Below are 55491 nucleotides of genomic sequence, written 5' to 3' on the forward strand. Positions count from 1 at the left end.
CGGGCTCGCTGCCCGGCAAGGGCCTGCGCGACGGTCGCCCGGTAACCGGTCTTCGGCCGACGAGTACCGCGGGTGAGCTCGCGGCTGATGGTCGAGGGCGACCTGCCGATTGCCCTCGCGATGGCGCGAACGCCCTCGCCGGCCGCTCGGCGACAGGCGATCTCCTCCCGGTCGGCGTACGACAGGCGAGCCGGGCGATCCACAGGTTCACGCCGCTGTGGTGGCATCACCCCGCCAGCCTCGCGGAACCACCGCCAGCCGACGGTCTTCGACACGCCAACCGCCGCGGCAGCGGTGTCGATGATCTCGCCTTTGCGGATGGCTGCCCAGAACGAGCGCTGAACCTCGACCGATATCGCGGGACGCCCCAACACAANGCCAGCCTCGCGGAACCACCGCCAGCCGACGGTCTTCGACACGCCAACCGCCGCGGCAGCGGTGTCGATGATCTCGCCTTTGCGGATGGCTGCCCAGAACGAGCGCTGAACCTCGACCGATATCGCGGGACGCCCCAACACAAAACCCCTCGTCATGACGGGTGTTGCACTGACCCCCTGAACCTAAGCCGCGTTGAAGTGCCTCTACCTGACCACCCGGTCGCTGGACCCGACCGGACACGGCAAGGCACGATGGGCCATGAGGTGGAAACCCGCGCTCAACGCCTTCGCGATCACCTTCGAAGGCCGCATCACCCCGAGTGGGAACTAACCGATGCCAAGCCAGATCCACCGTTTATCAGACACACCCGGTCAGGCCGACGGTGGATGCTTGAAGACGGCCGACGCGGTCGCGACGACTTTGTCCGCGCTGGTGAGCTCGCCGGCCACGAACGTGATCGCGCGAGTCCGCCGCTGGACCCACGCCCGACCGAGCAGCAGGTCATCAGAACCGGCGGCCGCGGTGAACTGCGTGGTCAGCGTGATCGTCGCCGGGTGCCGGTCACCCTGCCCGATCCGCGTGCCTTTGTCGACGGCGAGGACTTCCTCGACCGTGCCGCCAAGCGTGAAGTCCAGCAGCGCGAGCAGCACGCCGCCATGCACGGTGCCGTTCGGATTGAGATGGGTCGGCGCGACAATGAGGCAGGTGTCGAGCCCTGCGTCTTGTCGCCGGGTCCAGATGCCGTCGAGATGCCCCAGGAAGCCCGTCTGCTGGAGCGGCGCGAAGCCGGCCGGAACGGTGGGCGCGGTCATGTTTCCTCCACAAGTTGTTGATGTTCGGGACGGGAGGTTCTGCATGCCCATGGCGGCGGGGTGTGGCGGATGCCTTGCCGTCGGGTGGTTTCTGGGAGTGGCCAGCCCTGCCGTTCTGGATGCCCTTCCTGCTGATCGACATTCGCGCACGGCCGCTGCTTATGGAGCTGCCGGCGGGTCGTCCGCCGGGTTGAGCTGCGGAGCATGAGAGGACGGGCCGCGGGGCGGTGCGGAGGAAGCTCCGGGTCAGGATCCATGTCGGCAAGGCGAGCCACCACGCGTGTGCAGTCGATCCGTCCGGAAAGGCAGTGTGCGCCCGGAAAGGCAGTGTGCGCCCGGAAAGTCGTGAAGGGCACGAGGTGATCGAGGGCTTGATCGCTCGCGATGGGGAGCGGTCCACCGAGGTGGTACGGGCGGTGGGCGCAAGTCCGACTCACCACCGAGCAAAGCCCGAGCGGCATGACAAGATCATGGAAACTCCTCGGTCTCGATGACCAGCACCAGCCAGGTGGCGGCCAGGACCGGGTCGCCCGTGCGGGTCACCAGTGAGCAACCCAGGCGGAGTCTGCCCCCGCTCGGCGTGATCTCAACGTCTTCGAGGGTGAGCTCCAGGCGAAACGGCATCCCAGGCGTGAGCGGTCGCAGGAACCGCACGCGGTCCAAGCCGTAGTTGACCCAGCGCTGGGCAGCGTCGATGGCGTAGCATTCGTTCCCGAGACCGGTGACCAGCGACAGGGTGAAAAAGCCGTGCGCGATCACGGACCCGAACGGTCCCTCGGCGGCCGCCCGGTCCGGGTCGACGTGAATCCAATGTTCGTCGCGGGTCAGGCGACCGAACTCCTGCAGGTCCCGCTCGCCCAGCTCAGCCCAGTCGCTGACGCCGAGCAGCTCACCACGGGCCGCCTCGAGGTCGCGTGTGGACCCGAACCGCCTCATGCTGGAGTCCTCGAGCCCAGGAGGGCGTCGAACTCCCCCCGCCGCGCCCGCCGTACCTCCGTCGGGCGCAGCTGGCCCTTGGAACCGACCTCCTCGGCCGTGGGAGGCGTCCGCAACGTGCCGAGCGCGACGATCCGCTCGCTGGGGCGCGGCGCGGCCGCGTTGTACCTGGCGAGCGCCTCGTCCACGGACGACGTCGGCAGCGGCTCTCCGTCTGCCGTCCAGGCCAGGGCCGCCAACGCGGGCCCGTCGGGCAGCCCGACGACGAGGTCGACCACCCGACCTTCGAGAGCCTCGAGAAACCCGGTGCGGACTCGCGCGTAGTCCACCCACGTGCCGTTGGCCAGCTTGAAGTCGTCGGCCAGCCGGCCGTCGAACCGGAGCCCGAGCTCGGGGCGGGCCGGGTCCACCAGGCACACGGCGTCGCCGGTGCGGTAGAAGCCCTCCGTATCGAAGGCGTCCGGCCTGCTCGCCGGACCCCAGTAGCCGGAAAAGACGTTCGGTCCGCGGACCAGCGAGTGGAATTTGCCGGCTTCCGGCGAGAGCTTGACCTCCACCCCGGGCAGTGGGGTGCCGATCCAGCCCGGACCACCGTCGGTCACCTGCAGCAGGGTCGCCCCGGGCCCGGTCTCGGTGCCGCCCCATCCGGAGGTGATGACGACCGGGTACCCACACCGGTCGGCGAGCCGCTTCAATGCGTCATAGGTGTCGGCGCTCAGTGCGGCGCCGGCGGAGAAGATCATCCGCACTGAGGAGAAGAACGTACGGGAGCGCTCGTCGTCCTCGAGGCGTTGCCGCACGAGGTCGAGGGTGGCCGGTACAGCGAAGAACAGGTTCGGTCTCAGCACGGCGACGTCGGCCAAGGTCGCCTCCACCCCGGACGGGCTGGGCCCGCCCGCGTCAATGTGCAGGGTGCCGCCGCTGGCGAGCACCAGGTGCAGGTTGGCCGTCCCGCCAAATGCGTGGTTCCAGGGCAGCCAGTCCAGCAGCACTGGCGGTTCGTCATGAACGAAGGTCCAGACCTGGAGGGTCATCACCATCGCCGCCGTCATCAGCCGGTGCGGATACGGCACCGGTTTGGGCAGCCCCGTCGACCCGGAGGTGAGCAGGATTTTCGCGATCGCGTCCGGACCGGGCACAGGCGGCACCGCTACCGACGAGGCTGCCCCCGCCGAGGCATCCAACGAGGCAAGGTCCGCCGACGCCCAGCGGGCGGGGACGGCTGGGCACCGACCGGGCGGGCAGACCACCAAGGCCGGGTCGAGCATGTCGAGCAGCCCCAGAAGCTTGTCCTGGTCGTGCCCGGGCCCGATGTACTGGGGCGCCATCGGCACGTAGACGGCTCCGCGGCGCATCACAGCCAGACCCCAGAGGAGGTGCCGGATCGAGTTCGGCACGGCCAGGACGACCCGGTCACCCGGCGCGACGCCTCGCAGGGCGAGGTCCGACGCCAGCCTCTCGACCTCGGCCCGCGCCGCGGCATAGGTCAGTACGCGGCGCTGCGCCTTCGGGACAGGCTCGGTGACGAACGCGGCGTCAGGACGTTCGGCTGCCCAGCGGTCGAGCCAGCTGAAGATGGTGTCGGGGACCCCGCCGAGCGGGATGCGCGAACGCATCACCCGGGCTCCGTCATCCAGGTCCACGATCTCGACCCGCGGGGTCGCCATGGACAGCGGCTCCCTCATAGGAGGTCCCACAGGTCCTGCCGGGCCAGCTCCTCGGCGTTGCCTGCGAAGGCGACCCGGCCCCCACGGATGACTGAAATCCGCTCGGCGGTGAGCAACGTCGATCGCACTGTCTGTTCGACCACGATCATTCCCAGGCCCAGGTCGCGCCGCAGCCGGGCGAGCGCGTCGAAGAGCTCGTCGACGATCGTGGGCGCCAGTCCCAGCGACGGCTCGTCCATGAGCAGATAGCGCGGGCTCTGGACCAGGGCCATCGCCACTGCCAGCATCCGCCGTTGCCCCCCGCTCAGCGAACCGGCGCGAGCGCGCCACTTCTCCTCCAGCACCGGGAACCAGGCGCGCACGTCGACGGCGTCCCGGCGCCGGGCCTGAGACCTTACGGCGCCCCTCGAGACCTCCAGGTTCTCCTCGACGGTCAGTCCCGGGAACACCGCGTGTTCCGACGGCACGAAGCTCACCCCTTCGTCGAGCCGCGCCGCGGAGCCGGGCGACAGCGTCCGGTCCTCCACGCGCACCTCCCCGCCGTCGAGGCGGTGGATTCCGAAGACGGCGTTCATGAACGTGGTCTTCCCGGCCCCGTTGTGGCCGAGAACGAGAGTGAAGCCGCCGGGCGCGACCTCGAGGTCGATCTGGTCGACCACCATCTGCCCCGGCCGGTACGACGCCGAGACGTGATGTGCGGAGAGTGTCATGCCCACTGCGCCTTTCCGAAGTAGGTGGCGAAGGCCTGCGGGTCCTGCCGGATCTCTCCCGGTGTCCCGTCGGCGATGATCCGGCCCTCGCCGAGCAACACGATCCGATCGGCCGCGGCCCACACGAACTCGAGGTTGTGCTCGACCAGGCAGATCACCCGGCCGGGCTTGCGCAGCGAGCGCACCAGCTCGGCGACCTCGCGTGTGCTGCGCGCGTCGAGACCGGCCGCGATCTCGTCGAGCAGGAGCACCGGCGCATCCCAGAGCGCCATCGCCGCCAGGATCAGCAGTTTCTGCTGACCGTACGACAGCTCGGTGAGCCGGTCGTCGAGCGCTACGTCGAGGCGGAGCCGCTGGAGCGCGGCCCGCATTCGTGTCTCGTCCACGGCGGGGCGGGCGCGGTTCAGGAGCCGGTTGATGCCGCCGGCGCGGGCATGAGCCGCCATCGCGAGGTACTCGTAGACCGTGAACGACGCGAACAGCCGGGCGTCCTGAAAGGACCGGGCGATTCCCCGGGCGGCGCGCTCGGGCGCGCGCATCGACGTGGCTTCCTGGCCGTCGACGAGGACCCGCCCCTCGTCGGCACGCAGCTGTCCGGCGATGATGTTGAACAGCGTGGTCTTCCCGGCACCGTTGGGTCCGAGGATGGCGGTCACCTCGTCGTCGCACAGGGTCAGGTCGACACCCTGCAGGACCCGGACTCCGCCGAATTGCTTGTGCACGCCGGACACCGTCACCTCGGAGACCGGGGGCATCGCGGTGCCGGTCCCGCTCGGCTCCGCCGCCGTCTCCACCGTCTCCGTCTCCGTCGCCGTCGTCGCCGCGGCCGTGCGCCGGGCGGTCAGGTTGCGTTCCGGCCACAGGCCCTGAGGACGGAGCATGACGACGGCCAGCAGCACAACGCTGTAGATGATCAGTTGGATCTGGTCGGTGGCACTCGAGACGGATGGTAGATAGCTCAGCATCTCGGGCACCGCGACCAGGATCGCGGCCCCGATGGCCGCGCCCCAGACGTTGCCGAGACCGCCGACGATCAGCATGGTCAGGATGACCAGGGTCTGGTCCAGCCCGAACGTGACCGGCGAGATGTACCCGACGAAGCGGGCGAACACGGCTCCGGCGCAGCCGGCGGCGAAGCTACTCGCCGACCAGGCGAGGAAGCGGCCCGCCTCGGGACGGACCCCGAAGGCCAGCGCCAGCGACAGGTCATCGCGCGCGGATCGCATCGCCAGGTTAGCGCGGCGGCTCTCGACCCAGCGCAGCGCTGCGATGAGGACGACGGCGACCACGACTGCCAGCGCGGCGAAAGGCACGGGCCGGACCACGAGCTGGCCGAACAGCTCGGGACGCGTGATGGCGTACAGGCCTGCCGTTCCGCCGGTGATCCCCACCGCGTTGTCGAGCACGCTCAGGAACACCAGCTGAAGCGCGAGGCTGGCGACCAGCACCGCCTCACCCGGCAGTCGCGAGAGCGGCACCGAGACCAGCAGGCCGAGCAGGAACGCCGCTGCTCCGGCCAGCAGCATGTCCAGCGGGAAGGCCATGCCGGTGCGGGTGACCAGCAGCGCCGAGGTGTAGGCACCGGTCCCGAAGAAGGCCGCGTGCGCCGCGGAGAACGTGCCCGCCGTACCGAGCAGGATGCTGTAACTCGACGCCAGGATCGCGAAGAGCGCGACGAAGACGGCGACCTGTGCGACGTAATCGATCATCGGGGCACAGCCTCCTTGCGCCGGACCAGGTACGGCGTGACGACCACCAGGAAGAGCACGAGGAACGTGACACCCTCCTGCCAGCCGGACGACAGGACGAGCAGGGACATCCCCTGGACGACGCCGAGCCCGAGCCCGACGGCGGCGGTCGCCAGGATCCCCCGTGAGCCGGCGACGAGGACCGTGGCCGTGGCGAAGAGCGCCGCCTCGAAGCCCATGTCGGGGCGGAGTCCGATGGCCCAGCCCTGGAGGACCGCGGCAGGGGCCACGAGCGCCGACCCGACTGCGAACGCCGCCAGATAGAGTCGGCCGACCGGCAGCCCCCGTCGCTCGGCGGCCTCGGGAGAGTCGCCGACCGCGCGCAGCGACCGGCCGAGCCCGGACCGGGCGAACCAGACGGTCGTCGGCACCACGACCGCGGCGGCGACGACCATCGTGGCCACCTGCGCGGTCGAGAGGGACAGCTTTTCGCTCAGATTGCGGACGTCGAGTCCGACCCCCACCTGGGCAGGCCCGTAGCGTACGGCGAGGAGGGCCTGCACAAGGCCCAGGACGCTGGCCGAGGCGATGAAGGTGATCAGGTGGGAGGCGCCGCGCCGGCGCAGCGGGCGATAGATCGCGAGCTCGACCACCACACCGACGGCCACCGCGACCACGATCGCCGCCACGACGCCAACGAGGATCGGCGCCCCGTGCCGGACCACGGTCTCGTGCACGGCGTACCCCGCGACGGCGAACACCGCGCCATGCGCGAGGTGAAAGATCCGCGTGGGCGTGTAGATCACCTGCAGGCTGACACCCAGCAGCGCGTAGAGGCTGCCGACCGCGCACCCGAGGATGAGGGCATTGAGCACTGTCTCTCCCTGCTCTCCTGGTCAGTCGTACAACGGATGAGCGGTCCGGGACGCCCGTGGGACCCGGACCGCCCTGCCTACTCGGCGACGACCGTCCTGTTGACGACGAAGGCACCGTTCTCGACCGTCCGGAGGCCGACCGCCCGGCTGACCGAGTGGTCGGGGAGGAAGGTGACCTTCCTGCCCTGGAGGACGTCGTCGAAGCGAGCGTTCGCGATGAGGTCGTTCAGGACCGAGCCGTCGCGCGGGTCCTTGCCCTGCTCGATCGCGGTCTCGATCAGCTGCTTGTAGAGGTGGACCGCCTCGTAGGCCGTGCCGTTGTCCCAGCTCGGCCGGCCCTTCTCCAGTGCCGTGAAACCCTCGCGAAACTGAACCGCGCTCTCGCTGTCGGCCTGCTCGTCCAGGACCAGCGCGACGTCCTGGTAACCCTCGGCCGCCTTGCCTGCTGCGGTGATGAGTCCGCCCGTCGCGAGCGGCCCGGCGAGTGGGGCGTCGAGGCCGGCAGCGCGGGCCTGCTTGACGACCTGGCCGAGCACCTCGCCGATCGCGGTGACGACGATGACGTCGGGGCCCGCCTCACGGATCTTGAGTAGCTGCCCGCTGACGTCACCTCCGCTTGGCGGGAAGGTCTGGTCCTCGACCACCGTGCCGCCGAGCTTTTCCCACGCGGGTGTGAACGCGTCCCGCGACCCCTCACCGAAGGGGTCGGCCTGGCTGAGGAAGGCCACCTCGCGGTGTCCCTGGTCGTAGAGCTCCTCGGCGAGCAGCGGACCGAGCCGGGTCAGGTTCACAGCGTTGACGTAGAGGTTGTCGAGGTTCAACAGGCCAGGGCTGACCGAGCCGACCGTGACCAGGAGGTTGTCCGTCTGGCGCGCGATGGGCTGCGCCGACAGCGTCGGCGCGGATGCCGCGCTGATCACCATCGGCGTCTGCTCCAGGTTGATCAGCTTGTTCATGGCCTGCACCCCGCCCTCGGCCGTGCCCTTCGTGTCCTCGAAGGAGACCGCGAGCTTGACCCCGTCGATGCCACCCGCCTTGTTGATTTGGTCCACGGCGAGCTGGATGCCGTCCCGGTAGGTCTGCGTCACCGAGGCGATCGGACCGGTGAGAGGGATCATCGCTCCGAGCTTGTAGGGCTCGTTGCCGTCACCGCTGGAGCCGCTGGCTGCGCAGCCGCTCAGCGTGAGCGCCGCGGCGAAGGCGGCCGCGCCGCATGCCTTGAGCTTCATTTCGCATTCCCTTCATCGACGCACCTGCGGAGCGTCACTTCGTTGTGGCGCCGGGTCGTGCCGATCCGGCTGCGGCGTGTCCACCGTGACCGTCGTCACCGAGCCATTGCAGTGGACCTTACGAGGGCATGAACGTGAGGTCTATGACGAACTCTCGACTCTTCACATAGCTATTCAGGAATCGATCGGCCGGGCAGTCGTGATACCGAAGCCCGCGATCCACTCGGGAATTGGCTTGTAGAAGGTGCTTTCCACGTGGTATTGCCCGGCGGCCCGGAGCGCCGCGTACGCCGCCACCCAGGTGCGCACCTCGTGCGCCGAGTTTCCGGCGACCCTGGCCACCTCCTCGGTCGACCAGGCGTCGACATCGGGCAGCCGGTCTTCGGCCAGTAGCGACAGGAACTCCCGATCCCAGACAGGATTGAGGTCGCGGCACGTGGAGGCTCCCGCGGCCAGGGCCACTCCGGCCTCCTTCACCCGATGCTCGCGCGCGGCCCGCCGTTCCGGGGGCGGGTTGCGACCCGCGATCAGGGTCTCGGCCACCTCGGGTGCGGCACCGGCCAGCTGTGGCACCGGAGGATCGTGCGAGAGCCCGCCAGAGCCGATCAACAGGATGCGTTCGGGCCGTCCGGCGAGCAGATCGCCGATCGTCGCGCCGAGGCGGCGAACGCGCCGCATCGGGGCGAGCGGGACCGCCACGGAGTTCACGAAGACCGGAACGACCGGCATCTCCGTGATGCCCCCGACGAGCAGCTGGAGCGGCTGCGCGAACCCGTGGTCGACGTGCAACCGCTCGGAGACGGCAATGTCGACATCCGACTCGAGCACGTGGGCCGCGAGCGCGTCGGCGAGTGGCCGGTGGACCAGGACCTCGCCGGCCTGGGTGCCCCAGTCGCCCACCGAGCGGGCCTGCCGCCCGATGGCGAAGGGGGGCATCAGCTCGTAGAACACGCCGTTGTAGTGGTCGGGCGCGAAGCAGACCGCCACCTCGGGGGCGAACCGTTCGATGAACGCGCGCGCACGCGCGAACTCGGCATCGACCGCCGCCACCACCTCCGGGGCGGGCTGGTTGATGCCCATCAGCGGCGAGTGGGACGCGGTCACGAGGGCCACGGGCATGGGCTGCCTCCGTCATTCAGTCTCGCGCGCCGGCCTGCCCGAGCCCGGGAGCCGCACGCTGGAGGATGTGGATGTAGTCGGCACGGCCGAGAGACACGGGCGCGGAGCGGTGAAACGTCGTCCCAGCCGCTTCGTCCGCGATCGCGCCGAAATCGTCCGCGGTGACGCCGAAGTCGGACAATGACCGCGGCAGGCCGAGCGGCTCGACCAGGTCGGAGACGACGCGGACGAGCGCGTCCTGCGCAGGCTCGCAACCCAGCGCCCTCGCCAGCCGGTCCCTGCGGTCCTTGCCCAGCGCGGTCAGGGCGAGGCCGATCGTGTGCGGCAGGAGCAGGCCGATCGCGGTGCCGTGGTGGACGTCGAACCGGTCGAGCGGCATGGACAGCGCGTGGGCGGTGCCCAGCCCCTTCCAGGTCGTCATCGCGGCCTCGAGGGCGCCCATCATCACCTGCCACCGTGCCTGGGCGTCCGAGCCGTTGGCCACGGCCCGCGGCAGGTGGATGCGCAGCCGCTCCATGGCGTCGAGCGCGATGGCGTCGGCAGGCGGATTGACCGCGGGCGAGGTGTAGGCCTCGAGGGCGTGCGAGAAGGCGTCGATGCCAGTCCCGGCGGTGAGTCCGGGTGGCAGGCTGTGGGTCAGCTCGGGGTCGCAGACCGCGGCACGAGGCACGAGGCACGAGCTCAGGAACACCGCCTTGCGCCCGGAGTCCAGCGTGATCGCCGCGCCCCTGCCCACCTCGCTGCCCGTCCCGGCCGTCGTCGGGACAGCCACTACGGGCGCAATGGCCGTCGTGATCGGGCGGGCGTCCGGGGTCTCGACGCTGTAGACCTCAAGAGGCCCGGGGTGACTCACCGCGACCGCCACCGCCTTGGCACAGTCGAGAACCGACCCGCCGCCGACCGCCACGATGCCATCGCAGTCGCGCTGCCGGTACTGTTCGGCGGCCGCGCGCACGGCCTTCTCGGTGGGGTTCGCCGGTATGTCGAGATACTCGGCGACGACGCCGGGCACGTGGGGGCGGACCAGGGCGAGCAGGCCGCTCTCCTCGAGCCCCCGGTCGCTGAGCAGCAGTGGTCGGCGTACCGGCCCCTGCGCGAGCTCGGTCGCGATGCGCGCGCGAGCGCCGTCGCCGAACCAGACCCGGTTGAGGTACTGGATGAGGCTCGTCCCGTTCACGACGTGCTCACCGCTGTCCTGTCGGGCCGACCCGGCTCGCCAGCGCGGGAAAGACCCGCGCCGCGTTGCCCCAGAAGACCTGCTGCAGCTGGTCGTCTGTGAGGGAGGAGGCCCGCAGCTCGTCGCGGACGGCCGGGTGGTTGTAGCTGACCGGATCGGCGTAGGAGTCGGTGCCGAACAGGAGCCGGCCAGCACCGAACCGCTCCACGAATCGATCCAGCAGCCGCAGCAGCGGGAAGCAGATCGCGGTGTCGAAGAGCAGCGCGGGGAAGCGGTCGGCCAGGTCGTACACGTACTGGGCCTGGGTCGCGCTGGAGAAGCCGTCCAGCACGACGATGGTCGCGTCGGGGTGGGCTTTCGCCAGATCGGCCATCATCCACGGCGCCTCGAGGAGCGACTCGCAGAACATGTGCACGAGGCAGGGCAGGCCGTGCGCGGTGGCGGCATCCACGAGCTCGTGCATGCGGTGGTCCGAGATGGCGACGCCCTGGTAGCGGGTGTGCCACACCAGCCCGTCCAGCCGCAGATCCACGGCGGCCCTGGTCACCTCTTCGACGGCGATCGCGGTGCCGTGCAGCGGCTCGGCGGTGCCCATGGCCAGGGGAAACCGTCGAGGATTCGCGTCGCGGTACGCGGCGATGGCGTCGTTGACGGCTCGCGTGTCGACGATGCCCCTCGGTCGCTCGTACTGGAGCCCGGGCATCACCGCGGCCGCGGTGTAGCCGAACCGGTCGAGCATCTCGACGTGGCGGTGCGGCACACCGTCCTGCTCGCTGCCTTCCGACTCGCCGGCGAGGCCTACGTTGAGTGAGCCGACGTGATGGTGCACGTCGAGGACCCGGGCCGGCAGCGGTCGCAACGCGTCGATGCTCATGGCTGCTCCGCGAGGAAGTCGAGGACCAGCCGGTTGAACGTGCTGTGCTGTTCCCACTGCGGCCAGTGGCCCGCGTCCTTCACCAACTCGAACCGGCCGCTCACGAGTCGCTCGGCGATCCTCAGCCCTGTCGCGGCCGGACCGGAGGGGTCGTCACTGGTCCACACCACCATCGTGGATACGTCGATCGCGTCGAGGTCGGCGTCGGTGACCATGTTGCGAGCCCGGATCTGTTCGTCCTGCAGGCACATGATGAACCGCATCGAGTCGCTGAACCCAGGGCGGGAGTAGATGGTGCGGCGGGTGTCGACGAGTTCCTGCGTGACGGTCGCGTTGTCGGCCATCAGCCACTCCAGGCGCGCCCGGATCCGCTCGTCGCTGGGGTCGTCGGCAGCGCCCTGGGAGAGGGTCTGGATCCGCTCGCGTACCTCCGGCACCGACAGGTTGCCGCCCGGGGTGTTGAGCACCAGCTTCTCGACTCGACCGGGGTGCGCCACCGCGAACTTCATCGCCACCCAGCCACCCAGCGACTCGCCGTTCAGATGCGCCCGCCGCACGCCGAGGGTGTCCAGCAGGGCGGCGAGGTGGGCGACGTAGTCGTCGAGCTCCAGGTTGGCCGTGGCGTGAGTGGTGAACCCATGGCCCGGAAAGTCGTAGGCGATGACCCGGTAGCGCTCGGCGAAGGCGGGGATGTTGCGGGCGTAGGCCTCGAGGTGACCCCCGATGCCGTGCATGAGGATCAGCGTCTCGGGACCGGTCCCGGCCTCGAGTACCCGCGTGCGCCATTTGCCGGCGTCGACCTCGTGGACGGTGAACGGCTGCCCCATCAGGGCGACCCAGATCGACGGGTTGCCGGTGATGCTGTGGGTGAGCGTCATGCTTCCTCCGTCTGGTGTGTCTGCGTCAGGACTGCGGACTGGTCTGGTGGGCGGTCTCCTCGCGACCGAGCAGCGCGGCAAGCAGCTCACCGGGATCGCCCGGCGGCTCGTCACCACTCCACGCCACGAAGAGGTCCGGCCGGACCAGGACCAGCCGGTGCCGGTAGACGTCGAGGATGTCGGGCCCGGTGAGCTCCAGCAATGTCATCGGCACGCCGAGTCCCTGGGCGAGGTCGAGCAGCGGTGTGACCCGGGCCACGAGCTCAGGGGTGTCGACGACCACCAGCGTGAACTCCGGCCCGAGCCGATCGAAGACCGAGGTGCCGTCGGCCAGCCAGACGTGGGGGAAGCGAGCCCCGGAGTCGGCGCTGGGTACGTAGGTGCCGATGTCCTCGATGGCCGTGTCGTTGCCGCTGCCCGGCGGCGCGACGATGCCCAGCGATCCGACGTAGCGGGAGCCGAACTGCACCCCCTGGCTGTACCACTGCTGGCGATCCCTCTGCTCGATCAGCCGCGCGGCCTCCTCCCGCAGTGCCCGGCCACGCTCGGAGTCGGCGTGGAACTCGGGGTCCCGGCCGATCTGCTTCATGTCGCGGTCGATCTTCAGCGCGGCCTGCGAGGTCGCCTCCCCAACGGACCGCCGCTCGACCTCGTAGTCATCGAGAACCCGCTCGCCCGCCCAGCCGTCCAGGACGGCGCAGAGCCGCCACGCGAGGCCGACCGCGTCGCCGATCCCGGTGTTCATGCCGAAGCCGCCCAGCGGAAGCCAGAGGTGCGCGGCGTCGCCGGCGAGCAGGATCGCGTCCGAGCGAAACCGGTCGGCGACCAGCCGGCGAGGCGTCCAGCGGATCACCTGGATCTTCTCGTGCTCGACCGGCCGTCCGATCGCGGTGACCAGCACCTCGTCTTCGTCGAGCTGGTCAGGGGTCATGTGCTCCGGCACCCGCGCGTGGCAGAGGAACAGGTCGGTGCCGTTCAGCTGGACAAATGAACCCCGGAGCTTCTCGCCGTACCACCAGTACATCCAGCCGGGGCGACCCTGAGCCAGCTCCCGTCCGAGCTCGGAGGAGCGGAAGTAGACCGACAGTCGCTCCTCCGCGGCCTTGCCGTCGCCCTCCAGCACGGCGCCGATCGAGCGCCGCACGACGCTCGTGCCCCCGTCGCAGCCGACGAGGTACCGCGCATGCACCTCGCTCTCCTCGCCGGTCGCGGTGTCACGGAACCGGACCACCACGCGGTCGCCGTGCTGGGTCGCGCCCACCACGTGGGCGCCGCGGCGTAGCTGCACCGACGCCAGCCGAGCGAGCTCCTCGTGCAGGATCGGCTCGAGGTAGATCTGCGAGATGCGGTGCTGGGGTTCGGGGGTGGGCCAGTCGGCGAACTCGTGCGCCTCGCCGCTCAGGACCTGCCCCGAGGCCGAGAACTCGAATCTGGTCAGCTCGTCGCCCAGGATCGCGGTGCTGTAGACGACGTCGGTGACGTGGTCGAGCGGGAGGCCGGCCCGGCGAACCCGGTCGGCGATGCCCATGCGCCGGAAGTACTCCATGGAGCGGGCGTTGGTGGTGTTGCATCGGGGGTTTGTCGTGGTCTCGAGCTCGGTCTCGAGCACGAAGGTGGGCACGCCGCGCCGGCCCAGCTCCAGTGCGAGGCAGGTGCCGACCGGTCCGGCGCCTGCGATCACGACCGGCCAGTCGTCGCCGTCCCGACGAAGGTCGCCAGGGCCCGGCCCCTGCGGGGCTTGCTTGTTTGCCACTGCTGACTCTTCCTCGCTCGTGTGCCGTTGGTCGCTGCGAGTGGGACGCTAGTCAGCGGAAGTCGATAGCACTATGACAAACTTTCCAACGTTGACATAGATATTTGGCTAAGGAGAGCGAGATGAACGCGCCGGACAACCGCCTCTCGCTGCAGAAACTCGAGGTGTTCTGCAAGGTCGTGGATCTCGGTGGCGTGCGCCGCGCGGCCGAGGAGCTCTACATCTCCCAACCGGTGGTGAGCGCACACCTGCGCTCCCTGCAAGATCGGATCGGTGCCCAGCTCTTCGAGCGCGACGGCAGGGGCATCACCCTGACCGAGGCCGGTCAGGAGGTCCACCTGTGGGCCAGCGACGTACTCCGGGGACGCCTCGAACTCCAGTCGAGCCTGCAAAACCTTTCGAGCGGGATATCCGGCGCGGTGGTCGCGGCGACGAGCATGTCGGTAGGAACCTACGTTCTCGCGCCGGTACTGATCGAGTTCCGGCGCCGATACGGCCAGGCAAACATCACGCTACTGATCTCGGGGGTGGAGCAGGCCCTCGAGTCATCGCTCACCGGACGCGCCGACCTGTGTGTGATCGCTACCGACGCGGTCCTGTCCAGCAACGCCTTCGACGCCGAACTGATCGCCGAGCCGGATTTCTGCCTCGTCGCCTCGACCACGAGCGGCTTGGTCGGCGACCTGGTCCGGCCGGACGAGCTCAACGGAATGCCCTTCGTGTGCCCTCCCGGGGGCCTGGCCATCCGGCGCGCACAGGACAACGCTCTCGCCTCGATCGGCGTGGTGAGCCGCCGGGTCGAGATCGAGATGGGCAACGCGGAGACCATCAAGCAGGCTGTCGAGGCCGACCTCGGCCTGGGATTGCTCTGGCGGGCGTCGGCGGAGAAGGAAATCGAGAGCGGCACCCTGCGCGAGGTCGTCATCGAAGGAGCCGACCTCCGGGACAAGCTCTACCTGGTCACCCGGCGCGAGAAGCGGCCGACCCCGCTGCAGCGCCGCCTGGCGCAAGCCATCCGGGACCACGCCACCCACCGCTTCGGTCCGCGGACGCCGACGAGCTGACGGACACAGAGCACCTTCTCCGGAACTCACGCACGACAGCACGCGCCGTCTCCAGGGGATGGTCAGGAAGTCGCCTTCATCGATCGCGCGCCCTGTCTCATGCCCGTCAAGGACCTGGCGATCGCGTCGATCCCCAGATCACGGTCGGCCCGGCAACCCTGGCGTCGAACCCTCGATACAGCGGCACCAGATGGTCGTCCAGTATCACGGGTCCACAGTGGCCCTTCGGACCAGCGTGGCCAGTACGGCGTCGACCCGGGCGTCGCAGGAGGCGAGCAGCCGTCTCAGCCGGGCGACGTGCCACTGCGCGTCCAGCGCCGCGGCCGCCACCACGAGGCCGTCTCGCACCCGCAGGTGCACCCAGCCGGGCTCGACACCAGGGACGGTGATCGACTCGGCGCCCGCCAAATCGGGATCGCCCACCAGCTGGAGCCGGTGTCCGTGCTGGTCCGACCAGACGTAGGGCAGCAAGCCGCAGTCGGAGTCCCGCACCTTCGGATCGTCCACGATCAGCCGGGCGACGTACGCGGCCTGCTCGCGTGCCGACGTCCAGTGCTCCAGGCGCATCTCGCGGCCGTAGCGGGCATTGGGCCAGCGCACCACGTCGCCCACGGCCAGAACCCGGCCGTCGCCGGACACGCGCAGCCGGCCGTCGCCGCGCAGTCCACCGGCCACCTCAAGGCCACTGGTGCCCAGCCAGTCGACGACCGGGACGGACCCGATCCCGACCAGCACCAGGTCGGTCTCCACGCGCGTACCGTCCCCGAGGACAAGCGCCCGCACCCGCCCCGGGGCCGGATCGGTCTCCACGTCGGCGTCGGCAACCGGGCTGTCGGTCAGGACCTTCACCCCGGCCGCGCGGTGCAGCGCCGTCATCCGCTCCGCCTCCTCCCGGGTCAGCGAGCGGGCGAGGATGGTCGGGGTCGCCTCGACAACGGTGACGTCCAGTCCGTTCTTGCGTGCGCCGGCGGCCACCTCACAACCGATGAACCCGCCGCCGAGGACGGTGACCCGGGACCCCGGCCGGACCCAGGCATTGCCGAGCCGGGCGGCGTCGCGCGCAGTGCGCAGCACGTGCACGTTGGCCAGGTCGTCGAGCAGCGGGAATCCACGTGGCTGCGACCCGGTGGCCACCACGAGCCGGTCGAAGGCGACCGGTCCCGCACTGGTCTCGACCGTGGAGCCGGCCAGATCCAGGGACGTCGCCTCGACCCCCGGCCGGTGCTCGACGGCGATCTCCTCGAGGGTCACGTGGCCCGGCAGCGCCGGTGGAGCGGTTCCGTCGGTCAGCGTCTCCTTGGAAAGACTCGGCTTGTCGTACGGCGGTCCCGGCTCGCGGTCGAGCACGGTGACCTGTCCGGCGTAGCCGGCCTCGCGCAGGGCCGTCGCCACGCGAACCCCGGCGACCGAGCCACCGACGACGAGGACACCCATCACACCGAGCCGAGCAGCCGGATCGCGCGCACCGGGCAGTCGTCGGCCGCCTCACGGACCTCCGGCATGGCGGCCTCGTCCGGCTGCTGGTCGTCGACCAGGTAGGCAATGTTGCTGTCCGGGTCGATGTCGAAGACATCGGGGGCGGTCACGACACAGTTGCCGTAGCCGTTGCAGAGCTCGCGGTCGATCTCGACGCGCCGGGTCATGCGCGCACCTCCCCGCGGTCGTCAGGGAGGAACCGCAGCCGTAGGGAGCGGAACCCGTAATGCACACCGGCCTCGACCCCGGTGAAGACCGGTCTGCCGTCGAGGGCGATGGGGTCGCTGCGGTTCATGGTGGTGAGCAGCGTGTGCAGCTCGTAGCGGGCCAGGGCGGCACCGACGCACTGGTGGATTCCCCAGCCGAACGCGAGGTGCCCCCGTTCCGGGCGCCCCGGCCGGACGACATCCGCGTCGGCAAACCTCGCCGGGTCTCGATTCGCGGCCGCGTACAGCAGCAGCACCCACTGCCCGGCCGGGATCGTCGTCCCGTCAAGCGTGACCTCGCGGGTGGTGTAGCGGCTGAACATCTGTGCGGGCGTACGGAACCGGAACGTCTCCTCGACGACCTGCGCGGGCGGGACCCGCTCCTCGCGCACGGACCGCTGCAGGCCCGCATCGGTGGCGAGCAGGTAGAGCAGTGACCCGACCGAGTTCATCGTGGTCTCGTGGCCGGCGACGGCCAGCGTGTTGAGCACGGAGACGAGTTCTCGCTCCTCGAGGAGCCGTCCGTCGATCTCGGCCCGGAGCAGCCAGGTGATGTAGTCGTCCGGACGGGTGGCGCGGTGCCGGTCCAGCTCGCCTCTGAGGACCTCGGCGATCGCCACACGGTCGGCCGCGTGCTGCTCGGGCGAGGTGACGCTCGCGGCGAGCCGCTCGGTGTGCTCCCGAAACTGCGCGACCGACTCCGGCGAGAAGCCGATCAGCTTCTCCAGCACGGCCAGCGGCAGCGGCAACGCGACCTGGGAAACGGCGTCCCCGCCGCCGTTGTCCCGAAACGCCGACCACAGGTTGTCGATGGTCTTGTTCAGCCACGGCCGCAGCGCCCGCACCTTCTCCGGGCGCAGCGCCTCCATCACGATCGCACGGTACGCGGTGTGCAACGGCGGATCGAAGTCGATCGGGATCGACCTGACGGCGGCGTTTCCGGGGATCCGGTGCCCCTCGCCGGAGGAGAAGGAACCGGGGTCGCGCAGCGCCTGTCGGACGGCGTCGAAGCCGGAGACCACCCAGAAGCCGCCGTGGGCCGGCGACCAGGCCACGTTGCCGTGCTCCCGGACGGCTGCGTACGCCGCCCAGATGCGGTCGTCGTCAAGGGCGGCATCGTGGTGGTCGAAGTCGACCGTCGATACGCCGGCGACCGGACAGGTGCCCGTCACGCGAGGCCATCCTCTCCGAGCGACGACATGCCGGTCACCGGGCCGGTACGGCGGATGAGCGCCTTCCTTCGGAGGAACCGGAGCAGAGCGTTGGGTCCCATTCGCGAGCCTCCCATGCCAGAGCGCTTGAAGGAGGTCTTCTCGACATCCCCCATGATGGTGATCGTCAGTGACGTGTCCTGGATGCTGATGGCGCCCGCGTCGACGCGGCGTGCGATCCGCTCGGCCTCCTCAGCATCCCCGGCGATGACCGCGGCGGACAGCCCGAAATCCGAGTCGTTGGCCAACGCGACGGCCTCGTCCTCGGTGTCATAGGGCATCACCGGGATCACCGGCCCGAACGTCTCCTCGGTCATCACCGACATCGAGTGGTCGACGTCGACCACCACTGTGGGCTCCATGTACCGCCCACCGTCCAGATCGATAGTGCTGCCTCCGGTGCGTAACCGCGCGCCCTTGCTCAGAGCCTCGCCGAGGTGCCGGTCCACGACCGCGGCCTGACGCGGGTCGATGAACGGGCCCAGGTGCCCGTGCCGGATGTCGGGGTAGTTGACCCGTAGCGCCCGCGCCTTCGCCACGAGCAAGTCGACGAACTCCTCGGCCACCGAGCGCTGCACGTACACCCGCTCGGTGGCGAAGCAGATCTGACCAGTGTTGTGCACCGCGCCCTTCAACACCGCCTCGGCGGCTTGGTTCAGGTCGGCGGTTCGCGTCACGATCGCTGCGTCCTTGCCGCCCAGCTCCAAGAAGACCGGAACAAACCGCTCCGCGCACGCCACGGCGACCTTGCGCCCGGTGGCGACACTGCCGGTGAAGCAGAGCACATCGACCACGTCGATGAGCGCCTGGCCGGTGCTCCCGTCGCCGTACAGGTAGGTGACGACGTCCTCCAGTTCGGGGACCAGGGCCAGGGTCGAGCGAACCGGCTCGATGAACCGTGGCGTGATCTCACTGGGCTTGACGACTGCGGCGGACCCAGCCAGCAGGGCAGGAACCAGATCCAGGGTCGAAAGGAGAAACGGGTGGTTCCACGGGCTGATGATCCCCACGAGCGGGTAGGGCACCAGCTGGGTACGGAAGCTGACGCCCGCGTCGACGGTCGAGGTGCCTTCGAGCTCCGCGGCACCGACCACCCCGGGCGCCCGGGCACACCAGGCGCGGATCGAACCCGCCACGATGTGCGGCACCTCGTGCGCCGTGCGCCGTCGCCCCGTATCGCGCATCTCGGCCTGCGCGATCGTTTCTGCCGAAGCCTCGATGGCGTCAGCCCAGGCGAGCAACGCCGCACGCCGGCCGTCGAGGCCCAGCTCTTCCCACCGCTGCTGAGCAGAACGCGCCTTCTGTGCGGCCCGGGCGACATCACCCGCGCCGGTGCCGTCGTACGTCGTGTCGCGCGCTCCTGTTCGCGGGTCGATCGCGTCGATCTGCCCGACGGGCGACGCAGGTGCCGCCTCGAGCGTGCTGTCGGTCATAATCGTGACCGTAGACCGAGCTGATCCTATGCACTATGCGCTTTTGCGCTGACGTCTCATAGTCAATTTCGGATCGGCAGGGAGGCCTGCCGTCTGGGCCCGACGCCGCCCAGGCCACGCCCCTGTCCTTGGGGCCGCAGCTCCGCGCGGGTGCCTTTTGCCTGGTCACCGGTCGTGAGTGTTGAGCCGGGTTAGAACCCTGCTCAACACTCACGAGGCCTGACCAGGCAAAACGTCCTCCCTGCCCCGTTGTGCGGCTGTGGTACTCACAGGGGCGTGAGCAGCCGCTCCGTGCTGCCGCCGAGCCGGTCGATCACGGCACCGATTGTGGACAGAATGTGTTCGTCCATGGCTCGTGCGGCGGCCGCTTCGTCGCGTGCTTCGATGGCGTCGATGAGGGGTTGGTGTTCCTTGGCCACCTCGTCGAGGTTCTGATAGGCCGAGTCGTCGAGTGCGAGCGCCATGAGCATCTGGCCTTCGAGGCCGTGAAAGATGTTCGTGAGGACCTGGTTTTCCGCGGATGCGCACAGCACGGCATGGAACTCGAGTTCGCGGTGTGCGACGTCGTGGTGTTTGCCCGCTCGGGCCGCCTCGGCCATCGCGTCGATCAGCTGGCGCAGGGGGGCGGTGTCCATGCCACGCCTGGCCACGAGCCGGATGGCGGTGCGTTCCAACGAAGCGCGCACGTTGTAGATGTCGACGAGTGTCTGGGCGTCGAACTCGCGCACGACCGCTCCTTGATGAGGGCGTTCGACGGCCAGACCTCCCTCAGCCAGCCGGCGAATCGCTTCCCGTACGGGCGCTCGGCTGGTGCCGAGCTCAGCGGACAGCTGTGCCTCGTTCAGCCTGGACCCCATCGGGTACTGCCCGCTGACGATTCTGGCACGGATTTCGTCGTGGGCGATGTCCGCGAGCCGTCGGCGATCGGCTCGCGGCAGCGGCGACGCGGCGTGTTCGGTCGTCGCCGGAAGTCTCGTGGGATCCGTTGACACCCTGCCCCCCTCGTCCTTGGTGGCTCCGATCCTAGCGCACGTCGTCGACTTCAGATTGTCGTCAGTCGACCTTGACACGTCCTCACTCGGAGGCGACACTCGATTGTCGACAGTTTGGAGGCGAAGGTCATGGAACCAGCGATCAGTTCCAGCGAGGCCGCAAGTACAACTCGTTCGTCGTCCTGGAGGTTGCTGCGACGGTCGATCCTGGCCAGCGTCACGGGGACCGCGCTGGAGTGGTACGACTTCTACCTCTACGGAACGGCGGCCGCGCTCGTTTTCAGCAAGATCTTCTTTCCCAGTTTCGATCCGGTGACGGGGACGCTGTTGTCGTTCGCGACCTACGCTGTCGGCTTCGGCGCGCGTCCGATCGGTGGCTTTATCGCCGGGCATTTCGGTGACCGGTGGGGCCGCAAGGTCGTCCTCGTCGTCACCGTGTCCACCATGGGCATCGCAACGTTTTTGATGGGGTTGCTGCCGAGCTATGCGTCGATCGGTGTGGCCGCGCCGGTACTCTTGGTGTGCCTGCGCCTGATCCAGGGCATCGGGCTCGGTGGTGAATGGGCCGGCGGTGCGTTGCTCATCGGCGAACGAGCGCCGAGGGAGCGGCGCGGGTTCTGGACGAGCTTCGTGCAGGTCGGGGTTCCCATCGGCAGTCTGATGTCGACCGGCATCCTCGCACTGCTGTCCGGCGTGTTGAGCGAAGAGGAGTTTCTCAGCTGGGGCTGGCGTATCCCGTTTCTGTTCTCCGCTGTGATCGTCATCGTGGCGCTGGTGATCCGGGCGAAGGTCACCGAGACGCCGGCGTTCCTCAAGCAAGCGTCCAGCGAGGTGAAGCCCTCGCGGTCGCCCGTGTGGGAGGTCTGGCGGAGGGCCCCTAAGACGATCTTCCAAGTGATCGGCATTCGCCTCGGCGCCGACATCTGCTACTACACCTTCGTCGTGTTCGTGATCACGTACGTGACGACATTCCTGGGTTTGCCCGAGTCCGTGGCGTTGCGCGCGGTGTTGATCGCCGGGATTCTCGAGCTTTTCCTCTATCCGGCTTGGGGACTGCTCTCCGACCGGTTCGGGAGGAAACGGGTCACGCTGGTGGGCCTGGCGGGATGTGCGGTCTGGGCCGTGGCGTTCTTCATGCTGCTCGACACGAGGAGCCCTGTGCTGATCGTTGTCGCTGTGCTGATCGGATTGTTCTTCGAGGCCGCGATGTACGGCGTGCAAGCACCCTGGATCTGCGAGCTTTTCGACACCGACGTGCGGTACAGCGGGGCCTCGATCGGCTATCAGACAGCGTCGATCGTGGGTGGGAGCCTCGCGCCGCTGATCGGTGTTGCGCTGCTCCGTGAATTCCAATCGCCATGGCCGGTCGTCGGGTATCTGCTGCTCGGTCTCGCGGTGACGCTGATCGCCGTGCTGACGACGGCGGAGACGCGTGGCCGGGACCTCGACGAGACAAACGAAATCGCCACAGGCAAGGAATGACGGGAGATGGATCACGTGAACAGCCGGCTCATTTACACGGGACTCAACGCGGGCCGCAAGCCGCTCGCCTCGGTCGTGGCAGGCCATGGTGTTCGTTTCGTTCTCGCGGATGGCCGCGAGGTGATCGACGCCAGCAACACGGGCGGACCGTTGGGGCACGGGCATCCCGAGCTCATGGAGGCCGCGCGGCGGGCGCTGGAGGCGCCGGTCATCAACGAGGGATGGGCCTGGGCGGAACGCGAGGACGCCGCACAAGAGCTCATCGACGTGGCCTTCGCGGGTGAGGGTGACTGGGTCGGAGCGATGCGGTTCGCCCTCAGCGGCAGTGAGGCGAACGACCTGGCGCTCTCGTTCGCGCAGGCGATCACCGGTCGTCGCCCCTTGGCCACCCGGGAACGGGCCTACCACGGGATGGCAGGCCTGGCCAGGGCGATGACAGTGCAGCCGCAGTGGCACGGCGGCCTGTCCACCGCGGGCGGTGGTGTGCGGCCCTCTCCGCCACCGGCCGAGGTGCGTACTCTGCCTGGGCCCGTCAGCGCCGCCTGGGGCGGCACTGGCGCCACCGCCCCTCTGCCGGACCGGCTGTCCGGCGCCGCCGACACCCTCGACGGCGTCGCCGCGGTGATCGTGGACTACACCCAGGGGGGCGTGTACTACGACGGCGAGTACCAGGACGTCGTAGCGGGCGCGGCGCGCGAGGCCGGGGCGCTCTGGATCGCCGACGAGGTGGTCACAGGGCTGGGGCGGCAAGGAAGGTGGTTCGCCTTCCAAGGGGCCACGTCTCGTCCCGACATCGTCACGCTCGGCAAACCACTGGGCGGGGGCATCGCGCCCGCGGGCGCCGTCGTCGTGTCCAAGGACATCGTCGACCTGATGTCCGACAAGACCTGGCAGACCTACAGCACCTTCCGTGGACATCCGGTCGCCGTGGCCGCCGCGCGGGCGCATCTGCGGATCGTGCAACGCGACGGACTCGTCGACCGCGCCGCGCACCTGGAACGTCTGCTTGAGAAGAACCTGGTGGCTCTGGCGGAGCGCCATCCTGGCGTCGCGCGGGTCGATGGGCGGGGGATGCACTGGACGGTGGAGCTGCACGGCCCTGACTGGCGCACCTGGGACGGCACGGCCACCGGTCCGCCGCTGGCGTCCAGGGTGGCGGCGCGGGCACTCGATGCGGGCGCGATGATCGGTACGAGCGGTGAGCAGAGCTCGCTTTTTCTCGCTCCACCGCTGATCATCGAGGAGCACGAACTCGACAAGATCTTCCAGGCCCTCGACCACGGGCTCGAACTGGCCGACCGGGAGTGCCGATGACGACGACAAGTTCGGTCAGCGCCACCCTCACCGCGGGTGCCTACCAGACCGTGTCGCTGGGCTACGGCGAGACTCTCCGCATCACCGACGTGGGAGGAGGCCAGTGCTGCCAGGTCATCCCCGTGAACCACGGGGACCGGCGAGAGCGATTCTCCGCCCCGAACACGATGTTGTTGAACAAGCAGGTGTATTTCACGACGGGTTCGACGCTGTACTCGTACTTCTGCAATCCCATGCTGACCATCATCGGGACAACATGCACCCATGACGCATTGCCCGGCCGGCTTCCGGCCGGTGACGACGTGCTGGCCAGGAAGCTCCTCACCTCGGCGTTCGCCTCGCTGGGTCTCGCTCGCCACCAGATCCCGTACCCGTTCCTCGCCTTTGTTCGCCATACGATCGCCGAGGACGGATCCATCGACGTCGCGTGCTCGGAGTCGGCCGCGGGCGACACGGTGCACTTGCGTGCGGATCTCGACGTGGATGTCGTCGTTGCGAGCACACCGGAATTGCTCGGCGACAGCGGTGCGACAGGTGTGGTGGCCCTCGATGTGCTGCCGAGCGAGGAGGGCACCGGATGACCGGGCACAAAGCCGACGACTACACGCACTCCGCCGTGGTGGATACCGTCATCGCGCCCCGGGATTTCGACAGTTTCCGGCTTTCGGCGGGTCAGGTGCTCAGGTTCGTCGACAGCGAAGGCCAGCAGTGCGCCGACTTGATCGCCCTCGACCCCGACGACCTGACCAGTCGTCTGTCGCCGACGATGAGCGTGTCGCGCAACGGCCGCCTGTACCTCGGGGTTGGCGATCAGCTGGTCGATGATGACGGTGAGCCGATGCTCACCATCATCGCCGACACCGTCGAGCATCACGACATTCTGTGTGGCAGCTGCAGTCCTGGCCTGAACCGGGTGCGACATGGTGGCCGTGGAGCGGGCAAGCGGACCTGCCACGTGAACTTCGCCGAGGCATTGCGACCGTATGGTGTGCCTGCCGAGGACGTGCCCTACTCCTTCAACATCTTCATGAACTACCCGGTCTCGCAGGACGGCTCCATGGAGTATGCGACCTGCCGTTCGTCGGCGGGCGATCATATCGATTTCCGCGCTGAACGAGACCTGCTCGTCGTCGTGTCCAACTGCCCTCAGGAGCTCACTCCGCTGAACGGGTTCACGCCGTCGTCCAGTCAGGTCATCGTCTTCGCCGCAGCAGGAGGCAATGCATGAAACGTGCAGGTGTCGATGTCGGAGGGACGTTCACCGATGTGGTCGTTCTCGACGAGCAAGAGAAGGTCACCGAACACAAGGTGCCCTCGGATCCGAGCCGGCTCGAGCATGGTGTCGCGGACGGTCTGCTCAAAACCCTCGGTGGCCGCGACAAGGCGGCCGATCTGGGTTTCCTCGGCCATGGCACGACGGTCGCGACAAACGTCACGCTGGAACGCTCCGGGCCGCGGGTCGCGCTGATCTGCACACGGGGGTTCCGAGACATCGTCGAGATCGCGCGCCTGGCGAAACCGGGTAGCAAGCTGTACACGCAGAAGAACGTGATGCCGAAACCGGTCGTCGTTCGGCGAGACTGCTTCGAGGTCACTGAGCGGATCGACGCGCGTGGGCAGGTCGTGGCCGCTCTCGACGAGGGCGAGGTCGAGGCCGTACTCCGGCAGGTGGTCGATCGAGGAATCACCGCGGTAGCCGTGTGCCTGCTGTTCTCGTTCCGCAACCCCGCCCACGAGCGTCGGATACGCGAGATCGCCGCGCGGGTCGCTCCTTCGCTCGAAGTGTCGCTGTCCTGTGAGGTGTGGCGGGAGTTCCGCGAGTACGAACGGGCGAGCACCACCACGCTCAACAGCTACCTGAGGCCGGCAGCCGCGCGATACCTCGCCAACCTCCAGGCGGTCACCGGCGAGACCTTCCCGTCGGCCGCCCTGTGGGTGATGCAGTCCAACGGCGGTCTCACCAGCGCCGCGGCGGCATCCGAACAGCCGGTACGGCTGGTGATGTCCGGACCTGCCGGTGGCGTGATCGGTGCGAGATACGTCGCGGACCAAACCGGTCTTGGAGACCTGCTTACCGTGGATATGGGGGGCACGAGCTTCGACGTGTCCTTGTTGCAGTCTGGAACGGCGAGCCTTGTCGACCGGCAGGATGTGATGGGTCTGCCGCTGCAAGGACGTGCGCTCGACATCATGACGATCGGCTCCGGTGGCGGATCTGTGGCCTGGGTTGATGGCGCCGGCCAGTTCCGTGTGGGTCCACGTAGTGCGGGCGCGATACCCGGACCCGCGTGCTACGGACGCGGTGGGACCGAGCCGACCGTGACCGACGCGAACCTGGTACTCGGTCTGTTCGACGCCGAGGTGCCACTCGCGGGCGGCGACCTGATCCTCGACTACGACGCGGCCTACCGAGCGTGCGAGAAGCTCGGTACCCGTCTCGGGCTGGACCCGGTCGAGACAGCCTGGGGTATCAGGACGATCGTCAACGCCGCCATGGCCGGCGCTGTGCGGACCGCTTCGGTGCGCAGGGGTCTTGACCCGCGTGACTTCGCCATGCTCGCCTTCGGCGGTGCCGGACCGCTCCACGCCGCGGACATCGCTGCCGAGATGGGCATCGGCGAAGCGGTCGTCCCCGCGGTCGCGGGCTGCTTCAGCGCGCTGGGGATCGCCATCACCGACGCGGTACACGACCTGGTGCATACCGAGTCGATGGCCGTCGATTCAGGTGCTTCCGACACCGCGCGGCGGCATCTCACCGAGTTGATCACACAGGGGAGGGACGAGCTGCGCCAGAGCGGAATAGACGACTCCCTGCACCACTTCGAGTGCTCTGTGGACATGCGTTACCTCGGCCAGAACTCGACGTTGAACGTGCCGCTGCGGCAGTCAGGGCGACTCGACAGCAGCGCTGAGGCCTTCCACGCAGAGCACCTCCGGCAGTTCGGCCACCATGGACCTGACGAACCCGTCGAACTGGTCAACTTGAGGGTGCGAGCCGTCGGCGCCATCGGCCGAAGGGCTAGCTCTGTCGAGTCGGCGAAACCCAGTCAGCCGCCCATCCACGGCAAGCGGAGGGTGACCGTCGGCGACGGCGAGACGGCGACTGCCGCGTACTACGAACGCGACAAGTTGTCCCCCGGCGCCCAGCTGGAGGGCCCTGCCATCGTCTCGTCGTCCGATACGACCATCGTCGTGCCGCCGGACGCCCGGGCGCGTGTCGACGGTGGCGGCCATCTGCGAATCAGCATTCCGAAGGCACAGGGAGGAAGGGCATGACCGACGCACTCGATCCGGTCAGCTTGGAGGTCATCAGGAACGGACTGCTGACCGCGGCGGACGAAATGAAGAACGTGGTCCTGCGCACCGCCTACTCGAACCTGTGGAAGGAGGCAGGTGACCTTTCCTGTGCCCTGCTCAGCACCTCGGGAGAGGTCGTGGCGCAGGGCTCAGCCGACATCCCGATCCATCTGCCGACGATGCCGTACAGCTTCGCCGGGCTCATCGAGCGATTCCCCCTGGAGTCGATGCGGCCTGGCGATGTGTTCCTGCACAACGATCCCTACCGTGGCAACAACCATCTCCCGGACTTCTTCATGCTCAAGCCGGTGTTCCACTCGGACACCCTGCTCGGGTTCGCCGCGGTACGCGGGCACTTCATCGACGTCGGTGGTAACGGCCCCGGGTCGTACTCGTCGACCGCGCCCGACATCCAAGCGGAGGGCTTCCGCATCCCACCGATGCGGATCTGGAAGGAAGGTGTGCGCAACGACGAACTCGTCGAGCTGCTGGCGACGAACGTGCGGAACCCACGAGAGCGGCTCGGGGACCTGCACGCCCAGTACGCCGGTTGCGGCACTGGCGAACGGCGTCTGCAGGCGCTGGCGGACAAGTACGGTACCGCCTCCTTGCTGACCGCGATCACTGGAGTGCTCGACGACGCGGAGACGCTCGCGCGCACCAAGATCGCCGAGATACCTGATGGCCGGTACGAGTTCCAGGACTTCTGCGACGGTGACGGCATCGTCAACGAGCCGTTCGTGATCCGGTGCGTGGTGGAGGTGTCCGGCAGCGACGTGCGGATCGACTTCACCGGGACCTCGTCGCAGACCCAAGGTGGCATGAACATGGCCCTGTCCGTGTGTTTCGCCGCCTGCGTCTACGCGATCAAGGCGTTGACCGACCCCGAAAGCCCGGCGAACTCCGGGGCCTACCGCCCCGTGACGGTCACCGCGCCGCCCGGCACGGTTGTCAACGTGACCTATCCTGGTGCGGTCGTCGCCGGCAATCACGAGACGTCCGCCCGGGTGGCCGACTGCGTGACCGGTGCACTGGCTGCCGCGCTACCGGACCGCGTGGTCGCGGCCGGCGCCGGAAGCACCGGCGTCCTCGTGTACGGCGGACATCACGAGGACCGCGACTTCATTTGCGTGGAGATGCACGGCGCCGGTCAAGGAGGGGGTCTGGACGCCGACGGCGGCAACGCGCACCGCGTGAGCATCGCGAACACGGGCAACACACCGGTCGAAGCGCTCGAGCTCGCTTACCCGTTGACCGTGCTGGACTACCGGATCTCCGAGGATGCCGGCGGCGCTGGACGGTTCCGCGGAGGGTGCGGCATCCAGCGCAGAGTCAGGTTCGACGCCACGGGGTGGATCACGATCGTGGCGGAGCGGGGTTCTCATCCGCCGTATGGCCTTTTCGGCGGCCAGCCTGCCGAACCGACCAGGGTAGTGCTCACCCGGGCCGGTGGAGACGTGCAGGAATTACCCACCAAGACGCCGCCATTGCTGGTACATCCGGGCGATGAGCTGTTCCTCAAATGCGCCGGTGGTGGCGGATACGGCCCACCGCAGCAGCGCGATCGCCAAGCACTCCAAGATGACCTTGATGACGGTTACGTGACACCGCGATCCGCGCGCGATCGGTATGGAGCCGATATCGTCCGGGATGTCCAACGCCCCGATGGCCAGTGGGTAGTGCGATGAGCCCGATCGTCCACCGAGCCGCGACGAGGGCGCTGCACCCCGTCCTGGAGACCGTGCAAACCTATCTCGATGGCCTGTACCAGGGTGATCCAGCGCTACTCGGCGACGCATTTCACCCAGCGGCCATGCTCTTCAACGGCACTGACGGCGATCTCGTCCAGTTGGACCTGCCCGCCTACCTCGGCATCGTCCGAGGACGACCGTCCCCGGCGAGCCGCGGCGATGTCCGGCAGGACGAGGTCGTCCTGTGCACCATCGCGAGCGACACCACCGCACACGCGCGAGTACGCAACCAGTATCCGCCCAAGTCCTTCACTGACGACCTGACTCTTGTCAGGCTGGACGACAGGTGGCGAATCGTCAGCAAGGTATGGCACTACACGATTGACCAGTACGGCAGCCACCGGTCGTGAGTGTTTGGCGGGGTTCTAACCCCGCTGAACACTCACGAGTCCTGACCAGCAGGTCCTTTGCGCCTGGGGCGTTGCGGGCCCGAACCCTGTCAACTGCTGTCCGAAGTGGGCCGCAGGTGCGTGTCGACGCGTATGGGCGGGTGTTTCGCGCCGGCACCTTGCCGATCAGCGTCGTAGCGTGTCCGCAGGACTCACCCCGTACCTGCGGCGGTACTCAGCGACGAAACGCCCGTAGTGGGCGAAGCCCCATCGCTGTGCGACCGTCGTGGCGGTGACTTCGTCAATATCCGACGAGGTGAGATCCTCATGCGCGCGAGACAGGCGGACGGCGCGCAGGTATCGCATGGGTGGGCAGGATTGATATCTCCGGAAGCCTTCTTCGAGCGCGCGCACACTGAGATTCGCGACTCGGGCGAGGTCGCCAACGGTGACGAAGGCCATGGGATCCTCATCGATAGCCTCGATGACGCGACTGATAGCTCTCGGGCTGGAGGCAGGTGCCGGTTGGAAGATCGCATCGCTCCACGGGTGTCGGCGCTCCAGCAGCAAGCCGGTCAGCAGCATGCCAGACAAGTGGCGGCGCATGGCAGGGTGACCGGCAACGCCGCGGCAGCCCCGGAGGGCGCGGCGCACCGTCGCGAATGCCTGCTCGAGCGGGTCCCGTGGCGCGGACTCGACGGGTGCGAACTCGAAATCAATCGGACCAGCGATGGTGCGCCCGATCAGCGCGCACAGCTCTCTTTCCAATGCATCACGCTCGATCACGATCGAGTCGATGAAGGTGTCTTTACCGACATACTCGCAGTGGATCGGACGCCCGGGCGTGGTCACCGCCGATTGGTGGGCGCCGACCAAGGTCGACCTGCCGTCGATCGTCATGCGCACCGCGCCACGGCGATTTGTGACGACCGTATAGTAGGCGTAGGGCGCGGTCGTGACGTCCGCGTCGGAAATATGTAGTGAGGCCACCTTGACCGCCCTGAGGTCGCGGCCAGTGAGACGGAGTTCCATCGACGCGCGTGGCGGGACCGAAACAGTGAGATCACCGTAGACCTCACTCAGAACTGACATCGCCGAATCGGCGTCCTGGGCACTGGCGCAAAGTGAGTCAACGGTAGGCGGCTGGCCACAGTCGTCGAAGGACGAGGATCTGGATTGAACCTCATGCATCGCTCAACTCACCTTCTGAAACTCCGCCATGTTACCACTCGACCGTCTCGCTCGGCCTGACGCTACGGACTGGAGGCTCTTCCTGTCCGAGGTTAGGGGGCACCCTATGGGGTTCGTCAAGCCGCGGCTGGAGGACCTGGCGTAGGTCCTGGCTCCGACCTCGGCATCGAGGTCAGGACTTGGCACGAGGGTGTGCATCAACCCTCTCCTCGATCTGCTCGGCCGCGTCAGCACGCCGCGCCAACAGTCCACTCAGGGTAATCACGAGTTGCGTCAGCACGAGGAGAACACGAAGAGTCGTCGTGTTCCACCGCGGCCACGTGCAAGCCGTCGAGGCCGATCAACAGCCGCAACGGGAATAGCAAGGTGAGTCGCGATGGCAGGGCACACCCGCGCGCCGTCGACTCGGACATCGGCGCGGCCCCGACGGGCGAGCTCGGTCGCTACCGATCTCGGAAGCCTCGACGCCTCTCCCAGCCCCGTGCTCACACCGAGGCGGCCGCCGGGCCCAGTGCCGCGAGAAGTGGACGGCTCGGCGCGATTCACGGCTGGTCGCCCCCGCGAGCGGAGTCATAGCGTTTCGGTCCAGCCGCAGCTGGATTCGGCCAGCATCATCCGCAATGGAGGGGATAACGCCAATGGATCCGACCACCACGCCTCGAACGGCTGTGCAGGACGACTCCGCAGGGATCGAAGAAGAGTATCGACGCGTCGAGGAAAAATATCGCAAGGAACGGGACAAAAGACTTCGCCCCGACGGGGCGAATCAGTACATCGAGGTCCCGATCGGATCCGCGATCGAGGCCGATCCCTTTGCCCCTCCGCCCGCGGAGCGACTCCCCGTAACAGAGGAGATCGACGTCCTGATAGTCGGTGGCGGCTACTCAGGCCTGCTGACCGCAGTCCACCTGCGGAACAAGGGCGTGAACGACTTCCGAATCATCGAGAAGGGCGCGGACTTCGGCGGAACCTGGTACTGGAACCGGTACCCCGGTATCTCCTGCGACGTAGAGTCCTACATTTACCTGCCGCTTCTTGAAGAACTCGGGTACATGCCGTCGGAAAGGTACGCCGCAGGCTCGGAGATATTGGACCATGCCAGGGCTATTGGTAGGCACTATCAACTCTACGACACGGCACTCTTTCAAACCCGCGCTGATGACGTACGATGGGATGAGTCCGACAGCCGCTGGGTGGTGCACACCGACCGAAACGACATAGTGCGCGCGCGACACGTCGTGATGACTACCGGAGGGCTCCTACACCGCCCGAAGTTGCCTGGCATACCCGGACTGGAATCGTTCGAGGGAAAGTGGTTTCACGCGAGCCGGTGGGACTACTCGTTCACAGGCGGGGACGCGAAGGGCGGACTCGTCGGATTGCAAGGCAAGCGTGTGGCCGTGGTCGGCACGGGAGCGACCGCGCTGCAGGTGGTCCCCCACGTCGCGGAGTGGGCAGATCACCTCTACGTGGTCCAGCGTACCCCTTCGGTCGTCGACATCCGAGCCAACGCACCGACCGACTCCGAATGGGCTGCGAGTCTGGAACCGGGCTGGCAGCGTCGACGGATGGAGAATTTCGACCTGCTGCTTGCGGGCTTCTCCCAGAAGGAAGATCTGGTCAATGACCAGTGGACCCAGCTGTGGGGATTCCCGGACCCAGATCCGACGGAGGATGGGTCTTCGTCAGACCAGGAATCGTTCATGCGAAAGCTCAGGGCCTACGACCATGCGCAGATGGAGCGCGTTCGGGCCCGCGTCGACGAGTTGGTCGACGATCCCGAGGTAGCAGCGGCACTGAAGCCTTGGTATGCCACCCATTGCAAGCGGCCCGGATTCCACGACAAGTATTTGCAGACCTTCAATCGAGAAAATGTGACACTTGTCGACACCGGTGGTCGCGGTCTGGACGGAATCAGTGCCCATGCTATCCACGTTGACTCCACGGCCTACGACGTGGACTGCATTATCTACGCAACGGGATTCGAGGCGGCCGTTTCACCGGGGCGAGCCGGCGGATTCACGGTGAGAGGGCGCAACGGCGCAACCCTGGAAGAGCGTTGGAAGGGCGCCGTGCGATCCGTGCACGGCATCTACTCGAACCAATTTCCCAATCTTTTCATCGTCGGTGGTCTCAGGCAAGCGGCCGTGTCCATCAATGTGCTTTTCGTGAACGGCGAGCAGGCGCGGCACGTTGCCGAGATGCTGCAGCACCTGATCCAACAGGACGTGCGGTCGTTCGAAGTCACGGCCGAGGCCGAAACGCGCTGGGCAGCCTTAATGGCCGAGAAGTCGGCCTACAACGAGGAGTCGACCAAGGCGTGCACCCCAAGCTTCTACAATAACGAGGGCGACTTGGAGGCTAACACCCCACTTTTCGCGGCGTTCTACGGCGGAGGCCCGGTCGAGTACATCGACCTCCTCGCGAAGTGGCGAGCCGAGGGCTTCCGCGACGACACCACCGTTGGTTGAGGGGAACACACTTCATGTCGGATTACAACATCTGGATCCTGGAGTATGCTCAATTGCCGAACTATCCGGATTCAGCGCTCATGGATGGCGCAGCCGAGGGCGCGCGACTGCTCCCCTTCTACTACTTCGTTCTGCGGCAGGGGGACCGGGTGGCCCTTGTAGACTGTGGAGGGAACGACAGCGAGTTCACGCGCGACATGGTCGACAGCTACGGCTTCCGCGCTTACTCGACACCCGACAAAATCCTGCCCCGGATCGGATTGAGAACCGATGATATCCGTGACATAATCGTGACCCACCATCATTGGGATCACATTGGCGGCTTGGACTATTTTCCGCATTCTCAAGTGTGGATTCAGCAGCGCGAAATAGACAACTGGATGGCCAAGTGGTGCTCGCCACCGCGCTTGAAACGGTTGGCCTATGGTCTTGATCCCGACACGAGCGCGGCCCTGGCCCGCGCCGGAGGCGATGGTCGGCTCCGTGCGTTGCACGGTGTCACCGTCGTCCTGCCTGGTGTGGAGGTGCGGCCCGCTTACGACACGCACACCGCCGGTTCACAGTACGTGGTGATCGACAACGCTGAGGGTGCGCCCTGGGTGCTCCCGGGTGACGTGGCGTGTGTCTACGAGAACGTCGGGGGTCTGGAGGGCACGGAACCGCTCATCCCCGTGGGGCTGGCGCATGGAAGCCAGGAACGCTGCATTCGTTCCGCGGACGAGATGCTCACGGCCGCAAGGGACGACGTCCGTCGCGTGCTGCCGATGCACGATGATCGGATTTTCGAGCGCTTCCCGACCACACGCTACGAAGACGGCCTTCGAGTGTGTCGAGTCGAGTAGGTCCAGGTCGTGAGTGTTGAGGTGGTTCTAACCCCTCTCGACACTCACGACGAGTGACCCGCCAGGCACAACGCGGAGCCATGTCAGCCCTCCCTCGCCATCTTGGGGGAGGGCTGAGTCCTTGTGCACGAGGTTCCCGTGCCGGTCGCCGCGCCAAGCGCGGAAGTGGCGATCGCCGTCGGCTCCACAGCGCACTGCCACCGCAGCAGTGGCAGCGGCAACGTCGACGTTTTCCACACTAGTGTTGACAACGGCATGGTTGGTCGACGAGAGTTGTGGTCCACCACACAGAGCAACTCCGAGGGAGGGCCTTCCCGATGTCCCGGTACGAAACCGCCCCACCGATCTCGGTCGAGCGCACACCCGTCGAAGGAACGTGTCCGGGCTGTGGAGCGGCCGCCCTCGCCGCGTACCCGGTCCACTCCGAGGGCGGGTGGTTCGATGTCGTGAAGTGCCTGGAGTGCTTACACTCCGTGTCCCGTGAACGGGGCCCTCTCCTCGGTCCGATCCAGCTCCTCTCAGACCTGATCTAAGGAAGCGCGCAATGAATCTGATGGCAGTCGACGTCGGCGGCACGTTCACCGACGTGGTGGCGGTTGTGGACGGCCTGATCGTGACGGAGAAGGTATCGACCGACTACAACGACGTAGCGGCGCCGGTGCTCGCCGGAGCGGAGGCCATCGGTGTCTCCGGGATCCGGTCCTTCAACCACGCCAGCACTCACGGTCTCAACGCCGTCATCACCCGGCAGCTGCCCAAGGTCGGTTTCCTGAACACCATCGGTCATCGCGACGTTCTGGACATGGGCCGCGTGTGGAGGCCGCCCAGCGCGATTCTCGACCCGGGCTGGCGCCGGAGTTTCGGCGACGCTGCGCGACCACTGGTGCCTCGCTACCTGCGACGCGGCATCCAGGAGCGCATGCTGGCCGACGGATCAGTGCTTTTCGAGCTGGACGAAGACCAAGCCCGCGAGCAGCTCGAGGTTCTGAAGCGCTGCGACGTCGAGGGTGTCGGGATCTGCCTGATCAACGCCTACGTAGACCCGTCGCACGAGCAGCGGCTCCGTGAGCTCGTTCACGAGGCCCTCGGGGATGTGCCGTGCTCGATCTCCGGGGAGGTCTCGCCGCTGGCCAAGGAGTACGCCCGCGCGTCGACGACGCTCATCGACGTGCTGATGAAGATCATCTACCGCGACTACAGTGCTCGGTTGCACGGCGGACTTGAAGAACTGGGGTTCGCGGGTCAGCTCAACTATGCCGACTGCGCCGCGACGCTGGTGCCCGCGGACCGCGCCATGCTCCAGCCGGCTCGCATCGTGTTCTCGGGGCCGTCCGCGGGCACGGTTGCGTCCGCGCACTTCGGCACGCTGATCGGCGAGGACCGGCTGCTGTGCGCCGATGTCGGGGGGACCTCGTGCGACATCAGCGTGGTGACCGGAGGGGAGCCCTTCGTCAACACCTCGTTCGAACTCGAGCACGACTTGGTCGTCAATGCTCTGGCCAATGACATCTCGGCCATCGGTGCCGGTGGAGGAAGCCTGATCACGGTCGGGCCTGCCGGTGAGATCCGCGTCGGACCGGAGAGCGCGGGGGCCGATCCGGGCCCGGCGTGCTACGCACGCGGTGGGACCCAGCCGACCACGACCGACACCTGCCTGATGATGGGGATCATCGACCCGGACAATTTCGCCGGCGGTCAGTTCAAACTGGACAAGGAGCGGGCTCGTGCGGCCTTCGACGCCCTCGACTGCAACCTGACACTGCCGGAGCGGGTGCGGCACGCCTACGACATGGCGATCCACAACATCTCGGAGGGGCTGTTCAACGTCGCCATGAAGAACGGCGTCGACCCCGGCGAATACAGCCTCATGGCCTACGGCGCCGCGGGACCCATGCTACTCCCCGCGGTCATGGACACTATCCGGTGCAAGCAGGTTGTCGTGCCGCCCAACCCGGGTCACTTCTCAGCGCTCGGTCTCATCTCGACCGATCAGGTCTACACCTTCCAGCGCGGTGCCTACACAGTGCTGACCGAGGACGTGGCCGAGGAGATCCGGAGACTCTACGACGAGATGGAGAACGAAGCACGTGCCCTCGTCGGGGACGAGACCTCGGTGACCCTGGAGCGCAGTTTCGACGGCTGCCTCGTCGGGCAGAGCTGGGAGACCCCGTTCGTGCCGGTGCCTTCGGGCCCGATCGACGGGGCCGCGATCGCGGCCATGGTCGAGGCCTTCCACGAAACGTACGACGCGCGTTCCGGCAACCGCTTCGAGCACTTCCCGGTGCAGGCCGCCACGTTCCGTGTACGAGCCGTGGTGGACACCCCGAAGGTGTCCTACCCCGTGGTGCCCGAGCGATCGGACGGAGAGCTCGTCCCTTCGCGGACGGCGACCTTGTCCTATCTCGGTGCGGAGGCCGCGGACAGCGACGAGGCGGCCGTCTACCCGCGGACGGCGCTACGGCGTGGCGACGTCCTCGCGGGCCCTGCCGTCGTCGTCGAGGCGCTGTCCACCACTCACATCGGAGCCGGCCAGGTCGCGACCGTCGGCCAGTACGGCGAGCTGCTGATCAGGAGGTCGGAGCGATGACGAACAACGGAGCCACCGTGACGAGCGCGACCGCGATGCGAGACTTGTCCGACGAGGAGTTCCTCTCGCTCTATCACTCCGACCGCTTCACCGCGTCGGTGCTACGCAGTCGTCTGAACTACATCGTGGAGCACATGTCCTCGGCGTTCATGCGCGAGGCCTTCTCCCCGATCATCCGGGACTGGTACGACTTCGCCTGCACCATCAGCGGCCCGCCGGAGCAGGACTATCCGATGGCCGTGGTGAGCAACAGCCTCACGGTGTTCCTGGGAACAATGGCCGACGCGGTTCGCAACGCCGTCGTCGAGCACGGCCCCGAGAACCTCTCGCCCGGCGACGTGCTGATCTGCAACGACCCCTACCGCGGCGGCCGGCACGTCAATGACGTGCTGTTCATCCGTCCGGTCTTCGTCGAGGGGAAGATCGCGGCGTTCGTCAACCTCTGCGCCCACCAGCTCGACATGGGCGGCCTTGTCCCCGGTGGCTTCTCCGGCACCAAGCGAAACGTCTACGAAGAGGGACTGGTCATCCCGCCCATGCTGATGTGGTCCAAAGACCAGCCGGTCCGTTCGACGTTCAACCTGTTCTTCGACAACACCCGGTTCGGCGAGCTGCTACTGCCGGACTTCAACAGCATATATCAGCAGCTGAAGCTGGGTGAGCGCCTGCTCATCGGGAATGTCGACCGCTACGGCCTGGACGCACTGCTCGGCACCATCCGGTACTCCGTCGACACCTCGGCCGAGCAGATGCGGCGCGGAATCGAGAAGATCCCCGACGGCGACTATCGCGGCACCGCGCTGGTCGACGCCGACGGCGTCGACGACACGTTGGAATATCGCGTCCACGTACTGGTCCGCAAGCGCGGTGGCGCGCTGGAGGTCGACCTCTCCGGCACCTCGGCGCAGGCCAGGACCTGCATCAACAGCAGCGTACTGGACTCGAAGAACGCGGTGGGCGTTGCTCTCACGATGTTGCTCGACCCTCACGCGCCGTTCACGAGCGGTACCTGGCGGCACATCGACCTCATCGCTCCTCCCGGAACGCTGGTGTCGTCGCTGCCCCCTGACGGTGGGGACCAGATGTACTGGGAAGGGTCGGGAGCACTGATCGCCGCTATCTTCGAGGCGCTTAACCCGGTCCTCGGTGACCAGAGCGTCGCCGGGGATTACGGGTCGACCGGCAACCACAACGCGCACGGGGTGCGAGATGACGGTACGCCGTGGTCCAGCGTGGTCCAGGCGGGTGGCGAGCACGGACCGTGGGGCGCGACCCGAGACGGTGACGGCGACAGCTACACGGTCCTGTACAACCTCAACAACCTCGACCCCGCGGTCGAGACGATGGAGCACGACTCCCCGATGGTCCTGCTACGTAAGGAGCACGCCATCGACAGGGGCGGTCCGGGCCGTCATCGCGGCGGCGCCGCCCACCTCAAGGACACGCTGTGGCTGACCCACGCGCAACACTGGCTCTCGCCGTTCCGCACCAAGGAGGCGACCGGGGTCGCGGCGAACGGCGGCAAGCCCGGTCCTGTCGGCGCGATGTGGTTCTTTCCGCCTACCGACGGCCGCGCACCCACCGAACTACTGCCCTTCCCCGAGGCCGACTACTCCGGGACGGACGCCGTCGCCGGAGTGCTGAACGAGACCACCAAGGGGCTCGACCCGGTTGCGGGGAGTTACACGCACTTCGCCAGCCGCCCGGTTTGGCAGATGCCGGCGAACACCGTGCTGCGCGTGCTCACCAACGGCGGTGGCGGCTGGGGAGACCCTCTCGATCGCGACACGGAAAAGGTGCTTCGCGACGTGCGCGACGAGTACATCAGCATCGCGGGCGCGGCTCGCGACTACGGCGTCGTGATCCTCGGTGATCCGGCCACCGACCCCGAGGGACTGCGCGTCGACGAGGCCGCGACCGCGTCCTTGCGAGAGCGGCGCCGGTCGTAGGCCCTCCCGCGCGCTGCCGGCCGACTGACCGTCAGCGCACGCACGGCGAACACGCCTCACAGACTCGCGTCGAGGGCTCCTTTCGGGCCCGACAGACCCAATCATCCGCCTAAAGGAGCCTTTGTGGACCTCGCACACCCTGATCACGCCGTTTCGGCGCCGGGCCACGCGTCGGTGCCCGGTGTAGAGGTGCTCGGCGTCTCCAAGAAGTTCGGCGGGCAGTATGCCCTCCGCGACGTCGACGTCTCCTTCGCCAGAGGCCGAGTGACCGCACTGCTGGGCCACAACGGGTCCGGCAAGTCGACTCTCATCAAGATCTTGTCCGGGTACCACCAGGCAGAGGACGGCGGGCGAATCCTGATCAACGGTGACCCCCTGGACGCCCCTGTCCACGCCACTGCTGTGCACGAGCGCGGACTCCGTTTCGTCCATCAGGACCTGGCGCTGTTGCTCGGCATGAGCATCGCCGACAACTTCGCTCTCGAGGGCGGCTACAACACCCGCGGGCTCCTGGGCCGGGTGGACGACGCCACCCAGCGCTCGCGTGCCTCGACGGTACTGAACCACTTGGGGCTCCAGTTGGACCCACGGACCGGGGTCGGCACGCTCGACGGAACCGAGCAGACGATGGTCGCGATCGCGCGCGCACTCCAAGACCAGGTGCTCGGGCTTCGGACCTCGCTCACTCTCGTGCTGGACGAGCCCACCGCGACCCTGCCGCACTCGCAGGTACACCGGGTTTTCGCCGTGCTCGACACAGCCCGGCGGCTAGGCGCGACCATCATCTACGTCACGCACCGGCTCGACGAGGTCACACAGCTCGCCGACGACGTCGTGGTGTTGCGCGACGGTGCCGTGGCGGAAGCGGGTTCGCTCGCAAAGCGGGACGTCGCCACGCTTGCCCGGGCCGTCACCGGGATGTCAGGGACCGATGCCGCACCACTCGTCGCCGCGGTGCCGCCACCATCGACCCGTCCGCTCCGCCTCGAAGTACGTGGGCTGTGCGGAGACGTCGTCGAGGACGTCAGTCTCTCGATGAGGCGCGGTGAGATCTGCGGCGTGGCCGGCTTCATGGGCTCCGGTATCGGCGAGCTCGCTCGTATACTCGGCGGGGACCGCCGTGGCCGCAGCGGAACGATCACCCTCGACGGCGAGGTCGTGACCGGCAAACACCCGTGGGACTTCCTGCGGCGCGGGATCTGCTACATCTCCGCGGACCGTCGTCGCGAGTCCTGCGTGACGGGGATGAGTCTGCGAGAGAATCTCACCCTGGGAGACCTGCGCCCGTTCTGGCGACGTGGCCGCCTCCAGCGTCGGGTCGAGCAGCGCGCCGCCACCAGCCTGATAGACCGGTTCGAGATCCTTCCCCGCCAGCCCGAGCAGCTCATGTCCCGGTTCAGCGGCGGCAACCAGCAGAAGGCGGTGCTGGCCAAGAACATTCGGCTCAGTCCCGCGCTGCTCGTCGTCGAGGAACCGGCCCAAGGGGTCGATGTCGGTGCCCGCCGGCAGATTCACGCCGGCCTGAGGGCGCTGGCTGCGAGCGGTACCACTGTCGTCGTCGCGTCAACCGATCTCGAGGAGCTCCTCGAGTTGGCCGATCGGGTAGTCGTGCTCGACCGCGGCCGGGTGACCGCAGACGTGGCGTCTGCCGCCACATCCCTGCAACAGCTGACCCGTTTCTGCAACGGGGAGGAGCACTCATGACCTCAGAGAGCAGCACCGTTGTCGCCGTGGAAGGTGTCGCTCTACGGCGCCAGCGCCTCGTCACGGCAACAACCGGAGCCACCAGTTACGCCGTAGTCGCGTTTCTCGTCGGGCTATGCGTGGTGTTCGCGGTCGCGCTCCCTGGCCGCTTCCTAACCGGCCAGAACATTCAGGCGGTGCTGGGGGACCAAGCCGTACCCGGCATCCTCGCCCTCGCCGTCATGCTCCCCCTGATCGCGGGGAAGTTCGATCTGTCGGCCGCAGCCACGCTGGGCTTCACATCCGTCTTCGTCGCGTGGGCGACCGGGGTACACCAGCTGTCGACCCCGGCCGCTATCGTGCTCGCCGTCCTCATCGGTGCGGTGGTCGGGCTGGCGAACTCATTCGTCGTCGAGGGTGTCGGCGTGAACGCGTTCATCGCCACGCTCGGGATGGGGACAATCCTTGCGGGCGGCAACCTTCTGCTGACCCAGGGCACCATCCTGTTCAAGGGTGTGCCTCTCGACCTCAAGAACCTCGGTCAAGGTCGACTTCTCGGTGTGCCTGCGCCGTTCTACGTCTTCCTCATCTGCGCGCTGGTGCTGTGGTACGCCATCGAGATGACGCCGGCCGGACGGAGGCTACGGGCGACCGGGTTGGCCCGCGACGCCGCCCGCCTTACCGGTGTCCGTACCAGCCGGTTCGTGACCATCGCCTTCGTCGGCGCCGGCGCGCTCGCGGCACTCGCCGGCGTTCTCCAAACCGGAAGGACCGGCTCGGCGCCTCCGGATGTCGGGCCCTCGTTCCTGCTTCCGGCATATGCCGCTGCGTTCCTTGGCGCTGCGACGATCCGTAGGGGGTCGTTCAACGTCTGGGGGACGGTGGTCGGGACATTCGTCCTCGGCGTCGGGCTCAATGGGTTGTCGCTGCTTGGCGCGCCGTTCTGGGTCCCGCCTGTATTCAGTGGCATCGCGCTCATCGCGGCGGTCTCGTTCTCGGTTGTCGTGGAGCGCCGTTCCCGAAGTGTCGGGTGACATGGCCTGAACCCAGCCCCCTTGCGCCCTGACCACCCTCCGGGAGTTCCGAGGGCCATATCCATTTCGGACACCGGTACCCCAACCAAGGAGAAGCAGATGACTGCGATGAGGACGAGCTTGGTGGCCTGCGCGGCCACGGCCGGATTGTTGCTGACGTCGTGCAGCACGGTGGAGCAGTCTGACTCGGGCGCCAGTGCCGAGAGCGACTATGCCAACGAAGCCGCCCAGAAGGTCGTCGACCGAGCGCTCGCCGAGTTCGAGCCCACGGACTTCCCGACGTCTTCTCCCGCCGCCGCCGAGGACAAGACCCTCGTGATCGTCTCGTGCTACCAGGCCGCTGCCGGGTGCGCGCGGATCTCTGCGGGCGCACTCGAGGCTGCCGAGGCGATCGGCTGGAAAGCCAAGGTCGTCGACGGACAGGGTGACCCGAACCTGCAGAATAGCGCCCTGGAACAAGCGATCACCGAGAAGGCTGATGCGGTGCTCCTCGCGGCCGTCGAGTATCCAGTCGTTGCGTCCACCGTTGAGCGCGTGCGCAAAGCGGGAATCCACGTGGTCTCGGTGGGTACGACCGGGGAAGCGTCCGAGGACGGGGTCGAGTACTTCTCGACCGCACCCGGGGAGAAGATCGGCGAGGTCATGGCCGCGTGGGTCACCCTCGCCACGGCAGGCAACGGGAACATCGGTTACTTCAGCGACCGGTCATTCGCCGCCTCCGACGCCTACGAGACCGGGTTCCGCGATGGGATCAAGCAGTACTGCGAGAACTGCTCAGAGGCGTTCACCACGAGCTTCTCCGCCACCGAGATCGGCACGACACTCCCAGCCCGGGTCAAAGGGTCCCTGCAGAGCCACCCCGACGTGAACATGGTGTACGCCGCATACGACGGCGCGGTAGGAGCGATGGTTCCCGCCATGCACGAGATCAGCAGCACAGCACCCCTGGTTGGCTTCGACGGGAACCTCCAGAGCCTCGACTTCATCCGTGAGGGCAATACCCAGGTTGCGACGATGGCGACGGCGCTGGAATGGGCCGCGTGGGGTGGAGTCGACGCACTCAACCGGCTACTCAACGGTGAGGAACCTGTTCCGTCGACTCCTGCATATCGGCTGCTCACCAAGGACAACCTGCCGCCGGACGGCCAGTCCTACACTGGTGACACGGACTACCGGGCGGCCTACCGCGAGCTCTGGCAGGCCGGATAGCGATCGTGTTGCCCCGCTGACGGATTCAGCTGGTCGGCAAGGCATCGTGCGTTCCGTGACGACCGGTGGGTTCCCGTCGAGCACTCATCGGGCGCGCCCACGACCAGGGACGGCCGACTACGTCCCTGTCCCGTGAGCGCCGACCAGCTGTGCGTCACGGTCTGACGGGCTGGACCTGCGTGGTCACAGGTTTCCCTGGCGCGGCGACGACCGGGAGGTCGCGCACGGTGTGTTCAACACGTGTGTTGACTTGAACGGCCTATTCGGTGGACCATGGAGACGGACATCGATCAACACCAACGTTGACGCTGTGGCGTCGGCGCGAGCGCTGCGAGGAGTCATACGGGTGAACACAGAATCGTCGCCTGCCGGACAAGAGTGGCGGTCGAGCTCCACCGCAGGAGACCTTGAGCGGCTCTGGACAGCAGTATCTGCTGCCAACTTCCCGGTACTTCTCATGGTCGTTCACCAGTTCACCGGCGACGAGAAGTGGCTGCGCGCGCCGTACCTCCCTTCCCGCGGCAAAGGGCTGGGTGACCACGACTCTGGCGGTCTTCCGAAGCACGTCCGACGCGAGATCCGGACAGCGGCCTATGAAGCGATCGCACGCCTGCGGGACGGCATCGAGCCGGCGATCCCGACTCCGACCCCCGAGCAAGCGGTGCGCATGCTGAGCGTCTGCATGGGTGAGCCGATCGACCCGGCGTACGGGCCGATGCTTGCTGACGAGCTCGCGCGCCGCATGCGACCGGCTCGCCCAGGGGCCGAGGGAACGCCCGTCGAGGTCCCGGACGGCTTTCGGGTCCTCGTGATCGGTGCCGGTGTCGCGGGAATCGCGGCGGCCCACCACCTGGAGAGCATGGGGGTGGACTACACGATCGTCGACAAGCAGCCTGAGGCCGGTGGCAACTGGTTGCAAAACACCTACCCCGGCGCCGGCGTGGATACCCCCAGCCACCTGTACTCTTTCTCGTTCGCCAGGAACGACTGGGAGAGGCATTTCGAGTTGCGCGACCAGTTGCAGGACTATTTCCACCGGGTTCTCGACGGCATCGGCGCGCTCCCACGTACCCGATTCGGTGTGGAGGTCTTGTCGGCCAGATATGACGAGGACATCCGGCGGTGGAAGGTATCGGCCCGCAACAAGGATGGCTCCGAGGAGATCCTGGTCGCCGACGTGGTGATCAGTGCCGTCGGCGTGCTGAACCAGAAGCGCATGCCAGATGTAGCTGATATGGACACATTCGAGGGCGCGCAGTCTCATTCCTCGGAGTGGCCAGCTGGGTTGTCCTTGGCTGGCAAGCGAATAGCGCTTGTGGGAACGGGGGCCAGTGCCATGCAGATCGGCCCAGCCATCGCCTCGCAGGTGGACCGGCTGACGATCTTCCAAAGGACCCCGCAATGGATTGCGCCGTTCCCGAAGTTCATGCAGGCGATCCCCGACGAGCTCAGGATGCTCGTCGACACCTGTCCGCTGTATCACGCTTGGTACTGGGTCAGGCTGTTCTGGCAGTTCGGCGACAAGGTCATCGACGCGCTGCGGATCGACCCGAAGTGGAAGCACCAGGAGCGCTCCGTCAATGCCCGAAACGACGGGCATCGCAAGTTCTTCACTCGCTACCTCGTCGAGCAGTTGGCGGGGCGACCAGACCTCGTCGAGAAGTCTCTGCCGTCCTACCCGCCGTTCGGCAAGCGAATCTTGCTCGACAACGGCTGGTACGACATGCTGCGTCGACCGAACGTCGAGCTCGTCACCGAGCACGTCACGCGGGTGACCTCTTCCGGAGTGGTCGATGCCGCGGGACAGGAGCACGAGGCCGACGTCATCGTGTGGGCCACCGGGTTCCAGGCCGCCCGTTTCGTCTCGTCGATGGAGGTGAGGGGAATTGGTGGTCACACCCTGCGCGAGGTCTGGAATGACGACGACCCCAAGGCCTACCTCGGTGTTTCGGTGCCCGGCTTTCCGAACTTCTTCATGCTGGGCGGTCCCCACTCGTTTCCCGGCAGTGGGAGTTTCATGCACTTCATGGAGCTCCAGATGCGCTACCTGCGAGAGCTCATCGGCACCTTTGTCGAGCGTGGCGTCCGTGCCCTCGACGCGACCGAAAAGGCCACTGACACCTACAACGACCTGGTGGACGCCACGCACGCGAACACGGTGTGGAGCCATCCGGGACTGCAGACCTATTACCGGAACTCGGCGGGACGGGTCGTCTTCGTCATGCCGTTCACCAACCTGCAGTACTGGGATATGACGCGTGAAGTCGATCTCGCCGACTACAACGATCGGTGAGAGGTCCGGATTGTGCGCGCGGGCGGCGTGAATCAGTCCGGGCGGTTCAGCGGATCACATTCCAAGGTGGAAAGTGGTCCCACCGATCTGCCGGCGAAGGTCTGGCGGACGGACGACCTAGTTCTGTCGCACCATGAGAGGAAACGCCAGTGCAGTCAGAACCCACGACCTACCAACACATCCGAATCGAGCACGAGGAGAACCTGAGCTGGATCGTCCTGGCTCGCCCCGACCGCGCGAACGCCTTGTCGGCCGACATGCTCGAGGAGTTGTCGGACGCACTCGAACGCCTGCGGTTCACCGGCGGCCCGGTGTTGGCCATCCGCGGTGAGGGGAAGGGCTTTTCGGGCGGATACGACATCACCGAGGTGGGCGTTCCCAAGTCGGCCGACCCAGTCGGCGACCGCGAGCGGCTGCAGAGAAACGTCGACCGGTTCATGGCGATCTGGGATCATCCGAAGCCTGTGATCGCGGCGGTTCATGGCTACTGCGTGGCAGGCGCAACCCAACTCTGCGTCTTCACCGATATCACGATCCTCGCCGAGGACGCACGGATCGGAGAGCCTACGGTCCCGATCGGCGGCGGCTACATCGCGCCGCTGTGGGCTCCCTTGGTCGGTCCGAAGCGCGCGAAGGAGCTGTCGTTCGTACCTGGCAACTGGATCGATGCGGAGACAGCCGTCAGGTGGGGCTGGGCCAACCACATGGTGCCGGTCGCTGACCTGCAGTCGCAAGTGCGCGGTCTGGCCGCTCGCATCGCGCTCACGCCCCCGGACGTGCTGCGCGTGAAGAAGTTGTCCATCAATCGCGCGATGGACGCCATGGGTGCCCGGCAGGTGGCGAACTCTGTCGCCGAGATGGATGCGCTTCTTCACCTCTCACCGTCAGTCCTTGCGGTCCGGGAGCAGGTCCGCGAGCAGGGGTTCAGGTCGGTCAAGGAGGGCTACCACGTCCCGCCGACCTCGGATCTCTCCCAGCACGAACGACACTCCCAACGCAAATGTTGAGCGGCATGACCCGCCGCCTTTCGTCCCCGTGTGCAGAGTAGGAAGAGATTTTCCATGCCAGAGCCGACCCAGTTCCGCGCCTTGGACCTCTCCGATCGCGTGCTCATCGTCACCGGTGCGGCGGCGGGGATCGGTCGTGCGACGGTGGACCTCGTCACCAGCCGGGGAGCGTCGGTGCTACTCGTCGATCGGGATGAGCCGGCCCTCCTCTCGGCTGCCAGGGAACTCGAGGCGACGGGCGCCTTGGTGCACGCGGCGGCGGCGGACATCAGCTCGGAGAACGATGTGGCTCGAGTAGCGGAAACGTGTCGATCCGTGTTCGGCTCGCTTGACGGGGCGGTCAACAACGCAGGGGTGTCGCCCAGGTCGGCTCCGGTCTGCGAGGTGACTTTGGAGGAGTGGACGCGTGCGATCAGTGTGAATCTGACCGGACCGTTCTTGTGCCTCAAACACTTCATTCCACTCATCGTGGAACGGGGCGGTGGGTCGATCGTCAACATGTCGTCGCGGGCCGGCACGGTGGCCCCGCCGAACCTGCCCGCCTACATCGCCTCGAAGCACGGCGTCATCGGGCTCACCCGATCGGCCGCAGCCGACTACAGCTCCCTGGACGTACGGGTCAACGCGGTCGCTCCCGGGGTGATCGACACCGCGATGGCCGCCGAGTCGCTCCAGGACCCTGCGCTACGGCGAGCGAGGGAGCAAGCACATCCACTGGGGCGATTCGGGCGGGCACCGGAGGTCGCCGAGGTCGTCGCGTGGCTGCTTTCAGACGCGGCCTCGTTTGTGAGCGGATCGGTCTTCTTCGTCGACGGTGGCGCGAACGCGGTGTGAAATCAAAGGACGGCGCCCTCAGGGCGGACGCGACCCCCCGGTGCCGCAATGCCGTGACCTCGTTGCCCGGCAGCTCCGGCGAATGGGTCCCGGGCCGGGGCCGGGGCCGGGGCCGGGCCGGTCGTCGCCAAGAGTTCGACCGCGCGGTGATACGCTGGTCAACGTTGCTGTTGCCGCTTCGCCGGCTCAGCGACCTTGGCGGCCAGAGCGCCTGTTGTGACGGGACGACAGTCTTCGCAGGCGGTAAGGGGTGAAAGAGTGTCGGCGAAGAATACGGCGCGGAACAGTAAGCACGGGAAGCATGGGACGTCGGACGACAGTGGCATCAGTCGTCGTCGCCGCGCTGCGCAGGCAGAGGGCCAGCACGAGTATCGCGCCCGCCGGGCGGCCATTGTCCGCGTCGCTGCAGAAGTCTTCGCCGAGAAGGGCTTCGAGGGGGCCAAACTAGCCGACATTGCGGAGCGCTTTGGCATCGACCGCGCCTCGCTGTACTACTACGTGGGCAATAAGAACGAGCTCTTTCGTGATGGCGTGGAGGGCGTCACCGATGGCAACGTTGCAAAGGGCGAGGAGATTCTGAAGCTCCCACTCCCGGCGCGTGAGCGGCTGCAGCTGCTCGTCGAGCACCTGCTGGACTCCTATGAGCGCAGCTACCCCTATGTGCACGTCTACATGCAGCAGGACGTCAACCAGGTGGCCGCCGTACTCGGCGAGGAGTGGTCCAACCAGATGCTGCGGAAGCTGCGTCGACTCCAGTCGATCACCATGCAACTGATCGCAGAAGGTATCGATGAGGGCACCTTCCGCCCCGATATGCGAACGGATCTGGCCACAAACGCCCTCTTCGGCATGCTCAACTGGACCCATCGGTGGTATAAGCCTGGGCGTTCGACGAGCGCGCGAGATGTCGCTGCGGCCTTCTCCTCCATTTTCTTCGACGGGATGACTGTCCGTGACTGACTGATCGCTGCCTGCCATCGCGCCGGTAGCCAGGAGGGAAACCCATGGCCGAGGTCGAGCTGACGATTGAGAACCATCTGGCGCATGTGCGGCTGAACCGCGACCGCGCGCGTAACGCGATCAGCGTGTCGATGGATCGTGAGCTCGCCGAGATCTGGCGACGAGTCGACGAGGATCGCCAGGTGTGGGCAGTGGTCCTCTCGTCAGCGGGCAAGGTCTTCTGCGCTGGGGCCGACCTGTACGATCTTGACGAGCGATCCAAGAACCGCATCGCCATCGGTGGTGGTTTGACTGGACTGGGCGGCCCCCGCTTGGCACTCCGCAAGCCCCTCATCGCGTCTGTACAAGGACCGGCCCTCGCGAGCGGTTTCGAACTGGCGATGTGCGCGGACATCATCATCGCCGCGCGCAGTGCTCGGTTCGCGATTCCGGAGGCACAGATCGGAGTCATCGCCGAGGCGGGCATCCTGCACCGGGTGACCAGGCAGCTCCCGCACCACGTCGCCATGGGGATGGTGCTGGCCGGCATGACGCTGGACGCTGACCAGGCCCTGCACTATGGCTTGGTGAACGAGGTGTGCGATCTCGAAGACCTCGAGGAGGTTACCCGACAGTGGGCCGACCGGGTGCTGGCTTGTTCGCCCCTGGTCTCCCAAGCTGCCAAGCAGGCGATTGACTTCCGGCAAGGCTGGCCGCTCGATGTGGCGATCAGCACCCGCTACGAGTCGATCGAAACGTACGCTTCAACCGCGGACGCACGAGAGTCCCGCGCCGCACTGGCCGAACGCCGCGATCCGCGGTGGTCGGGTGGCTGAGCTGCTTCACGAGTCAGGCGTCCCGACAGATTGAGTGGTTCCTGAGTCGGCGTCAGCAAATAGCGCAGGCCAGGCCGAGGAAGCTCTCCAGCGGATGCGCAGGCGCCGGAGCAAGTGCGGCAGCGCGATCGCCTGCTCACCCACGCGCCCGGCCGCCGGCTGTGGTGGCAGTCGTCGGCCGGGCGTCAGCCACGACCGAGAGGGGCCCATTCCGTTATGTGGGGCCGCAAACGCCGTTCTTGCCTGGCTCAGGGACCAGCACGATCCTGCCGAACACCGTGCCCGCGTCCATCTCGCGGTGGGCCAGCGCTGCCTGATCGAGCGGCAGCACGTCGTGCACGACCGTCCGCAGGTCGCCGTGTGCTGCATCGGCGAACTGGGATGACCGCACGGCCTGCCTGTCAGAGCCGGGCACAGTGTCGGAGCTGAAGGTGGCGAACGACAGCGACTTGCGGAAGGCGACCATCAGCCGCATGCCGAAGTCCGCGGGCGGCTGCCCGCCGACCACGCCGACAGCCAGATATCGCCCGTTGGAATTCAACCTGTCCAGGAACAGGGGAAGCTGGGGACCCCCCACGACATCGATCACCACGTCGAAGCCCGACGGTGCGTCCGAGCCGCCCTCGCCGGAGCGGTCGAGGACATGGGTCGCGCCCAAGTCCCGCAGGCGGGCGCCACGCTCCTCTGATGAGGTGGTCACGGCCACCGCGCCCGCACCGCCCCTGGCCGCAAGCTGGACCGCCGTGATCCCGATGCTGCCTGCCGCACCCCGCACGAGCACAGTCTCGCCGGCCGCGAAACGGGCGCGGTCCAGGGCGAAGTGGGCGACCACACCGGAACCGCCGAGAGTCACCGCGTCCGCGCTGGTCATTCCGTCGGGCAGCGGAAGGGCGTCCTCGACCGAGGCGACGGCCTGCTCGGCGTACCCACCGGACAGGCCGGTGAACGCCCACACCCGCCGCCCTGTCCACGAGGCGTCCACGCCCTCTCCTACGGCGGTGACGGTTCCCGCCACCTCACTGCCAAGGAGATGCCCCTCCTTGAAGCCGTACGCGACGAGCGTTCCCCGGCGGATCACGGCGTCCACGCCGCCTACCCCGACCGCCTCCGTGGCGATCTGTAGCTGCCCCGGGCCGGGGACGGGCACGGGAAAGTCGACGACCTCCAGACCGTCTGGCTTTCCGAACTTTCTGATAACGACGGCTTTCAATTCTGCTCCTTGGTGAACGGACGGGTCGCAGTTGCGGCGACCGTGAGCGGCGAGCTCGCCCCACAGCCGGAGGCACCGCCGCGAGCGTGCCGGGATGGGGCGTCGTCACCACCATACGACCGTAACGGACGCTCCCGTCCGTTTAGCTAAAGTGAGAGGCCATGACCGACCGTTTGCCTCACACTGGGCGCTCCGACGCCCGCGACAACCGTGCCCGCATCCTGGACGCCGCCCGCACGGTTTTCGGCGAGGAGGGCCTGAGTGCGCCCATGCGAGAGGTCGCCCGGCACGCAGGCGTCGGCCCCGCCACGCTGTACCGGCACTTCCCGACCAAGCAAGCACTAATCGGGGAGACCTTCGCCGAGCAGCGGCGAGCCTGCCATGCCGTCGTCCGCGACGCCCTTGCAGACTCGGACCCGTGGCACGGATTCCGGAGCCTGGTCGAAAGGATCTGTGAGCTCCACGCGCACAGCAGGGGATTCGCCGACGCCTTCATGGCGGCCTTCCCCGAGGCCATGGACTTCGCCGCCGACCGAGAGCGGACTTCGCGCGCGGTTGCCGAACTGGCGCGCCGTGCCCACGAGACCGACCAGCTGCGCCCTGGCTTCGTCGTCGACGACTTGATCCTCATGCTCATGGCCCACCGGGGTGTCCAGGACCTGCCGCGTGCCGACCGGCTCACGGCTTCCCGCCGCTTCGCCGCCTACGTGATCGAGGCGTTCCGTGCCGCACCAGAGATGGGAGCGCCTGCGCCGCTGCCGCTGGCTCCACGTCTGCAGCTCGCGCACTCGCCCAGCACGCCATGAATCCGTCACAGGAGGTCTGTCAATCCCTGCAGCCCCAGCCCAATCGGTTCCAAGTGCGGCCAGGTGGAAAGCTCAGTGCGTGCTCGGCGACAGCTCGCCTGTGTGGCGACGAGCCCCGACCGGTCCAGCCTGCCGGGGCGTCTCAGTCCTTCTGTTCGGGCCGTGCACGGACTCGATCTCGCAGCGCGCGCTTGTCGATCTTCGTAGCGGACACCGGCCATTCACCTGGACGGACGAAGTGGACTGCCCGAGGGACCTTGAAACTGGCGATCTGACCCCGACAGAAGTCGATGAGGTCCTGCGACTCGACCACCGCGTCGGGCCGCAGCTCGACAAAGGCGACGGGCACCTCGTCCAACCGGTCGTCCGGTTGGCCCACCACAGCGGCGGTCTCGACAGCCGGGTGGTCGCAGAGGAACTCCTCCAGCTCGAGCGGGGCGACGTTCTCCCCACCGACCCTCAACATGTCCTTGTGCCGACCATGGAAGTTGAGTTTCCCGCGCGCGGTGTGGCTGTACAGGTCGCCGGTGCGAAGCCACCCGTCCTCGTCAATGGTCTGCTCGGTGAGCTCCGGCTCTCCGTAGTAGCCCGAAGTGACGCAATAGCCACGAACCAAAAGGTGGCCCACGGAACCTCGCGGCAGTTCGTCCTCGCTCACGGGGTCGACGACCTTGACTTCGACATCGCGGACCGGTTCACCTTGATGGATGACGCGCTCCTCGAACCTCTCGTCAGGGGAACTGAGTCCGAAGGAGCCGGCCGTCTCCGTCATCCCGGACGACTTGATCAGCTCGGTTTCGGGCAGTGTCTCTCGTAGCCGGTCGAACAGCGACCGCGGCCCAACTTGTCCGAGGTAACGCAACGACGAAAGCGCGCTCGGGTCGAAATCGGGGTGATCGAGGACAGCGGACGTGATGACTGGGAACCACGGCCATCCTGACGTGACGCCATGCAAGCGCATCAATTTTAGCGCTCGGCCTGCGTCGAAGTACTCGTCCGTCAGCACGGTGCCCGTGGCCGCCAGGCAGCAGACGTAGGGTGAAAGTGCGCCAACGTGGAACATCGGGCCCGGAATCCAGAAAACGTCGTGATCTTCGGCAGTTCGGAAGCGCTTGCGAGCGCGATCGACAGGGCCGCGCGTGAGGGCGTCGTGCGAAAGCATGCAACCCTTGGGATGCGCGGTCGTCCCCGAGGTATAGAGAATGACCGCGAGGTCGCTCGGCTGGACACCGATGCGCAGTGCGTCCACCTCAGGGTCGGTGACTCGGCCTGCCAGGTCCTCTAGATTGTGCCGGGCCAATGTGCCCGGCTTTCCGTGTCCGTCCAGGAGCACCACTGAACGGAGCTTGCAGCCCTCAAGCTGGAGGTCACTCGGGTCGTCAGCGATGCTCGCTCCGGGCAGCGCCTCGGTGAGCACTGCACCGAGATCGCTGTAGTCATCGATCTCCGTCGTCGTTAGCACTACGTCGAGGTCGGCGTGTGTGACAATGAACCGGAGTTCGGAGGTCCTGTGCCGGACGTTGATGGGGACGGCAGTGGCGCCCACGAGGTGCACAGCGAAGAGCGCCTCAAGGTACGGGATACCGTTGGGAGCGAAGATCCCCACATTGCTCTGGGCCTTAACCCCCAAGCCGACCAAGCCACGCGCGACTCGACGAGCACGGTCGAGAAGTCCTTGGTAGGTGATGATCGCCCGCGGCGTGACCACGGCCATCCGATCAGGCGCTTCCGTAGCGGCTCGGACAAGGAGGTCCCCAAGCGTCGTCGCGGGATGAGCAGCGAACTGAGGTGCAATGCTCACCTCGGAGCCTCCTACGGATCCGTGCCGGTAGCCTGAGTCAACATAGCAGTTGACTTGCCGGTGCGGTAGCCCGGCGCCATACGCTCCGGCGCGCGGCCAGAGAGTAGGGTGGCCACCGCTATTATTCATCGGCGGTCACACGAGTCATCTTCGCGCCGACCATCTCGGTCATCCGGCGGCGACCGACGATCCGCGTCACCACGGGCGCAATCCGTCGGCAGCAATTCGCTAGTTCCGGTCTCATACCTCCACACGAAAGCGAAGAGCGGATGAACAACAACCCGGATTGCATGTCACGTTCTCGCGAGCTAGTGGTCCGTGTTTGAAGTGGTCTGACGGTTGGCCTTCTTGAGGATCTGGTCGGCGGTTTTTGTCCAGACGAAGGGGTGGCAGCGGTCGTTCCAGCCGTCGATGAAGGCGCGGATCTTGGCGTTGAGGTCGCGCACGGAGCGGAAGGTGCCGCGGTGGATGGCTTGGCGTTCGATGATGCCGAACCAGACCTCGACCAGGTTCAGCCACGAGCCCGAGGTGGGCGTGAAGTGCACGCTGATGCGCGGGTTCGCTGCCAGCCAGGCTCGGATCTCGGGTCGCTTGTGCGCGGCGTAGTTGTCCATCACGAGGTGCAGCTGCCCGTCGGGGTAGGCGCGGGCGACCTGTTTGAGGAATGGCAGGAACTCCTGGTGCCGGTGTCGTGGCTTGACCGCTCCGGTGACCTTGCCGGTGGCGATCTCCAATGCGGCGAACAGGGTGGTGGTGCCGTGCCGCAGGTAGTCGTGGGTGCGCCGTTCGGTCCGCCCGGGCAGCATCGGCAGCATCGGCTGGGTCCGGTCCAGCGCCTGGATCTGCGACTTCTCGTCGATACAGAGCACGACCGCGTTCTCCGGCGGCGCCAGGTACAGCCCGACCACGTCGGTGACCTTGGCGACCAACTCGGGATCGGTGGAGAACTTGAACGTCTCGGCCCGCCACGGCTGGATCCCGTAATCGCGCCAGGCCCGGGCCACCGTCGCGTTGCCCACCCCGAGCCGATCGGCAAGCAGCCGAGACGACCAGTGCGTCACCCCGAGCTTCTTCGATGGCGGCTGCAGCGTCGCCGCCACGATCGCCCGGTGGTCGACCCGCCGAGGCCGGCCCGAACGCGGCTCGTCGTGCAAACCGGCGATCCCGCCACGCTCGTAGCGATCCCGCCAGCCGATCACCGTCGGCCGCGACACCCCCACCCGCTCCGCGATCGCGGTGTTCGACAGCCCCTCGGCGGCCAACAACACGATCCGCGCCCGCTGTGCCAAGCCAGCCCGCAGCGCCGTGCTCCGCGTCATCGACATCAGCCGTTCCCGATCGCCGTCGCGCAACGCCACAGCCACCGCAGCATGATTCGCCATGCCCCATTCTGGCGCACAACCAACCGTCAACTAACTAACGACACGCGACACTAGGGGTGTGTTCCTCGTGCAACCGGAGCAGGCAGAGCCGTGGTTCGCCTCGGGCGTCTTCTGGACCGTCGCCGGCGTCGCGGCCACCGTCCGGAGCTTTTCTGACCAGCTTGAGTCGTCGCCGACCGCAGCCATGGCCTGCGGACACGAACTTCACGCGCGCCGGGCCTCACCGGGTTCGCGGTCCGGTCGTAGACCACGCCACGACGGGTGCCGCAGTCGCCCGTCGCTGGTCCACTGGCGGTGCTCGACCTCGCCGACCAGCGCCGGCTCCACCCAGCTCGCGCGGCGCGCGTACTCGCGCGGAACCGGCACGTCGAATGCGCTTGTCGCCCGCTGCAGCCGGCGTAGCCGTCCCAGCATGTCGGCTAGCGCGGCGTCACTGAACCCGGTGCCTACGTGTCCGGCGTAGGTGAGCCGGTCCTCCTCGTCGTAGACGCCCAGCAGCAGCGAGCCGATCGTGTCCGCTCGGCGGCCCTCTCCGGGCGTCCAGCCGCCGATGACGACCTCCTGCGTGAGCCGCAGTGGTGTCTTGATCCAGTGCCGGGACCGGCGGCCCGGCTGGTAGTGCGAGTCGCGCCGCTTCGCGACGAGGCCCTCCAAGCCGTGCTCGCGGGCGATCTCCAGCAGCTCACGGCCGTCGACGCGCTCATAGTGATCCGGCGTGCGAAACCGCGGCGGCTCGTCGATCTCCAGCTCGGCGAGCCGAGCGCGCCGCTGCTGATACGGCTGCGCGAGCAGGCTGCGGCCGTCGAGCTGCAGTAAGTCAAACACGTAGACAGCGACCGGGTACTCGTGCAGTAGCCGCTCGTCGGGTCGGCGGACATGCATGCGCGACTGCAACCTGCCGAAGTCAGGTCTGCCCTGGTGGTCGAGGGTGAGGATCTCACCATCGAGCAGCACCGGCCGATCGACCAGCCCGGTGATCGCCGCCACCTCGGGGTAGGTAGGGGTGATGTCACGCTGATTGCGCGACCACGCGATCACCTCGGCACCATCCACGCAGACGAGCGCGCGGACCCCATCCCATTTCCACTCGAACGCCCACGCGTCACCACCCGGCAGGTCGCCGAGGGTGGCCAGCATCGGAGCCACGGGCTTCACCCGGCCGATTCTCAACTACCGCAACGCGCAGCGCACGACGAGCAACCCCGCCGTGGACCGCATCCGAACGGCTCGACACGGTGTAGGCGCTGCCAGCCGAACTGGCGTCCGGGCGTGAACGGCGGCATGGCCAGCCGCGGCGGCCTACGCGGGAGCGGGGCCGAGGTACTCGACCCGGTAGCGGAACCCGCCACCGTCGCTGTCCCCCGCAGGGTTGTGAGCAGGAAACACGTCGACGGTGATCGTCCCGTCGTCGTGGGTGTCGACGTAGGACTGCCATGTCACCTCGCCCTGGATCACCCCATCCTCGGCGCTGAACGCCAGCCTGGCTACGTCGACCGGGTCGGTGATGTCGGGTTCCTCTGCGCTCATCCAGCGACTGTATGCGCCGCAGCACAAACCGTGGGCAACCAACACAGTGCCTGGCCCAGGTGAGGATCTCGCCGGACACGTAACGGCACGTCAGCTGACGTCGATGTACGCGCTTGTGGTGGCACCCGAGTTCCTTGAATGGATCAGTTCGATCGGCCAAGGCGTCGGCGCGCTGGCGACCGCTGGCGCGGCCTACGTCGCAGTACGACTCGCACGGCAGGCGCACCACCGCGCCGATGTCAGCCAGGCGAGCACCGTGACCTCGTCGGTGGAGTGGACCGACACCACCGACAAGGACAACCTCTTCGTTCAATATGGTCTCCGCAGTGATGCGGTCAGGGTTGACAACCACGGCTCCACGCCGATCTTCACGCCACGCATCGAGGCGATCATCAGCCGTTCGACACCAGGCATGACCCTGCGCCGGACCAGCGAAGTGTTCGAGGAAATGGCAGCGGAGCTGCCCGCGGTCGTGCCAAGCGGAGGCAAGATTCTCCTGCCGTTCGAACTCCGCGACGCGGAGCGCAACATTGTCACGCCCGCTGACGTGGAGGTCACGCTCTCTTTCCGAGACGCGCTCGGCGTCAAGTGGCAGCGCAAGGGCACTGAGGCACCTGTGCACGCCCCGCCCGAGCCGAAACGATCCCCACGTGAGTCCATCGAGCTGGCTGCGCGCAGGGCGCAACAAACGGGCGACGGCCCTTCAGCGGAGACCAAGACGGATTGACGTGACGATGCTGGACGTTTCGCTGAGCTGGTCGAGCCGGGCGCGGTTGATGTCCAGCATCTCGGCGATGGCCGCGTTTGGAGATGTGGTCGAACTCGCGCCACGCGGCGTCGAGCCGTTTCCGCGCGACGGCGATGCGCTCCGCGCCGCCGTCGTTCTGGGCCTTGGTCAGCTGACCTCGGGCGGCGGCGACCCGGCGGCGCGCGGACCTGGCTGATCGTGAGCGGCACGGTGGGCGCGGCCGGTGCGGGGTTGGAGATGGCCAGGTTCGAGCGTTCCTGGGTGTCGAGCAGGTCGCGGCCGGGTTGAAGCCGGTGAGGCCGCGTTTACGGAGTTCGCGGTACCAGGAGCAGGCCGCGCCGAGCCGGGTGTTGAGGGTGGTGTCGGCGTCGCCGTGGGCGCGTGATCCAGCCCGGCAACCGGCGGGCTCGACACCACACAAGTACTCCACCTTCGCGCAAACGTACGCAATGTACGAGTAGTACACTCAGGCTATGTCTGCTGAACCGCGC

The 55491-nt window shown here is 67.4% G+C and carries 47 protein-coding genes and 2 pseudogenes; 24 read left to right on the forward strand and 25 right to left on the reverse strand.

Features of this window, described 5'->3' with window-relative positions:
- The coding region (locus JAP66_RS33380; protein ID WP_443706220.1) for a helix-turn-helix domain-containing protein at positions 1–533 on the reverse strand (533 nt) is incomplete at its 3' end.
- A 31-nt stretch (positions 534–564) separates the two neighbouring features.
- Between JAP66_RS33380 and JAP66_RS29995 the strand changes: the two are divergent.
- Positions 565–708, forward strand: a pseudogene (locus JAP66_RS29995) (IS256 family transposase); the annotation flags it as partial.
- 41 nt (positions 709–749) lie between these two features.
- Here the strand turns inward: JAP66_RS29995 and JAP66_RS30000 are convergent.
- The 12 genes from JAP66_RS30000 to JAP66_RS30055 all read right to left on the reverse strand — a co-directional run bounded on the left by JAP66_RS30000 (position 750) and on the right by JAP66_RS30055 (position 14096).
- Positions 750–1190 carry a PaaI family thioesterase gene (locus JAP66_RS30000; protein ID WP_199435239.1) on the reverse strand — a complete coding sequence of 147 codons (441 nt, stop codon included), beginning with the start codon at positions 1188–1190 and terminating at the stop codon, positions 750–752.
- 468 nt (positions 1191–1658) lie between these two features.
- Positions 1659–2126: a MaoC/PaaZ C-terminal domain-containing protein gene (locus JAP66_RS30005; RefSeq protein WP_199435240.1), complete on the reverse strand. Its 468-nt coding sequence runs from the start codon at positions 2124–2126 to the stop codon at positions 1659–1661.
- Positions 2123–3793 (reverse strand): AMP-binding protein, encoded by a 1671-nt coding sequence (locus JAP66_RS30010; protein WP_199435241.1) that lies wholly within the window; start codon positions 3791–3793, stop codon positions 2123–2125. The genes JAP66_RS30005 and JAP66_RS30010 overlap by 4 nt, the downstream gene beginning before the upstream one ends.
- A 14-nt stretch (positions 3794–3807) precedes the next feature.
- A complete protein-coding gene (locus JAP66_RS30015) occupies positions 3808–4503 on the reverse strand; it encodes an ABC transporter ATP-binding protein (RefSeq protein ID WP_199435242.1) in 696 nt (231 codons plus the stop codon).
- Positions 4500–6212 carry a branched-chain amino acid ABC transporter ATP-binding protein/permease gene (locus tag JAP66_RS30020; RefSeq protein ID WP_199435243.1) on the reverse strand — a complete coding sequence of 571 codons (1713 nt, stop codon included), beginning with the start codon at positions 6210–6212 and terminating at the stop codon, positions 4500–4502. The genes JAP66_RS30015 and JAP66_RS30020 overlap by 4 nt, the downstream gene beginning before the upstream one ends.
- Positions 6209–7066: a branched-chain amino acid ABC transporter permease gene (locus JAP66_RS30025; RefSeq protein WP_199435244.1), complete on the reverse strand. Its 858-nt coding sequence runs from the start codon at positions 7064–7066 to the stop codon at positions 6209–6211. Before JAP66_RS30025 ends, JAP66_RS30020 begins: the two co-directional genes overlap by 4 nt.
- A gap of 77 nt (positions 7067–7143) precedes the next feature.
- On the reverse strand, positions 7144–8295 hold the full coding sequence (locus tag JAP66_RS30030; protein WP_199435245.1) for an ABC transporter substrate-binding protein: 1152 nt from the start codon (positions 8293–8295) through the stop codon (positions 7144–7146).
- Between the two features lie 174 nt (positions 8296–8469).
- Positions 8470–9414: a 3-carboxyethylcatechol 2,3-dioxygenase gene (locus JAP66_RS30035; protein WP_199435246.1), complete on the reverse strand. Its 945-nt coding sequence runs from the start codon at positions 9412–9414 to the stop codon at positions 8470–8472.
- A gap of 16 nt (positions 9415–9430) precedes the next feature.
- A complete protein-coding gene (locus JAP66_RS30040) occupies positions 9431–10591 on the reverse strand; it encodes an iron-containing alcohol dehydrogenase (protein WP_199435247.1) in 1161 nt (386 codons plus the stop codon).
- Positions 10592–10598: 7 nt separating this feature from the next.
- Positions 10599–11465: an amidohydrolase family protein gene (locus tag JAP66_RS30045; protein ID WP_199435248.1), complete on the reverse strand. Its 867-nt coding sequence runs from the start codon at positions 11463–11465 to the stop codon at positions 10599–10601.
- A complete protein-coding gene (locus tag JAP66_RS30050; protein ID WP_235999743.1) occupies positions 11462–12343 on the reverse strand; it encodes an alpha/beta fold hydrolase in 882 nt (293 codons plus the stop codon). The genes JAP66_RS30045 and JAP66_RS30050 overlap by 4 nt, the downstream gene beginning before the upstream one ends.
- 25 nt (positions 12344–12368) lie before the next feature.
- Positions 12369–14096 carry an FAD-dependent monooxygenase gene (locus tag JAP66_RS30055; protein WP_199435249.1) on the reverse strand — a complete coding sequence of 576 codons (1728 nt, stop codon included), beginning with the start codon at positions 14094–14096 and terminating at the stop codon, positions 12369–12371.
- Positions 14097–14218: 122 nt separating this feature from the next.
- On the opposite strand from JAP66_RS30055, the gene JAP66_RS30060 reads away from it, so the two are divergent.
- Positions 14219–15160, forward strand: coding sequence for a LysR family transcriptional regulator (locus JAP66_RS30060; protein WP_199435250.1), 942 nt, complete (start codon positions 14219–14221; stop codon positions 15158–15160).
- Positions 15161–15364: 204 nt separating this feature from the next.
- Here JAP66_RS30060 and JAP66_RS30065 read toward each other — a convergent pair whose 3' ends face one another.
- The 6 genes and pseudogenes from JAP66_RS30065 to JAP66_RS33385 all read right to left on the reverse strand — a co-directional run.
- A complete protein-coding gene (locus JAP66_RS30065; protein WP_199435251.1) occupies positions 15365–16594 on the reverse strand; it encodes an NAD(P)/FAD-dependent oxidoreductase in 1230 nt (409 codons plus the stop codon).
- Complete coding sequence (locus JAP66_RS30070; protein ID WP_199435252.1) at positions 16594–16803, reverse strand: ferredoxin; 210 nt, start codon at positions 16801–16803, stop codon at positions 16594–16596. The genes JAP66_RS30065 and JAP66_RS30070 overlap by 1 nt, the downstream gene beginning before the upstream one ends.
- Positions 16800–18014, reverse strand: a complete 1215-nt coding sequence (locus tag JAP66_RS30075) for a cytochrome P450 (protein WP_199435253.1) — start codon at positions 18012–18014, stop codon at positions 16800–16802. Before JAP66_RS30075 ends, JAP66_RS30070 begins: the two co-directional genes overlap by 4 nt.
- Positions 18011–19486 (reverse strand): aldehyde dehydrogenase family protein, encoded by a 1476-nt coding sequence (locus JAP66_RS30080; protein ID WP_199435254.1) that lies wholly within the window; start codon positions 19484–19486, stop codon positions 18011–18013. Before JAP66_RS30080 ends, JAP66_RS30075 begins: the two co-directional genes overlap by 4 nt.
- Before the next feature lie 266 nt (positions 19487–19752).
- On the reverse strand, positions 19753–20214 hold the full coding sequence (locus JAP66_RS30085; RefSeq protein WP_307849781.1) for an FCD domain-containing protein: 462 nt from the start codon (positions 20212–20214) through the stop codon (positions 19753–19755).
- Positions 20215–20223: 9 nt separating this feature from the next.
- A pseudogene (locus tag JAP66_RS33385) lies at positions 20224–20577 on the reverse strand (GntR family transcriptional regulator); the annotation flags it as partial.
- A 30-nt stretch (positions 20578–20607) separates the two neighbouring features.
- On the opposite strand from JAP66_RS33385, the gene JAP66_RS30090 reads away from it, so the two are divergent.
- The 7 genes from JAP66_RS30090 to JAP66_RS30120 are packed head-to-tail and all read left to right on the forward strand — an operon-like array spanning position 20608 to position 28672.
- A complete protein-coding gene (locus tag JAP66_RS30090) occupies positions 20608–21960 on the forward strand; it encodes an MFS transporter (RefSeq protein WP_199435256.1) in 1353 nt (450 codons plus the stop codon).
- Positions 21961–21966: 6 nt separating this feature from the next.
- Positions 21967–23274, forward strand: a complete 1308-nt coding sequence (locus JAP66_RS30095; RefSeq protein WP_199435257.1) for a class-III pyridoxal-phosphate-dependent aminotransferase — start codon at positions 21967–21969, stop codon at positions 23272–23274.
- Positions 23271–23855, forward strand: coding sequence for an urea carboxylase-associated family protein (locus JAP66_RS30100; RefSeq protein ID WP_199435258.1), 585 nt, complete (start codon positions 23271–23273; stop codon positions 23853–23855). Before JAP66_RS30095 ends, JAP66_RS30100 begins: the two co-directional genes overlap by 4 nt.
- On the forward strand, positions 23852–24502 hold the full coding sequence (locus JAP66_RS30105) for a DUF1989 domain-containing protein (protein ID WP_199435259.1): 651 nt from the start codon (positions 23852–23854) through the stop codon (positions 24500–24502). The genes JAP66_RS30100 and JAP66_RS30105 overlap by 4 nt, the downstream gene beginning before the upstream one ends.
- Positions 24499–26550: a hydantoinase/oxoprolinase family protein gene (locus JAP66_RS30110; RefSeq protein ID WP_199435260.1), complete on the forward strand. Its 2052-nt coding sequence runs from the start codon at positions 24499–24501 to the stop codon at positions 26548–26550. Before JAP66_RS30105 ends, JAP66_RS30110 begins: the two co-directional genes overlap by 4 nt.
- Positions 26547–28259 carry a hydantoinase B/oxoprolinase family protein gene (locus JAP66_RS30115; protein WP_199435261.1) on the forward strand — a complete coding sequence of 571 codons (1713 nt, stop codon included), beginning with the start codon at positions 26547–26549 and terminating at the stop codon, positions 28257–28259. Before JAP66_RS30110 ends, JAP66_RS30115 begins: the two co-directional genes overlap by 4 nt.
- 53 nt (positions 28260–28312) lie before the next feature.
- The gene (locus JAP66_RS30120) at positions 28313–28672 is read left to right on the forward strand and encodes a nuclear transport factor 2 family protein (RefSeq protein ID WP_199435262.1); all 360 of its coding nucleotides are present in this window, start codon (positions 28313–28315) and stop codon (positions 28670–28672) included.
- Between the two features lie 165 nt (positions 28673–28837).
- Here JAP66_RS30120 and JAP66_RS30125 read toward each other — a convergent pair whose 3' ends face one another.
- The gene (locus tag JAP66_RS30125) at positions 28838–29842 is read right to left on the reverse strand and encodes an AraC family transcriptional regulator (RefSeq protein ID WP_199435263.1); all 1005 of its coding nucleotides are present in this window, start codon (positions 29840–29842) and stop codon (positions 28838–28840) included.
- A gap of 638 nt (positions 29843–30480) precedes the next feature.
- Between JAP66_RS30125 and JAP66_RS30130 the strand changes: the two genes are divergently transcribed.
- The 12 genes from JAP66_RS30130 (at position 30481) to JAP66_RS30185 (ending at position 47526) form a co-directional block, all read left to right on the forward strand.
- A complete protein-coding gene (locus tag JAP66_RS30130; RefSeq protein ID WP_199435264.1) occupies positions 30481–32313 on the forward strand; it encodes a flavin-containing monooxygenase in 1833 nt (610 codons plus the stop codon).
- Positions 32314–32327: 14 nt separating this feature from the next.
- Positions 32328–33155, forward strand: a complete 828-nt coding sequence (locus tag JAP66_RS30135; protein WP_199435265.1) for an MBL fold metallo-hydrolase — start codon at positions 32328–32330, stop codon at positions 33153–33155.
- 544 nt (positions 33156–33699) lie between these two features.
- Complete coding sequence (locus JAP66_RS30140; protein WP_235999746.1) at positions 33700–35742, forward strand: hydantoinase/oxoprolinase family protein; 2043 nt, start codon at positions 33700–33702, stop codon at positions 35740–35742.
- Positions 35739–37691, forward strand: coding sequence for a hydantoinase B/oxoprolinase family protein (locus JAP66_RS30145; RefSeq protein WP_199435266.1), 1953 nt, complete (start codon positions 35739–35741; stop codon positions 37689–37691). Before JAP66_RS30140 ends, JAP66_RS30145 begins: the two co-directional genes overlap by 4 nt.
- A gap of 123 nt (positions 37692–37814) precedes the next feature.
- The gene (locus JAP66_RS30150) at positions 37815–39395 is read left to right on the forward strand and encodes a sugar ABC transporter ATP-binding protein (protein ID WP_199435267.1); all 1581 of its coding nucleotides are present in this window, start codon (positions 37815–37817) and stop codon (positions 39393–39395) included.
- Positions 39392–40408 (forward strand): ABC transporter permease, encoded by a 1017-nt coding sequence (locus tag JAP66_RS30155; RefSeq protein ID WP_199435268.1) that lies wholly within the window; start codon positions 39392–39394, stop codon positions 40406–40408. Before JAP66_RS30150 ends, JAP66_RS30155 begins: the two co-directional genes overlap by 4 nt.
- A gap of 123 nt (positions 40409–40531) precedes the next feature.
- Complete coding sequence (locus tag JAP66_RS30160) at positions 40532–41617, forward strand: sugar ABC transporter substrate-binding protein (protein WP_199435269.1); 1086 nt, start codon at positions 40532–40534, stop codon at positions 41615–41617.
- A 346-nt stretch (positions 41618–41963) separates the two neighbouring features.
- On the forward strand, positions 41964–43910 hold the full coding sequence (locus tag JAP66_RS30165) for a flavin-containing monooxygenase (protein WP_307849782.1): 1947 nt from the start codon (positions 41964–41966) through the stop codon (positions 43908–43910).
- Between the two features lie 149 nt (positions 43911–44059).
- Positions 44060–44917, forward strand: coding sequence for an enoyl-CoA hydratase-related protein (locus JAP66_RS30170; protein WP_199435270.1), 858 nt, complete (start codon positions 44060–44062; stop codon positions 44915–44917).
- Between the two features lie 99 nt (positions 44918–45016).
- A complete protein-coding gene (locus tag JAP66_RS30175; protein WP_199435271.1) occupies positions 45017–45751 on the forward strand; it encodes an SDR family NAD(P)-dependent oxidoreductase in 735 nt (244 codons plus the stop codon).
- Positions 45752–46009: 258 nt separating this feature from the next.
- Positions 46010–46711 (forward strand): TetR/AcrR family transcriptional regulator, encoded by a 702-nt coding sequence (locus JAP66_RS30180; protein ID WP_199435272.1) that lies wholly within the window; start codon positions 46010–46012, stop codon positions 46709–46711.
- A 44-nt stretch (positions 46712–46755) separates the two neighbouring features.
- A complete protein-coding gene (locus JAP66_RS30185) occupies positions 46756–47526 on the forward strand; it encodes an enoyl-CoA hydratase/isomerase family protein (protein WP_199435273.1) in 771 nt (256 codons plus the stop codon).
- 214 nt (positions 47527–47740) lie between these two features.
- On the opposite strand, the gene JAP66_RS30190 is transcribed toward JAP66_RS30185, so the two are convergent.
- Positions 47741–48736 carry a zinc-dependent alcohol dehydrogenase family protein gene (locus tag JAP66_RS30190; protein ID WP_199435274.1) on the reverse strand — a complete coding sequence of 332 codons (996 nt, stop codon included), beginning with the start codon at positions 48734–48736 and terminating at the stop codon, positions 47741–47743.
- A 161-nt stretch (positions 48737–48897) separates the two neighbouring features.
- Here JAP66_RS30190 and JAP66_RS30195 point away from each other — a divergent pair, with 161 nt between their 5' ends.
- Positions 48898–49542, forward strand: coding sequence for a TetR/AcrR family transcriptional regulator (locus JAP66_RS30195; protein ID WP_199435275.1), 645 nt, complete (start codon positions 48898–48900; stop codon positions 49540–49542).
- A 142-nt stretch (positions 49543–49684) separates the two neighbouring features.
- Here JAP66_RS30195 and JAP66_RS30200 read toward each other — a convergent pair whose 3' ends face one another.
- From JAP66_RS30200 to JAP66_RS30215, 4 genes are all read right to left on the reverse strand, one after another.
- A complete protein-coding gene (locus tag JAP66_RS30200; RefSeq protein ID WP_268963338.1) occupies positions 49685–51472 on the reverse strand; it encodes a class I adenylate-forming enzyme family protein in 1788 nt (595 codons plus the stop codon).
- Positions 51473–51651: 179 nt separating this feature from the next.
- Positions 51652–52725, reverse strand: coding sequence for an IS630 family transposase (locus tag JAP66_RS30205; protein WP_199435277.1), 1074 nt, complete (start codon positions 52723–52725; stop codon positions 51652–51654).
- A gap of 204 nt (positions 52726–52929) precedes the next feature.
- Positions 52930–53862 (reverse strand): non-homologous end-joining DNA ligase, encoded by a 933-nt coding sequence (gene ligD / locus JAP66_RS30210; RefSeq protein WP_199435284.1) that lies wholly within the window; start codon positions 53860–53862, stop codon positions 52930–52932.
- Between the two features lie 162 nt (positions 53863–54024).
- Positions 54025–54252, reverse strand: a complete 228-nt coding sequence (locus tag JAP66_RS30215; protein WP_199435278.1) for a hypothetical protein — start codon at positions 54250–54252, stop codon at positions 54025–54027.
- 103 nt (positions 54253–54355) lie between these two features.
- Here JAP66_RS30215 and JAP66_RS30220 point away from each other — a divergent pair, with 103 nt between their 5' ends.
- Both JAP66_RS30220 and JAP66_RS30225 read left to right on the forward strand, forming a co-directional pair.
- On the forward strand, positions 54356–54979 hold the full coding sequence (locus tag JAP66_RS30220) for a hypothetical protein (RefSeq protein ID WP_199435279.1): 624 nt from the start codon (positions 54356–54358) through the stop codon (positions 54977–54979).
- Between the two features lies 1 nt (position 54980).
- Entirely contained in the window at positions 54981–55196 is a 216-nt protein-coding gene (locus tag JAP66_RS30225; RefSeq protein WP_199435280.1) for a hypothetical protein, read from the forward strand.
- Positions 55197–55491 lie beyond the last annotated feature (295 nt).

The sequence above is a fragment of the Qaidamihabitans albus genome (assembly GCF_016464705.1).
Lineage (GTDB): Bacteria > Actinomycetota > Actinomycetes > Mycobacteriales > Pseudonocardiaceae > Qaidamihabitans > Qaidamihabitans albus.

What these genes read in the sequence shown, in the direction of transcription:
- JAP66_RS30000 (WP_199435239.1), bottom strand. Translation starts at nt 1,190, where the DNA reads ATGACCGCGCCCACCGTTCCGGCCGGCTTCGCGCCGCTCCAGCAGACG.
- JAP66_RS30005 (WP_199435240.1), bottom strand. Translation starts at nt 2,126, where the DNA reads ATGAGGCGGTTCGGGTCCACACGCGACCTCGAGGCGGCCCGTGGTGAG.
- JAP66_RS30010 (WP_199435241.1), bottom strand. Translation starts at nt 3,793, where the DNA reads ATGGCGACCCCGCGGGTCGAGATCGTGGACCTGGATGACGGAGCCCGG.
- JAP66_RS30015 (WP_199435242.1), bottom strand. Translation starts at nt 4,503, where the DNA reads ATGACACTCTCCGCACATCACGTCTCGGCGTCGTACCGGCCGGGGCAG.
- JAP66_RS30020 (WP_199435243.1), bottom strand. Translation starts at nt 6,212, where the DNA reads ATGATCGATTACGTCGCACAGGTCGCCGTCTTCGTCGCGCTCTTCGCG.
- JAP66_RS30030 (WP_199435245.1), bottom strand. Translation starts at nt 8,295, where the DNA reads ATGAAGCTCAAGGCATGCGGCGCGGCCGCCTTCGCCGCGGCGCTCACG.
- JAP66_RS30035 (WP_199435246.1), bottom strand. Translation starts at nt 9,414, where the DNA reads ATGCCCGTGGCCCTCGTGACCGCGTCCCACTCGCCGCTGATGGGCATC.
- JAP66_RS30045 (WP_199435248.1), bottom strand. Translation starts at nt 11,465, where the DNA reads ATGAGCATCGACGCGTTGCGACCGCTGCCGGCCCGGGTCCTCGACGTG.
- JAP66_RS30050 (WP_235999743.1), bottom strand. Translation starts at nt 12,343, where the DNA reads ATGACGCTCACCCACAGCATCACCGGCAACCCGTCGATCTGGGTCGCC.
- JAP66_RS30060 (WP_199435250.1), top strand. Translation starts at nt 14,219, where the DNA reads ATGAACGCGCCGGACAACCGCCTCTCGCTGCAGAAACTCGAGGTGTTC.
- JAP66_RS30065 (WP_199435251.1), bottom strand. Translation starts at nt 16,594, where the DNA reads ATGGGTGTCCTCGTCGTCGGTGGCTCGGTCGCCGGGGTTCGCGTGGCG.
- JAP66_RS30070 (WP_199435252.1), bottom strand. Translation starts at nt 16,803, where the DNA reads ATGACCCGGCGCGTCGAGATCGACCGCGAGCTCTGCAACGGCTACGGC.
- JAP66_RS30080 (WP_199435254.1), bottom strand. Translation starts at nt 19,486, where the DNA reads ATGACCGACAGCACGCTCGAGGCGGCACCTGCGTCGCCCGTCGGGCAG.
- JAP66_RS30090 (WP_199435256.1), top strand. Translation starts at nt 20,608, where the DNA reads ATGGAACCAGCGATCAGTTCCAGCGAGGCCGCAAGTACAACTCGTTCG.
- JAP66_RS30095 (WP_199435257.1), top strand. Translation starts at nt 21,967, where the DNA reads ATGGATCACGTGAACAGCCGGCTCATTTACACGGGACTCAACGCGGGC.
- JAP66_RS30100 (WP_199435258.1), top strand. Translation starts at nt 23,271, where the DNA reads ATGACGACGACAAGTTCGGTCAGCGCCACCCTCACCGCGGGTGCCTAC.
- JAP66_RS30105 (WP_199435259.1), top strand. Translation starts at nt 23,852, where the DNA reads ATGACCGGGCACAAAGCCGACGACTACACGCACTCCGCCGTGGTGGAT.
- JAP66_RS30110 (WP_199435260.1), top strand. Translation starts at nt 24,499, where the DNA reads ATGAAACGTGCAGGTGTCGATGTCGGAGGGACGTTCACCGATGTGGTC.
- JAP66_RS30115 (WP_199435261.1), top strand. Translation starts at nt 26,547, where the DNA reads ATGACCGACGCACTCGATCCGGTCAGCTTGGAGGTCATCAGGAACGGA.
- JAP66_RS30125 (WP_199435263.1), bottom strand. Translation starts at nt 29,842, where the DNA reads ATGCATGAGGTTCAATCCAGATCCTCGTCCTTCGACGACTGTGGCCAG.
- JAP66_RS30130 (WP_199435264.1), top strand. Translation starts at nt 30,481, where the DNA reads ATGGATCCGACCACCACGCCTCGAACGGCTGTGCAGGACGACTCCGCA.
- JAP66_RS30135 (WP_199435265.1), top strand. Translation starts at nt 32,328, where the DNA reads ATGTCGGATTACAACATCTGGATCCTGGAGTATGCTCAATTGCCGAAC.
- JAP66_RS30140 (WP_235999746.1), top strand. Translation starts at nt 33,700, where the DNA reads ATGAATCTGATGGCAGTCGACGTCGGCGGCACGTTCACCGACGTGGTG.
- JAP66_RS30145 (WP_199435266.1), top strand. Translation starts at nt 35,739, where the DNA reads ATGACGAACAACGGAGCCACCGTGACGAGCGCGACCGCGATGCGAGAC.
- JAP66_RS30155 (WP_199435268.1), top strand. Translation starts at nt 39,392, where the DNA reads ATGACCTCAGAGAGCAGCACCGTTGTCGCCGTGGAAGGTGTCGCTCTA.
- JAP66_RS30185 (WP_199435273.1), top strand. Translation starts at nt 46,756, where the DNA reads ATGGCCGAGGTCGAGCTGACGATTGAGAACCATCTGGCGCATGTGCGG.
- JAP66_RS30195 (WP_199435275.1), top strand. Translation starts at nt 48,898, where the DNA reads ATGACCGACCGTTTGCCTCACACTGGGCGCTCCGACGCCCGCGACAAC.
- JAP66_RS30200 (WP_268963338.1), bottom strand. Translation starts at nt 51,472, where the DNA reads ATGAATAATAGCGGTGGCCACCCTACTCTCTGGCCGCGCGCCGGAGCG.
- JAP66_RS30205 (WP_199435277.1), bottom strand. Translation starts at nt 52,725, where the DNA reads ATGGCGAATCATGCTGCGGTGGCTGTGGCGTTGCGCGACGGCGATCGG.
- ligD (WP_199435284.1), bottom strand. Translation starts at nt 53,862, where the DNA reads ATGCTGGCCACCCTCGGCGACCTGCCGGGTGGTGACGCGTGGGCGTTC.
- JAP66_RS30215 (WP_199435278.1), bottom strand. Translation starts at nt 54,252, where the DNA reads ATGAGCGCAGAGGAACCCGACATCACCGACCCGGTCGACGTAGCCAGG.
- JAP66_RS30220 (WP_199435279.1), top strand. Translation starts at nt 54,356, where the DNA reads ATGTACGCGCTTGTGGTGGCACCCGAGTTCCTTGAATGGATCAGTTCG.